Source organism: Streptomyces sp. NPDC023723 (genome assembly GCF_040639815.1).
Lineage (GTDB): Bacteria > Actinomycetota > Actinomycetes > Streptomycetales > Streptomycetaceae > Streptomyces.
On the sequence record NZ_JBFAAP010000025.1, the window covers coordinates 56749 to 113254 of the forward strand.

At 72.2% G+C, this 56506-nt stretch carries 55 protein-coding genes and 1 riboswitch (2 of these 56 running past the window's edge); of the genes, 10 read left to right on the plus strand and 45 right to left on the minus strand.

Annotated elements, in window-relative coordinates; all coding sequences use genetic code 11:
* The 9 genes from AB0G32_RS24260 to AB0G32_RS24300 all read right to left on the minus strand — a co-directional run.
* Positions 1-277, minus strand: partial view of a hemolysin family protein gene (locus AB0G32_RS24260; RefSeq protein WP_361166903.1) — the beginning only. 809 nt of this gene lie to the left of the window's left edge; only the first 277 of its 1086 coding nucleotides appear in the window; it begins with the start codon at positions 275-277; the stop codon falls past the left edge of the window.
* The gene (locus AB0G32_RS24265; RefSeq protein ID WP_361166906.1) at positions 274-1611 is read right to left on the minus strand and encodes a hemolysin family protein; all 1338 of its coding nucleotides are present in this window, start codon (positions 1609-1611) and stop codon (positions 274-276) included. The genes AB0G32_RS24260 and AB0G32_RS24265 overlap by 4 nt, the downstream gene beginning before the upstream one ends.
* A gap of 268 nt (positions 1612-1879) precedes the next feature.
* Complete coding sequence (locus tag AB0G32_RS24270) at positions 1880-2347, minus strand: PH domain-containing protein (RefSeq protein WP_361166909.1); 468 nt, start codon at positions 2345-2347, stop codon at positions 1880-1882.
* Between the two features lie 21 nt (positions 2348-2368).
* Positions 2369-3226 carry an ATP phosphoribosyltransferase gene (hisG, locus tag AB0G32_RS24275; protein ID WP_361166912.1) on the minus strand — a complete coding sequence of 286 codons (858 nt, stop codon included), beginning with the start codon at positions 3224-3226 and terminating at the stop codon, positions 2369-2371.
* 41 nt (positions 3227-3267) lie between these two features.
* Positions 3268-3540: a phosphoribosyl-ATP diphosphatase gene (locus AB0G32_RS24280; protein WP_103543716.1), complete on the minus strand. Its 273-nt coding sequence runs from the start codon at positions 3538-3540 to the stop codon at positions 3268-3270.
* Positions 3541-3553: 13 nt separating this feature from the next.
* Positions 3554-4060 (minus strand): 6,7-dimethyl-8-ribityllumazine synthase, encoded by a 507-nt coding sequence (gene ribH / locus AB0G32_RS24285; RefSeq protein WP_361166916.1) that lies wholly within the window; start codon positions 4058-4060, stop codon positions 3554-3556.
* 21 nt (positions 4061-4081) lie between these two features.
* Positions 4082-5371, minus strand: coding sequence for a bifunctional 3,4-dihydroxy-2-butanone-4-phosphate synthase/GTP cyclohydrolase II (locus AB0G32_RS24290; RefSeq protein ID WP_361166919.1), 1290 nt, complete (start codon positions 5369-5371; stop codon positions 4082-4084).
* Positions 5368-6012: a nicotinamide mononucleotide transporter family protein gene (locus AB0G32_RS24295; protein ID WP_361166922.1), complete on the minus strand. Its 645-nt coding sequence runs from the start codon at positions 6010-6012 to the stop codon at positions 5368-5370. Before AB0G32_RS24295 ends, AB0G32_RS24290 begins: the two co-directional genes overlap by 4 nt.
* On the minus strand, positions 6009-6611 hold the full coding sequence (locus AB0G32_RS24300) for a riboflavin synthase (protein WP_361166925.1): 603 nt from the start codon (positions 6609-6611) through the stop codon (positions 6009-6011). The genes AB0G32_RS24295 and AB0G32_RS24300 overlap by 4 nt, the downstream gene beginning before the upstream one ends.
* 157 nt (positions 6612-6768) lie before the next feature.
* Positions 6769-6899: riboswitch (FMN riboswitch) on the minus strand.
* 259 nt (positions 6900-7158) lie between these two features.
* Here AB0G32_RS24300 and AB0G32_RS24305 point away from each other — a divergent pair.
* Positions 7159-7602, plus strand: a complete 444-nt coding sequence (locus tag AB0G32_RS24305) for a hypothetical protein (RefSeq protein ID WP_361166928.1) — start codon at positions 7159-7161, stop codon at positions 7600-7602.
* 56 nt (positions 7603-7658) lie between these two features.
* Here the strand turns inward: AB0G32_RS24305 and AB0G32_RS24310 are convergent, their stop codons facing one another.
* Entirely contained in the window at positions 7659-8861 is a 1203-nt protein-coding gene (locus AB0G32_RS24310) for an ROK family transcriptional regulator (protein ID WP_361166931.1), read from the minus strand.
* Between the two features lie 130 nt (positions 8862-8991).
* Here AB0G32_RS24310 and AB0G32_RS24315 point away from each other — a divergent pair, with 130 nt between their 5' ends.
* Positions 8992-10206, plus strand: a complete 1215-nt coding sequence (locus tag AB0G32_RS24315) for an MFS transporter (RefSeq protein WP_361166934.1) — start codon at positions 8992-8994, stop codon at positions 10204-10206.
* Positions 10207-10297: 91 nt separating this feature from the next.
* Here AB0G32_RS24315 and AB0G32_RS24320 read toward each other — a convergent pair whose 3' ends face one another.
* Positions 10298-10729 (minus strand): hypothetical protein, encoded by a 432-nt coding sequence (locus AB0G32_RS24320; protein ID WP_361166937.1) that lies wholly within the window; start codon positions 10727-10729, stop codon positions 10298-10300.
* Between the two features lie 221 nt (positions 10730-10950).
* On the opposite strand from AB0G32_RS24320, the gene AB0G32_RS24325 reads away from it, so the two are divergent.
* From AB0G32_RS24325 to AB0G32_RS24340, 4 genes are all read left to right on the plus strand, one after another.
* Positions 10951-11460 carry a SigE family RNA polymerase sigma factor gene (locus tag AB0G32_RS24325; protein WP_361166940.1) on the plus strand — a complete coding sequence of 170 codons (510 nt, stop codon included), beginning with the start codon at positions 10951-10953 and terminating at the stop codon, positions 11458-11460.
* An 8-nt stretch (positions 11461-11468) separates the two neighbouring features.
* Positions 11469-11882 (plus strand): hypothetical protein, encoded by a 414-nt coding sequence (locus tag AB0G32_RS24330; RefSeq protein ID WP_361166943.1) that lies wholly within the window; start codon positions 11469-11471, stop codon positions 11880-11882.
* Positions 11883-12108: 226 nt separating this feature from the next.
* A complete protein-coding gene (locus AB0G32_RS24335; RefSeq protein WP_361166946.1) occupies positions 12109-13377 on the plus strand; it encodes a peptide synthetase in 1269 nt (422 codons plus the stop codon).
* A gap of 108 nt (positions 13378-13485) precedes the next feature.
* Positions 13486-15078 carry a GMC family oxidoreductase N-terminal domain-containing protein gene (locus AB0G32_RS24340; RefSeq protein ID WP_361166949.1) on the plus strand — a complete coding sequence of 531 codons (1593 nt, stop codon included), beginning with the start codon at positions 13486-13488 and terminating at the stop codon, positions 15076-15078.
* Between the two features lie 25 nt (positions 15079-15103).
* Here AB0G32_RS24340 and AB0G32_RS24345 read toward each other — a convergent pair whose 3' ends face one another.
* From AB0G32_RS24345 to AB0G32_RS24370, 6 genes are all read right to left on the minus strand, one after another.
* The gene (locus AB0G32_RS24345; protein WP_361166952.1) at positions 15104-16585 is read right to left on the minus strand and encodes an alpha/beta hydrolase; all 1482 of its coding nucleotides are present in this window, start codon (positions 16583-16585) and stop codon (positions 15104-15106) included.
* Between the two features lie 74 nt (positions 16586-16659).
* Entirely contained in the window at positions 16660-17442 is a 783-nt protein-coding gene (locus AB0G32_RS24350) for an SDR family NAD(P)-dependent oxidoreductase (protein WP_361166955.1), read from the minus strand.
* A 78-nt stretch (positions 17443-17520) separates the two neighbouring features.
* On the minus strand, positions 17521-18168 hold the full coding sequence (locus AB0G32_RS24355; RefSeq protein ID WP_361166958.1) for a GPP34 family phosphoprotein: 648 nt from the start codon (positions 18166-18168) through the stop codon (positions 17521-17523).
* Positions 18169-18181: 13 nt separating this feature from the next.
* Positions 18182-18856 carry a DUF3159 domain-containing protein gene (locus tag AB0G32_RS24360; RefSeq protein ID WP_361166961.1) on the minus strand — a complete coding sequence of 225 codons (675 nt, stop codon included), beginning with the start codon at positions 18854-18856 and terminating at the stop codon, positions 18182-18184.
* Between the two features lie 563 nt (positions 18857-19419).
* Positions 19420-20841, minus strand: a complete 1422-nt coding sequence (locus AB0G32_RS24365; RefSeq protein WP_361166964.1) for a solute carrier family 23 protein — start codon at positions 20839-20841, stop codon at positions 19420-19422.
* Between the two features lie 169 nt (positions 20842-21010).
* Entirely contained in the window at positions 21011-22150 is a 1140-nt protein-coding gene (locus tag AB0G32_RS24370; RefSeq protein WP_361167055.1) for a glycoside hydrolase family 6 protein, read from the minus strand.
* Between the two features lie 173 nt (positions 22151-22323).
* Here AB0G32_RS24370 and AB0G32_RS24375 point away from each other — a divergent pair, with 173 nt between their 5' ends.
* Together AB0G32_RS24375 and AB0G32_RS24380 are read left to right on the plus strand one after the other, a co-directional pair.
* Positions 22324-23019: a DUF5995 family protein gene (locus AB0G32_RS24375; RefSeq protein ID WP_361166967.1), complete on the plus strand. Its 696-nt coding sequence runs from the start codon at positions 22324-22326 to the stop codon at positions 23017-23019.
* Between the two features lie 78 nt (positions 23020-23097).
* Positions 23098-24027, plus strand: coding sequence for a TIGR03619 family F420-dependent LLM class oxidoreductase (locus AB0G32_RS24380; protein ID WP_361166970.1), 930 nt, complete (start codon positions 23098-23100; stop codon positions 24025-24027).
* A gap of 267 nt (positions 24028-24294) precedes the next feature.
* Here AB0G32_RS24380 and AB0G32_RS24385 read toward each other — a convergent pair whose 3' ends face one another.
* The 10 genes from AB0G32_RS24385 to fmt form a co-directional block, all read right to left on the minus strand.
* The gene (locus AB0G32_RS24385; protein WP_361166973.1) at positions 24295-25995 is read right to left on the minus strand and encodes an FAD-dependent oxidoreductase; all 1701 of its coding nucleotides are present in this window, start codon (positions 25993-25995) and stop codon (positions 24295-24297) included.
* A gap of 28 nt (positions 25996-26023) precedes the next feature.
* Positions 26024-26812 (minus strand): carbon-nitrogen hydrolase family protein, encoded by a 789-nt coding sequence (locus AB0G32_RS24390; protein WP_361166976.1) that lies wholly within the window; start codon positions 26810-26812, stop codon positions 26024-26026.
* Between the two features lie 160 nt (positions 26813-26972).
* On the minus strand, positions 26973-28148 hold the full coding sequence (locus tag AB0G32_RS24395; protein ID WP_361166979.1) for an MFS transporter: 1176 nt from the start codon (positions 28146-28148) through the stop codon (positions 26973-26975).
* 258 nt (positions 28149-28406) lie between these two features.
* A complete protein-coding gene (locus AB0G32_RS24400) occupies positions 28407-28859 on the minus strand; it encodes an Lrp/AsnC family transcriptional regulator (protein ID WP_361166982.1) in 453 nt (150 codons plus the stop codon).
* Between the two features lie 20 nt (positions 28860-28879).
* A complete protein-coding gene (locus AB0G32_RS24405; protein WP_361167058.1) occupies positions 28880-30322 on the minus strand; it encodes a GuaB1 family IMP dehydrogenase-related protein in 1443 nt (480 codons plus the stop codon).
* Between the two features lie 162 nt (positions 30323-30484).
* Entirely contained in the window at positions 30485-30799 is a 315-nt protein-coding gene (locus tag AB0G32_RS24410) for a barstar family protein (RefSeq protein WP_361166985.1), read from the minus strand.
* Between the two features lie 23 nt (positions 30800-30822).
* Complete coding sequence (locus AB0G32_RS24415; protein ID WP_361166988.1) at positions 30823-31866, minus strand: sugar-binding domain-containing protein; 1044 nt, start codon at positions 31864-31866, stop codon at positions 30823-30825.
* A 125-nt stretch (positions 31867-31991) separates the two neighbouring features.
* On the minus strand, positions 31992-32678 hold the full coding sequence (rpe, locus tag AB0G32_RS24420; protein WP_361166991.1) for a ribulose-phosphate 3-epimerase: 687 nt from the start codon (positions 32676-32678) through the stop codon (positions 31992-31994).
* A gap of 304 nt (positions 32679-32982) precedes the next feature.
* Positions 32983-34401, minus strand: coding sequence for a transcription antitermination factor NusB (locus AB0G32_RS24425; protein WP_361166994.1), 1419 nt, complete (start codon positions 34399-34401; stop codon positions 32983-32985).
* A gap of 70 nt (positions 34402-34471) precedes the next feature.
* Positions 34472-35404 (minus strand): methionyl-tRNA formyltransferase, encoded by a 933-nt coding sequence (gene fmt, locus AB0G32_RS24430; RefSeq protein WP_361166997.1) that lies wholly within the window; start codon positions 35402-35404, stop codon positions 34472-34474.
* 276 nt (positions 35405-35680) lie between these two features.
* On the opposite strand from fmt, the gene AB0G32_RS24435 reads away from it, so the two are divergent.
* Positions 35681-36223, plus strand: a complete 543-nt coding sequence (locus tag AB0G32_RS24435; protein WP_361167000.1) for a hypothetical protein — start codon at positions 35681-35683, stop codon at positions 36221-36223.
* Positions 36224-36328: 105 nt separating this feature from the next.
* Here the strand turns inward: AB0G32_RS24435 and AB0G32_RS24440 are convergent, their stop codons facing one another.
* From AB0G32_RS24440 to pyrR, 14 genes are all read right to left on the minus strand, one after another.
* Positions 36329-38500 carry a primosomal protein N' gene (locus AB0G32_RS24440; protein ID WP_361167003.1) on the minus strand — a complete coding sequence of 724 codons (2172 nt, stop codon included), beginning with the start codon at positions 38498-38500 and terminating at the stop codon, positions 36329-36331.
* A 121-nt stretch (positions 38501-38621) separates the two neighbouring features.
* Entirely contained in the window at positions 38622-39830 is a 1209-nt protein-coding gene (gene metK, locus AB0G32_RS24445) for a methionine adenosyltransferase (RefSeq protein WP_361167006.1), read from the minus strand.
* 239 nt (positions 39831-40069) lie between these two features.
* Positions 40070-41272, minus strand: a complete 1203-nt coding sequence (coaBC, locus tag AB0G32_RS24450) for a bifunctional phosphopantothenoylcysteine decarboxylase/phosphopantothenate--cysteine ligase CoaBC (protein WP_361167009.1) — start codon at positions 41270-41272, stop codon at positions 40070-40072.
* 115 nt (positions 41273-41387) lie between these two features.
* A complete protein-coding gene (gene rpoZ, locus AB0G32_RS24455) occupies positions 41388-41660 on the minus strand; it encodes a DNA-directed RNA polymerase subunit omega (protein ID WP_003988945.1) in 273 nt (90 codons plus the stop codon).
* Between the two features lie 50 nt (positions 41661-41710).
* The gene (gmk, locus tag AB0G32_RS24460; RefSeq protein ID WP_361167012.1) at positions 41711-42304 is read right to left on the minus strand and encodes a guanylate kinase; all 594 of its coding nucleotides are present in this window, start codon (positions 42302-42304) and stop codon (positions 41711-41713) included.
* A 37-nt stretch (positions 42305-42341) separates the two neighbouring features.
* Positions 42342-42665 (minus strand): integration host factor, encoded by a 324-nt coding sequence (locus AB0G32_RS24465; RefSeq protein ID WP_190206445.1) that lies wholly within the window; start codon positions 42663-42665, stop codon positions 42342-42344.
* Positions 42666-42950: 285 nt separating this feature from the next.
* A complete protein-coding gene (pyrF, locus tag AB0G32_RS24470) occupies positions 42951-43790 on the minus strand; it encodes an orotidine-5'-phosphate decarboxylase (protein WP_361167017.1) in 840 nt (279 codons plus the stop codon).
* Positions 43787-44893, minus strand: a complete 1107-nt coding sequence (locus tag AB0G32_RS24475; protein WP_361167061.1) for a quinone-dependent dihydroorotate dehydrogenase — start codon at positions 44891-44893, stop codon at positions 43787-43789. Before AB0G32_RS24475 ends, pyrF begins: the two co-directional genes overlap by 4 nt.
* Before the next feature lie 62 nt (positions 44894-44955).
* Positions 44956-48264, minus strand: coding sequence for a carbamoyl-phosphate synthase large subunit (gene carB / locus AB0G32_RS24480; RefSeq protein ID WP_361167020.1), 3309 nt, complete (start codon positions 48262-48264; stop codon positions 44956-44958).
* Entirely contained in the window at positions 48257-49426 is a 1170-nt protein-coding gene (carA, locus tag AB0G32_RS24485) for a glutamine-hydrolyzing carbamoyl-phosphate synthase small subunit (RefSeq protein WP_361167023.1), read from the minus strand. The genes carB and carA overlap by 8 nt, the downstream gene beginning before the upstream one ends.
* A complete protein-coding gene (locus AB0G32_RS24490; protein ID WP_361167026.1) occupies positions 49423-49989 on the minus strand; it encodes a hypothetical protein in 567 nt (188 codons plus the stop codon). The genes carA and AB0G32_RS24490 overlap by 4 nt, the downstream gene beginning before the upstream one ends.
* Positions 49986-51272: a dihydroorotase gene (locus tag AB0G32_RS24495; protein WP_361167029.1), complete on the minus strand. Its 1287-nt coding sequence runs from the start codon at positions 51270-51272 to the stop codon at positions 49986-49988. Before AB0G32_RS24495 ends, AB0G32_RS24490 begins: the two co-directional genes overlap by 4 nt.
* Before the next feature lie 5 nt (positions 51273-51277).
* Positions 51278-52258 (minus strand): aspartate carbamoyltransferase catalytic subunit, encoded by a 981-nt coding sequence (locus tag AB0G32_RS24500; RefSeq protein ID WP_361167032.1) that lies wholly within the window; start codon positions 52256-52258, stop codon positions 51278-51280.
* A gap of 91 nt (positions 52259-52349) precedes the next feature.
* Entirely contained in the window at positions 52350-52928 is a 579-nt protein-coding gene (gene pyrR / locus AB0G32_RS24505; RefSeq protein ID WP_361167034.1) for a bifunctional pyr operon transcriptional regulator/uracil phosphoribosyltransferase PyrR, read from the minus strand.
* Between the two features lie 286 nt (positions 52929-53214).
* Between pyrR and bldD the strand changes: the two genes are divergently transcribed.
* Complete coding sequence (bldD, locus tag AB0G32_RS24510; RefSeq protein WP_024887373.1) at positions 53215-53718, plus strand: transcriptional regulator BldD; 504 nt, start codon at positions 53215-53217, stop codon at positions 53716-53718.
* 198 nt (positions 53719-53916) lie between these two features.
* Here bldD and nusB read toward each other — a convergent pair whose 3' ends face one another.
* The 4 genes from nusB to AB0G32_RS24530 form a co-directional block, all read right to left on the minus strand.
* Positions 53917-54345, minus strand: coding sequence for a transcription antitermination factor NusB (gene nusB, locus AB0G32_RS24515; RefSeq protein ID WP_361167038.1), 429 nt, complete (start codon positions 54343-54345; stop codon positions 53917-53919).
* Between the two features lie 2 nt (positions 54346-54347).
* Positions 54348-54914, minus strand: a complete 567-nt coding sequence (efp, locus tag AB0G32_RS24520) for an elongation factor P (RefSeq protein ID WP_361167041.1) — start codon at positions 54912-54914, stop codon at positions 54348-54350.
* A 66-nt stretch (positions 54915-54980) separates the two neighbouring features.
* Positions 54981-56087 carry an aminopeptidase P family protein gene (locus AB0G32_RS24525; protein ID WP_361167044.1) on the minus strand — a complete coding sequence of 369 codons (1107 nt, stop codon included), beginning with the start codon at positions 56085-56087 and terminating at the stop codon, positions 54981-54983.
* Between the two features lie 169 nt (positions 56088-56256).
* The coding region annotated (locus tag AB0G32_RS24530; RefSeq protein ID WP_361167047.1) for a hypothetical protein crosses the window boundary (this coding region is incomplete at its 5' end): on the minus strand, positions 56257-56506 show 250 of its 517 nt. The annotated region continues 267 nt past the right edge of the window.

Sequence of the window (56506 nt, forward strand, 5' to 3'; positions counted from 1 at the left end):
GCGGCAGGTGTATCCAGGTGAAGACCGGCTCCAGGAGGTGGGCGACGGTCGGTTCGGCGACGGCGCCGAGGGTGAGCGAGCAGACGGTGATGCCGAACTGGGCGGCGGCCATCATCTGCGGCAGGTGCTCCAGGCCGTGCAGCACCTGGCGGGCGCGGGCGGTGCCGAGCGGTTCGATCTGGCTGCGGCGCACCGAGACCAGCGCGAACTCGGCGCCCACGAAGAACCCGTTGGCGAGCACCAGCAGCGCGGCGAGCAGGAGTTGCAGGAAGCTCATCTGACCGCCTCCGCGACCGGTACGGCGACGGGTGCGGTGCGCACCAGCCGTACCCGCTCGGCGCGGTAGTGGCCGACCCGGCGCACGGACAGCCGCCAGCCGGGCAGCTCCGCGCGGTCGCCGACGGCCGGGATGCGGCCGAGCAGGTCGGCGACCAGGCCGGCGACGGTCTCGTAGGGGCCCTCGGGCGCCTCCAGGCCGATGCGGCGCAGGACGTCGACGCGGCAGCTGCCGTCGGCTTCCCAGGCGGGCCGGCCGTCCTCGGACGGGGCGGCGGCCAGCTCGGGCAGGTCCTGTCCGTCGTGCTCGTCGCGGACCTCGCCGACGATCTCCTCGACGATGTCCTCCAGGGTGACCACCCCGGCCGTGCCGCCGTACTCGTCGACGACGACGGCCATCGGCTGCTCGCTGCGCAGCCGGGCCAGCAGCGGCCGGACCGGCAGCGTCTCGGGGACCAGCAGCGGCGGGCGGGCGATGCCCGCGACGGGGGTGCGCAGCCGCTCGTGGGCGCGGACCGCGAGGGCGTCCTTGAGGTGGACCATGCCGACGATCTCGTCGATCTTGTGCCGGTAGACGGGGAAGCGGGACAGGCCGGTGGCGCGGGTCAGGTTGACCACGTCCTCGGCGGTGGCCGAGGAGTGCAGGGCGCTGACCCGCACCCGCGGGGTCATGACGTGCTGCGCGGTCAGTCCGCCCAGCGACAGGGTCCGTACGAACAGGTCGGCGGTGTCCTGTTCCAGGGCGCCGGCCCGGGCCGAGTGCCGGGCCAGGGAGACCAGTTCGCCCGGGGTGCGGGCGGAGGCCAGTTCCTCGGCCGGTTCGACGCCGAGGGTGCGTACCAGACGGTTGGCCACCGTGTTCAGCGCGGCGATGACCGGGCGGAACAGGCGGGCGAAGGCGTGCTGCGGGCCGGCCACGAAGCGGGCCACCTGCAACGGCCGGGACACCGCCCAGTTCTTGGGCACCAGCTCGCCGATCACCATCTGCACCGCCGAGGCCAGCAGCATGCCGACCACGACGGCCACGCCGGACACCGCCCCCTCGGGAACGCCGGCGGCGGTGAGCGGGCCGTCCAGGAGCTGGGCGAGGGCCGGTTCGGCGAGCATGCCGACGACGAGGGAGGTGATGGTGATGCCGAGCTGGGTACCGGAGAGCTGGAAGGACAGCTCCTTCAGGGACTCGGCGACCCGGCGGGCCCGCCGGTCACCGTCCGCGGCGGCCCGCTCGGCGTCCGCGCGCTCGACGGTCACCAGGCCGAACTCGGCCGCCACGAAGAATCCGTTGGCGAGGATCAGCAGGAGTGCGGCTGCCAGGAGCAGCAGGGGGATGGTCATGATGCCGCCGCCTGTGTCGTGTCACGACCGGGGGCGGCGCAGGTACTGCAGGACGATCCGTCCATCGCCGGAGGGAGTCACTCCTCGGGTAGCAGGAACCCCTGTGCACCGGGCGGAGCGACAGGGACGGAGGCGCTCCTGTCGCGCCGCCGCCCTCCAGATTAATCACGAACGGGGCGACTGCGGCAGGGTGGACGGCCCCGATCGGGCCCCGATCCGCCCCCGGACGCTCCGGAGCGCACCTCGGGGGCGCCCCGGAGCAGGTGGCTCACGCCCCCGGCCGGCCGGCCGAGCGTGCCTCGGCGAGCGCCCGCAGGGTGCGCGCGTCGGCGACGGCCCGCTGCTTGGCGATGCCGGGCTGGATGCCGAGCACGGGCAGGCTGGTGCCGTCGCTCAGGTCGAGGAAGACCCAGGGGTCGCCGGCCCGGAGGTTGACCCGGACGATCTCCGCCCAGTCCAGCCGGCGCCGCCGGGTGAGGTTGACGACGGTGACGCCGGACTCCTCGGCGACGGCCTTGGGCCGGGCCAGCATCAGCAGCACCCCGTCCAGGATCAGCGCGGTCAGCACGAAGCTGAGCCGCTCCCCCGGGCCGAGGCCGTCGAGCAGCATCGCGACCGTGGTGAGGACCACGAACAGCACGACGGCGGCGGCGAGCAGGACGGCGCGGGTGGGGCCGGGCCGGAAGGTGACGGGCAGGGCGGGCAGCTCCGGCCGCCCTGCTGCGGTGTCCGCCATGAGGGTCTCCGAGGGGGTGGGTCAGAGGCGGCAGGCGTGGATGGCCGTGGTGAGGATGGCGCGGGCGCCGATCTCGTACAGGTCGTCCATGATCCGCTGGGCGTCGCGGGCGGGGACCATCGCGCGGACGGCGACCCAGCCCTCGTTGTGCAGCGGGGAGATGGTCGGGGACTCCAGGCCGGGGGTGAGCGCGACGGCCTTCTCCAACTGCTCGACCCGGCAGTCGTAGTCCATCATCACGTACGTCCGGGCCACCAGGACGCCCTGGAGGCGGCGCAGGAACTGCTGGGCCTTGGCCTCCGTCGTCTCGTCGGCGGTGTCGCCGGTGCGGCGGATCACCACGGCCTCGGACTTCATGATCGGCTCGCCGAAGACCTCGAGACCGGCGTTGCGCAGCGAGGTACCGGTCTCCACGACGTCCGCGATGACCTCGGCCACGCCCAGTTCGATGGCGGTCTCGACGGCGCCGTCGAGGTGGACTACGGAGGCGTCGACGCCGTTGTCGGCGAGGTGCCGGGCGACGATGCCCTCGTAGGAGGTGGCGACCGTCTTGCCCTTGAGGTCCTCGACGCCGCTCGCCGCGCCCGGCTTGCCGGCGTAGCGGAAGGTGGAGCGGGCGAAGCCGAGGGGGAGGATCTCCTCGGCCTCGGCGCCGGAGTCGACCAGCAGGTCGCGGCCGGTGATGCCGATGTCGAGCCGGCCGGAGGAGACGTAGATGGCGATGTCGCGGGGGCGGAGGTAGAAGAACTCGACCTCGTTGCCCGGGTCGACGATGCGCAGTTCCTTGGACTCGCGGCGCTGCCGGTAGCCGGCCTCATGCAGCATGTCCGCCGCAGGGCCGGAGAGGGAACCCTTGTTGGGGACGGCGATGCGCAGCATGAGGTCGGCTTCCTTCGTGTGGTTTCTTACGGGGACGGGGCTCAGAGGTGGGCGTAGACGTCGTCCAGGGAGATGCCGCGGGCGACCATCATCACCTGGACGTGGTACAGCAGCTGGGAGATCTCCTCGGCGGCCGCTTCCCTGCCCTCGTACTCGGCGGCCATCCAGACCTCGGCGGCCTCCTCGACGACCTTCTTGCCGATGGCATGGACGCCCTTGTCGACCAGCTCGGCGGTGCGGGAGGTGGCGGGGTCGCCGTGGGCGGCCTTGTGCTGGAGCTCGGTGAACAGCTCCTCGAACGTCTTCTTGGACATGGTGCCGCCCACTCTACGGGTTGTGCGGGCCGCCCTGACGCCAGGGTTCGGATACTGAACGCAGCGTCGCCGCCGTCGCCACCGCCGCGGTCACCGCCTCGTGCCCCTTGTCCTCGCTGGAGCCCTCGATGCCGGCCCGGTCCAGCGCCTGCTGTTCGGTGTCGCAGGTCAGGACGCCGAAGCCGACGGGGACGCCGGTGTCGACGGAGACCTGGGTGAGGCCCTGGGTGACGCCCTGGCAGACGTACTCGAAATGGGGGGTGCCGCCGCGGATGACGACGCCGAGGGCGACGATCGCGTCGTAGCCGCGCCCGGCGAGGCCCTTGGCAACCACCGGCAGCTCCCAGCTGCCGGGGACCCTGAGCAGGGTCGGCTCGCTGATGCCCAGGTCGTGCAGGGCGCGCAGGGCGCCGTCCACCAGGCCGTCCATCACCTTCTCGTGCCACTGCGCCGCGATGACGGCGACCCGCAGGTCGCCGACGTTCGCCACGGTCAGTTCCGGTGCACCCTTGCCGCTCACGTCGCTCCTCGTGCTCTTTCGTTACTGGTTGCCGCAGGTGGACACGGCGGTGGTGTCCAGCCAGGGCAGGTCGTGGCCCATCCGGTCCCGCTTGGTGCGCAGGTAGCGGAGGTTGTGCTCGCTCGCCTGGACCGGCATCGGTTCGCGGCCGGTGACCTCGATGCCGTGCCGGACCAGGGCGTCCTTCTTGTCGGGGTTGTTGGTCATCAGGCGGACGCCGCGCACGCCGAGGTCCTTCAGGATCTGGGCGCCGGCGGCGTAGTCCCGGGCGTCGGCGGGCAGCCCGAGTTCCAGGTTGGCGTCCAGCGTGTCGCGGCCGCGCTCCTGGAGCTCGTAGGCGCGCAGTTTGGACATCAGGCCGATGCCGCGGCCCTCGTGGCCGCGCAGGTAGACGACCACGCCGCGGCCCTCGGCCTGGATGCGGGCCAGCGAGGCGTCGAGCTGGGGGCCGCAGTCGCAGCGCTGGGAGCCGAAGACGTCGCCGGTCAGGCACTCGGAGTGGATCCGGACCAGCACGTCGTCGCCGGCGCCGAGTTCGCCGTGCACCAGGGCGACGTGCTCGACGCCGTCGACGGTGGAGCGGTAGCCGTACGCCGTGAAGGTGCCGTGCGCGGTGGGCAGCCGGACCTCGGCCTCGCGGCGGACGGTGGGCTCGGCGCTGCGGCGGTAGGCGATCAGGTCCTCGATGGAGATGATCGTCAGGCCGTGTTTGCGGGCGAACGGGATCAGCTCGGGCAGCCGCAGCATCCGGCCGTCCTCGCCGGCGATCTCGACGATGGCGCCGGCCGGGCGCAGGCCCGCGAGGCGGGCGAGGTCGACGGCGGCCTCGGTGTGGCCGTTGCGGACCAGGACGCCGCCGGGGCGGGCGCGCAGCGGGAAGATGTGGCCGGGGCGGACCAGGTCGGTGGGCTCGGCGGTGCCGCCGGCCAGCAGGCGCAGGGTGGTGGCGCGGTCGGCGGCGGAGATGCCGGTGGTGACGCCGTGCGCGGCGGTGGCGTCCACGGTGACCGTGAACGCGGTCTTCATGGACTCGGTGTTGTCCTCGACCATCTGCGGCAGCCGCAGCCGGTCCAGTTCGTCGCCCTCCATGGGGGCGCAGATCAGGCCGCGGCACTCGCTCATCATGAAGGCGACGACTTCCTCGGTCGCCTTCTCGGCGGCGATCACGAGGTCGCCCTCGTTCTCCCGGTCGGCGTCGTCGACGACCACGACCGGGCGGCCGGCGGCGATGTCGGTGACGGCCTGTGCGACGGGGTCCAGGATCAGGTCCTCGGGACCGTCGGCGGTGTGGAGGATAGGTGCCGCGCTCATGCGGGCGCTCCTTCCATGACGGGCCGCGGTCCCTTGCGGGAGCGCAGCCACCAGTCGCGCAGGCCCCACAGGACGAGCGCGCCGTAGATGACGTAGACGAAACCGGAGAAGGCGAAGCCGTTGGCGAAGTTCAGCGGGACGCCGACCAGGTCGACCAGCAGCCAGGCGAACCAGAACTCGACCATGCCGCGGGCCTGGGCGTACATGGCGACGATGGTGCCGATGAACACGTAGGCGTCCGGCCACGGGTCCCAGGACAGGCTCGGGTAGGCGGTGAACAGGCCGCCGACCGCGAGGGTGCCGACGGCGGCGGCGGCGAGCAGCACGGCGCGCTCGCGCCAGGTGGCGAAGCGGACGGCGACGGTGCCGTCCTGGGCCTGCCGGCGGCCCCGGTTCCACTGCTGGAAGCCGTACCCGGCGACCACCATGACGACGATCTGCTTGCCGGCGCTGCCGGACAGGTGGGCGGTGGCGAACGCGGCGAAGAGGATCAGGCCGGAGAGGAACTGCACCGGCCAGCTCCACAGCGAGCGGCGCCAGCCGAGGGCGAGGCCGAGCAGACCGATCACGTTGCCGATCATGTCCGACCACTTGATGTGCTGGTCGAGGAGTGTGAACGCCTCGGAGTTGAGCCAGTTCACCGGGTGCCCCCCTGCGTGCCGAGCAGCCGCTCGACGTACTTGGCGATGATGTCGACCTCGAGGTTGACCGGGTCGCCGGGCTGCTTCACGCCGAGCGTGGTCAGGGCGAGGGTGGTCGGGATGAGGCTGACGGTGAAGTGGTCGGGGCCGGCGTCGACGACGGTGAGGCTGATGCCGTCGACGGTGATGGAGCCCTTCTCGACGACGTACCGGGCGAGGTGGGCGGGCAGCGAGATCCTGACGATCTCCCAGTGCTCGGAGGGCTCGCGCGCGACGATCTCGCCGGTGCCGTCGACGTGGCCCTGCACGATGTGGCCGCCGAGGCGGGCGCCGACGGCGGTGGGGCGCTCCAGGTTGACCCGGGAGCCGACGGCGAGGGCGCCAAGGCTGGAGCGGTTCAGGGTCTCGGCCATCACGTCGGCGGTGAACTCGTCGCCCTCGTGGTCGACGACGGTGAGGCAGACGCCGTTGACGGCGATGGAGTCCCCGTGCCGGGCGTCCTCCGTGACGACGGGGCCGCGCAGCCGGAAGCGACAGGCGTCGTCGAGGGTCTCGACGGCGGTGATCTCGCCCAGCTCTTCGACGATTCCGGTGAACACTTCCCGGGTCCTCCTGCCTCTTGGGCACGGACTCCGGGGCATCTGTCGACAGCCGACAGGACGTACGGACGACGGCACGGGTGTGACGCTCGTCGGTCGGACCTGTCCCCCGAGGACGGGCCCGAAACAGCCGGCGACGCGCACGTGTGCTCGTCCGCCGCGCACTGCCTCCCATCCGGACTTTAACCGTCGGTCCAGGAATTTCACCTGGTCAACCGGTCGCTGGAGGCGACCGGGTCGCGGACTGTAACCGCCGGTTCGGACTTTCACCGACCCCGGAGTGCGCTGCTTCTGGTACAGAGCCAGTCTGCCACGCCTGATCCACGCCCAGTCGGGCGAAGACTGTGGGGTGGCTCACAGCTGGGCTGGCCGGGCCTTTCCGGCTTTCGAAGGTCCGTACCTATTGACGCTTTGGTCTAGTCCTCTCTAGTGTCTGCGCGACCTCCCCTCCCCTGACCGGCCCGGCGGTGGTGACGACGGCCCTTGCCCGCCGCCGGGCCACCCAGGTCCGGGGTGCGGGTGTCTCCCGCGGGGAAGGCTTACCGCCGTGCGGTGGACGATCGGACGTGACGGGTTGCTCCGGGCGGGACTCGGGGTGCTGGCCGGCACCCAGCTGACGCTCGGCCTGTGGGTACTGCTGCTGCCGGAGCTGTTCTGGAAGTGGCCGTGGGTGTCGCACCTGCCGCCCTACAACGAGCATCTGCTGCGGGACTTCGGCGGGGCCGGGCTGGCGCTGGCCGTGGTGCTGTGCGCGGCGGTGGCGACGATGGACCGGCGGCTGGTGCTGACCTCGCTGGTGGCCTACCTGGTCGCCGCGGTGCCGCACCTGCTCTTCCACTCCCGGCATCTGGCGCCCCTGTCGGCAGCGAGCGGCGCGGGTTTCATGACGCTGCTGGGAACGGCGGTGGTGCTGCCGGCGGTGCTGCTGTGGCTGGCGGTACCGAAGGGGGGCGGCGCGGGGGGCGACTCTGGCGCTTCTGCGGTTTCTTAGCGTTTCGGTGGGGCCCCTACGGCCTCTTAGCGTTCCTGTGGTGCCCCGACGGCTTCTTAGCGTTCCGGTGGTGCGAAGAGTTCGGTCTGGGCGCTGTCGCGGGCCGTCAGGAGTGCGCCGCGCAGTACGGCCGCGCCGCCCAGCGGGCTGGCCCGTACCTCCGTGGGCAGGGGGGACATCCGGGCGAGGCGGCGGTGGACCCGGGCGGCCAGCGCAGTCCCGCCCACCCGGCCGATCTCCCCGGCCAGCACCACGCAGCCGGGGTCGAGGACGGAGACGATGGCAGCGGCGCCGAGGGCGACCCGGTCGGCCAAGGCGTCGAGGAAGCGGCCGGCGGCCGGGTCGGCGCCGCACGCGGCCGTGGCGGCCGCCACGAGGGCGGTGGCGTGCGGCGCGGCGTGCGCGGCCTGGGGACCGGCGCCTCCCACCCCGTACTCCCCCGCCAGCGCGACGATCGCCGACGCCGACGCCAGGGAGTGGAAGCCACCGCCGCAGTCGGTGGCCGACGGCAGGCCCGTGGTGCCCGGCACCGGCAGGAAGCCGACCTCGCCGGCGCCCCCGGAGGCACCCCGCCGCACCGCCCCGTCCAGGACCAGCGCCGCGCCGATGCCGAGATCCAGCCAGAGCAGGACGAACGTGTCCCGGTCCCGGGCCGCGCCGTCGCGCTGTTCGGCCAGGGCGGCGAGGTTGGTCTCGTTCTCGACGCTCACCCGGGACTCCGGGAACCGCTCCTTGAGCGCGGCCACCAGCCGGCGGTGCCAGGCGGGCAGGCCGCCGGAGTCCCGCAGTTCACCGCCGGCCGGGTCGATCAGGCCGGGGGCGCCGATGCCGACCGTGTGCAGCCGGTCCGCCCCGGCCTCCTTGGCGGCCCGCTCGACCAGCGCCACCGCCTGCTCCACCGCCGGTCCGGTCCCGGCGTCGTCGCGGATCGGCCCGGACGCCTCGGCCAGCACCCCGCCGACCAGGTCGGAGACGAGTACGGAGACGCCCTCGGTGCGCACGTCGAGGGCGGCCAGGTGGGCGAGCCCGGCGACGATCCCGTACAGCTTGGCGTTGGGACCCCGGCGCTGCTCCCCCGCCTCGCCGACCACCTCGATCAGGCCGGCCGCGGCGAGCCGTTCGACGAGGTCGGCCACGGACGGCCGGGACAGGCCGGTGAGCTGCTTGAGCTGCGCGGCCGTCAACGGGCCCTCCCGCTGGAACAGTTGGAGGGCGAGCCGGTCGTTGATGGCCCGGGCGGTGCTCGGAGTGGCGGGCATGCCGGGATCCTCCCAGATCGACGGGCCGGGGCCCGCGGCCGGTTGCCCGCTATCTATAAGGCAACCTTCCTGATAGTTTACGCCCGCAGTGGGGACACAGCGGTGCGGGGACACGAGGGAGGGCCCGGGGATGAGCAGTGCGGTGGTCTATCAGCCACGTGAGGTGCGGCGCGCCCGCTACGCCGTGGCGGCCGTCTTCGCGGTGCACGGCTCGGTCACCGGCTCGTTCGCGACCCGGGTGCCCTGGATCCAGGAGCACGCGGGGGTCAGCGCGGGCCAGTTGGGCCTGGCCCTGGCCTTCCCGGCGCTCGGCGCCTCCCTCGCCATGCCGCTGGCCGGCCGGATCAGCCACCGCTTCGGCGCCCGCACCGCCCTGCGCCTGCTGCTGGCCGGCTGGACGCTGTCGCTGATCCTGCCCTCGCTGGCCCCGAACCTGCTCACCCTGTGCCTCGCCCTGTTCGTCTTCGGGGCCACCGCGGGCATGTCCGACGTGACGATGAACGCGCTCGGCGTCGAGGTGGAGAACCGGCTCGACAAGTCGATCATGTCGGGGCTGCACGGCATGTGGAGCGCGGGCGCCCTGCTCGGTTCGGCGGCCGGCACGCTCGCCGCCCACCTCGGCGCGGACGCCCGGCTGCACCATCTGCTGGCCGCCGCCGTCCTGACGGTGCTCGGGCTGATCATGTGCTCCTGGGTGCTGGACCTCCAGCCGGCCGAGGACGAGGCGGCCCCGCCGCGGTTCGCGCTGCCGCCGAGGTCCGCGGTGCTGATCGGGGCGGTCGGGTTCTGCGCGGTCTTCGCGGAGGGCGCGAGCCTGGACTGGTCGGCGGTCTACCTGCGTGACCAGCTCGGCACCTCGCCGGGGCTGGCGGCGGCGTGCACCACCGGGTTCACGCTGACGATGGCACTGTCCCGGTTCGCCGGCGACCGGATCGTGGACCGGTTCGGCGCGGTGCGCTCGGTGCGGGTGAGCGGTGTGCTGGCGGCGCTCGGCGGTGTGCTGGTGGTGATCGGCGGCCACCCGGCGGTGGCGATGGCCGGGTTCGCGCTGCTGGGCCTCGGCATCGCGGTGGTCGTGCCGCTCTGCTTCGCGGCGGCGGGCCGCAGCGGCAGCAACCCCTCGCTCGCCATCGCGGGCGTCGCCACCATCACGTACACCTCCGGGCTGGTCGCGCCGAGCGCGATCGGCGGCCTGGCCGAGGCCACCAGCCTGGTGGTGTCGTTCGGGCTGGTGACCGTGCTGGCCTGCGGTCTGGTGGCGTTCGCGGGCGTGCTGCGGGCCGGCGACCGCATCCCGCTGAAGGTCACTCCGCCGAGCGCAGCAGTCCCCGGCCGACGGCCCTGAACTCCTCGCTCAACGGGGCGGCCATCGGGGTCCGCGCATGCTGTGCGCGGACCCCGGCCATCCCGGTCGCGGCGCTTCCGCCGTCAGTCCGTCAGCCCGCAGCGTTCGCCCGCTCCTCAGGCGACAGCTCCGCGTAAGGGCGGTCGTCCCGGGCGCTGGGAACCGCCGGCTGCGCCGCGCCGTCGTCGTGGCCGTTGGCCTCTTCCGCGCCGCCGCCCTGGCCGTTGGCCTCTTCCGCCGCGCCGCCCTGGCCGTTGGCCTCTTCCGCGCCGCCACCTTGGCCGTTGGCTACTTCCGCCCCGCCACCCTGGCCATTGGCTTCTTCCGCCCCGCCGCCGACCGGGGAGGCTTCGGCGGTGCGGTCCGCGGTGGTGGCGGCGGAGTGGGAATCCGAAGTCGCGGCGACCGCTTCATGGGCCGTGGCCGCCGAGGCGATGCCGGCGGTGCCCGCGGCGGCCAGCACGGTTCCGGCGGCGATGCTGTAAAGCCGACGGCGGTTGCGCGAGATCTTGCGGTGCTTCAACGGTCTTCCTCTGTTCGGGAGTCAGGTGTCTCGGATCGCGGGCCGCCCCACCTGCGGCGAAAGCCCTTGTGGGAAGCCCTTGTGGAGAGAAGTACGGGCCCGGGCGGACACGGGTTGCATGGTGCGACCGGAGAATCTTTTTGCCGCGCCATGCAACCCCGCAGGCCCGGTCCCCGTACGTAAGACCGGCGGGGGCTGGGTGCAAGCGGAGGTCGGCAAGGGTGAGGAAAGCAGTCCGGGAGCGAGAGTTCCGGGAATTCGCAGAGGCGCGGCAGACGCATCTGCGCCGCAGTGCCTACCTGCTGTGCGGAGACTGGTACCAGGCGCAGGACCTGACTCAGACCACCTTGATGAAGCTCTACGCGGCCTGGGGGCGGGTCAGCCGAGACGGCAACGTGGACGCCTACGCACGGACCATCCTCACCCGCACCTACATCGATCAGCAACGCAAGGGAGGCTGGCGCGAGGAGCCGGTGAGCGAGCCACCTGATCGGACCGCCACCACGCCCGGCCCACCGGAGCTGCGCATGCTGATGCAGGAAGCGCTGATGGAGCTGTCACCCCGTTACCGAGCCGTGCTGGTCCTGCGCTTCTGGGAGGACTGGACCGTTGAGGAGACCGCACACGCGCTGCGGGTGAGCGAGGGAACGGTCAAGAGCCAGAGCGCCCGTGGACTCGCCCGGCTGCGTGGCATCGTCGAGAAGATGAACAGCGAAGGGACAGTCAGGTGAGGCCGGGAATGGACAAGCACGACGACGCCTTGCACACCGCCTTCCAGGACTTCCTCGACGCACGGCCGGAACCGATTCTGCCCAGCGTCGTCGACGCGGCCGTGACCGGCGGCCGCCGCATCCGACGCCGCCGGACCACGCTCACCGCCGTGAGCACACTCGCGGTCGTGGCCGCCTGCACGGTTGCCGCGGTCGCCGCCTTGTCCGGGGCGGACACCGGACACGAACCACAGCCCCTCGCACCAGCCGCCACCGTCCCCGCCACGCCCGGGCCGCCCACGGCGACACCGGAGAACCCCGACCCCCCGGGCAGCGCCCGGACCGCCGAGAGGGCTGATCCCGGCGAAGGGGCCGCTCCGCAGGACACGTCCGGTGCGGCCGAGCCCGCCGGCCCGGGGGCACAGCACTCCGCCAACCGATGAACCGGTCGCCGTACGCGGGTGCGCAGGAAGCCGTCCGGCTCTCAGCGCACCCGCGTCAGTGCGCCACCGTGACTCGCGGGCGCGGGCCGCGCCCGCCCACGCGGCTCGGAGCCATCCGGTGCGGCGCCGCACCCCACAGCGCGAGTGCCGGGCCGGTGTCGGGCGTTCCTTGGGTGGAACCCGCGGCACACATCGTCATCCGACGTACGACGTAGGAGAAGCGCTCATGCCCGCATTTTCCCCCGGTGGCACTCCCGTCCGGCCGTTAGGCGCATTCGAACGGGCCATCGACCTGTACATGCGGCGGAACCCGGTCCAGTTCTCCTTGGTGGCCAAGGTCGGCCGCGCTGTTGCCGAAGCGGAGTTGAGCACGGGACTGGCACGACTTCAGGCGCTTCATCCCCTGCTCAGGGTCGCCGTCGACCAAGATGGACCCGAGGCCGTGTACCGGGAGACCGACGGGCCGATCGCCGTCGGGTCGGCCGCGCCCGGAACTCCCTGGCAGGCCGTCGTCGTCCACGAGCAGACCCGCCCCATACCAGCGCGCCCGGGCCCGCCGGCACGCGCCGTGCTGGTCCCCGGCGCCGAGACCTGCGCCATCGTGCTCACGTTCGCCCACCAGATCACCGACGGCACCGGTGCGCTACGCGTACTGCTGGATCTGCTGACCGTCCTCGACAGCGACGGCGATGTCCCAAAACTGGCGCCGTACGGTGTTCCGCAGACGCAGGAGGACCTGCTCGCCCGCCTCGAAGCCGGTCCGGACACCGACGGCACCGACGCCGGCCCCTCGGCGGGGGACGACGAACGGATGCACACGGCCGGCGAGCTCAGGCCCTTCGCCGGACGGCCGCCGCATTTGGACGCGCTCGCACTGGACCGGGGCTTGACCGCGCGTCTTGTCGAACGCTGTCGCGCAGAGGGGGTGTCGGTGCACGCGGCGCTCTGTGCCGCCGCGTGCACGGTGTTCCATCGTGCCGGTCGTGACTTCGTTCGCGTGTTGAGCCCCATCGACCTGCGCCGCGCGGCGGGTCTGCCGGATGACGTGGCCAACCGCTTCGCAGGTGCCCGGACGGCCAGTACGGCGGACGACGCGAAAGACTTCTGGGCACTGGCCCGCCTTCACCATCAGGGGCTGGCCCGGCAGCGCACACCAGGCGCTCTCCGGGCCGGTTCTGCCGCACTGGCCCAACACCCGCCCACGACGGCGGAGGAGGCCGAGGCGATGATGGCCGCCGTGACCGCGGCGGACATCCAGATCACCAGTCTCGGTGTGGCGAGGTCGGACGCCACCGGCTTGGAGGTGACCGCCCTGTGGGGACCCGCGCAGATCACACAGTTGCGCGGGGAGCACGTGCTGGGCGTCGTCACCGCCGGCGGACAGCTGCGAATGACGGAACTGACCCATGATCCTGTGCCCGCCCTCGTCCCTGGGATGGCCGCCGTGCTCGCACAGGCGTGTGCCGCACCGGCTCCCCACACTGGTGTGCGGTAATCCCACGGCGCGAACCGTGCGGTGGCCCTCTTCCGCAGGTCACGCACCCGCCGCGCACCGCCGCCTCGATTACGCCCGCACACCGCCCCGACGTTCGAAGGGATACGCATGCCGATCCGTCCTGACCTGTTGATCACCGAGGATCGTCTTCCTGAGCAGGTCGATGTCGTCGTCGTGGGCGCCGGCAGTGCCGGTTCAGTGGTCGCGAGCCGACTGTCCCAACGTCCCGGCCGGCGAGTACTGCTGGTCGAAGCAGGATCGGCGCTGCCCACGGAGAAGAGCGCGACGCCCGGTGACGCTTTCGCCGCCCTGAGTCCGGACAATCTCCATGCCGCCACAACGCCGCCGCAGCACGCGCTCGACGGCCGGACGATCACGCTTGCCACCGGCAGCGGCCTCGGTGGCAGCAGTTCCGTGAATCTGCTCGCCTGGTTTCATGGTCACCCGGCGGACTACCGGGGCTGGGCCGGTTCCGGAGCGGCGGGTTGGGACTGGAACGACGTCCAGCCGGTGTTCCGCCGGATCGAGGATCACGCGGGCGGCCCGGACCGCTTCCACGGCGCCGGGGGGCCCATGGTCATCGACGCGCCGCGCGATCTGGAGCCCTCGCACCTGGCCCTCCTCGCGGCCGGAGCGGAGATCGGGCTGCCGGTGACCCGCGACTTCAACGGTGAGCACCGCACCGGCGTGGGAATCGTGCCGGTCAACGTCCGCGACGGAAGGCGCCACGGCGTCGTGGACGGATACCTCAACCCGGCGGCCGGCCGCGACAACCTGCGTGCCGCACTCGGGATTCGCGTGGCTCGGGTACTGATCGAGCGGGGTCGTGCTGTCGGCGTGGTCCTTGGCAGCGGGCAGGTCGTGCGGGCCGAGGAGCGGGTAGTACTCACGGCCGGCGCGCTGCGCACCCCCCAGCTGTTGATGCTCTCCGGCATCGGGCCGGCCCAGCACCTGCGCGAGCACGGCATCGAGGTGGTCTTGGACAGCCCGCGGGTCGGCCAGGGTCTGCAGGACCATCCCATGGTGCCCGCGGTGTGGGCGATCACGTCCGGTCGCACCTACCTGGACGCGCACGACGAAGCCTCGGTGCGGGCCTATCGGCTGTCGCGGCGCGGGCCACTCGCCCACTTCGCCACGGTCGGCGCGATGCTCCCGCTCTCCGAGGACGGTCCGGCACCGAGCGTCCAGGCGCTCTTCTACCTCCTCGGTCTCGACGGGCGCATGCGCCCGCTGGCCCGTCCGGCCGCGACCGCCACGATCTCCCTCCTCACCCCGCACAGCCGGGGGTCGGTTCGGCTGTCCTCGGCCGACATCGCGGACGAGCCGGTCGTCGATCCCAACTACCTCGGCGATCCACGCGACTTGCCCCGGCTGCGTCAAGGCGTGGAACGGATACAGGAGTTGATGCGCGCCCACGCGCTCGACGAAATCGTCGGCGAGCGGCTGTTCCCGCCCCCGGACGCGGCCGGACCCGAGATCGACGACTGGATCCGCGCGAACGTCCAGACCCAGTGGCACCCGACCGGAACGGTGCGTATCGGACGGGACGCGACGCTGCCCGCGGACGAGCGGCTGGCGATCCGTGGCGTCGCCGGGCTCAGCGTGGCCGACGCCTCGGTCATGCCGTCCGTCCCGCGCGGCAACACACAGGCGCCGACCATCATGGTGGCTGAGCGCGCGGCTTCGTTCATCGACGGCTGACGCGCGGGCGTTCGCGAGGTCGGTGTCAGTTCCGCTCGCAGGCAATGTCTTTCGCGGGACGTTCGCCCGTGAGAAGGAACCTGGTCACAATGTCGTTGGCGCACTTGTTGTCCAGGTACTTGTACGCGAGGTGCCCGCCCTGATCGGCTGTCACCATGCGGGCCCGGTCTCCGAGGACCGCACGCATCTCGCGCGCACCCGACAACGGTGTCGCGTTGTCACGCAGGTTCTGGAGCATGAGTACGTTCGAGGGGCCGTTGTCGGTGATCCGGACAGGAGCCTCGACGGGCTCGGACGGCCAGAACGCGCAGGGCGTGATGTCGGCCCCGGCGGCGCCGAACATGGGGAATCGCTTGCGGTCCTCCGCCACGTTCCGCGCGTACGCCGCGATGTCCTCCGGCCAGTCGGAGTCGTTGCAGATGACGTGCATCTGACTGGCCAGGTAGTTGTCCGACGGGATCCCGGAGGAGCCGGCCGTCGGGTCCGCTTCCGCGCCGCCTGACGGCTTCGGGACCGGCTTGCCGGTGTCGAGCGCCTTCCAGATCTCGGCGAGGTTCGCCAGTTCGCTGTCGTAGTAGAAGCTGCTGAACGTCACCTGGCGGAAAGCCTGGCCCGTGTAGCCTTCCGGACTGGGCTTCGCGTCCAGTTCTGCGGCGAGCTCGAAGTACTTCTCCTCAACGGCTTCCGGGGTGTCGCCCAGGCCGTATTTCTCGTTCTGGGCGGCGGCGAACTTCGCGAAGTCCGGGAACCGATTCTGGAAACCCTCGCCGAACTTCCGCACGAACGCTTCGTTCCAGCCGCCGGGCCCCGTCACGCTGTCGATGAAGAAACGGTCGCTTCGCTTCGGGAACAGTGTGGTGTAGACGGAACCCAGGTAGGTGCCGTAGGAGATCCCGTAGTAAGAGATCTTGGACTCGCCGAGCGCTTCGCGGACCCGGTCCATGTCGCGCGCGGTGTTCGCGGTGGTGATGTAGGGCAGGAGGCCGGCGGTCTTGGACTTGGCGCATTTCTCCGCGACGGCTTGCACGCGCTTGGCCTCAGCGGTGACGTCCGTCTCGTCGCGGGCGTACACGGGTATGTTGCTCGGGTGCTCCGTCGGTTCGAGCCCGCAGGTGACCGGCGTGCTGTGGCCTACGCCCCGGGGATCGATGCCGATGACGTCGTAGGTGTCCAGGACGCTCTGGGGGACGCCCAGCTTCTTCAGGGTGGCCGGCATGGTGAGGGTCTGTCCGCCGGGGCCGCCGCTGTTGGTCAGCAGCACACCATGACGCCTGTCGGGATTCCTGCTCGCCAGGCGTGAGATGGCTAAGTCGATCTTCTTTCCTTCGGGTTCCTTGTAATTGAGCGGAACTTCCAGTGTGGTGCACTCGATTCCCGGTGCGGCGACGTCTTTCGGGCACTTGCCCCAATCGAGATGTTCTTCGCCCGCGTCGGCCGACGAGCACCCTGCTGCGGCCAGCGTTGTCACCAGAGCGACAGCGAGTGCGGATGTGAGGCGTTTCTGCATGGTGGTCCTCTCTTTCGGTGTGGAGTCGGACGGGCTTCTCGTGTGGTCGCCTCGACTGAGCGACGTCCGAGAATTCAGGGGCTTACCGTCGGGGGAAGGTGCATGACCTGGTTCAGCCCGCCGTCGACTGTGAGGGTGGCGCCGTTGACGTAGCCGGCTTCCGGGCTCGCCAGAAACGCTACGACGGCGGCGACTTCCTCGGGCGTACCCGTGCGGCGCATGGGGATATGGGCCGAGTACGCGTCGAGAGCGCCGGCGATGTCGGTCATTGCAGCGGTCATGCCGGTGGGATGGATGACGCCGGGGTGCACAATGTTGGAGCGGATACCGTCCGGGCCGTGTTCGATGGCGATGCTGGCGGCCAGGCTTTCCGCGGCGCTTTTGGCCGCACCGTAGGCGGGCTGGCCGTAGTTGTTCCGCAGCGCGTTGGACGAGCCGATGGTGACGATGTTTCCCTTGCTCCGCTTCAGGTACGGCAGAGCGGCCTTGGCCGCGTAGAAGACCGCGCTCGCGTTGACGGCGATCATGTCCTGCCAGGTTGGCGTCTCCAGCCCGGTGATCAGACCGATGTCGCTGGCGCCCGCACAGTTCACGAGGACGTCCAGGCGGCCGAATGCTTCGACCGTCCCGTCGATCAGCTCGATGACGGCCGTCTCGTCCCGGACGTCGGCTGTTCGCGGGACGATCGTGCTGCCCTCGGGCGCCTGCTCGACGGTTCGGCTCAATTTCTCTTCGTTGCGCCCAGCTATCACGGCCGTGGCACCTTCCCCGGCCAGTCGCAGAGCGATCGCGGCCCCTATGCCGGACCCGCCCCCGGTGACCAGGGCGACCCGGCCGGAAAATCGATTGGATCCCACGAATTCCCTTTCCTGCGAGTGTCTGACTCGGGGACCGGCCCGGTCCGCGCCCTGCCGGCTGACCACCCGGCTCGCCGCTCAGCCGCCTCCGGTGAGCTGGTTCGACAGGTAGGTGTCGTGCAGTGCTTCGCGCAGGCCGGGAAGGGCGTCGTCGACACGTGCGGTGAGCGTCGTGAACGCTTCCTTGTGCGCGCGCCGCTCCGCGCGGGTGAAGACGCTGTTCATCTCCACCTCGGCGGCGAAGACCGCGGTGACCGCGTCGCGCAGGGGAAGTTGCGCGGCCCGGTCGGCGCCGCACAGCACGGCATCGCGCAGTTCGTCCCGCAGCGCCACCACTGGACCGGTGTCCGCCAGGGTGACGCGGTCGACGGGAAGCACCCCGAGGCGCTTGTGGCGGCGCACTGTGATCGTCCCGGTCGCGGCGAGTTGGTCGCGGACAGGTTCTTGCGCGGTGTGCGCCTTGTGATGGACGAGTGGCAGCCAGCGCTGCGGCTTGTCCGCGGACACGTCGTTCCAGACGTCGGCCACGAAGGGGTCCGACGGCGGCTGACCGGGAGAACGGACGACCTTGCCGTTCACGGTGGTGAGCTTGCCGTCGAGGATGAGTTCGGCGAGCGCCGCGGCACGCAGCACGGCGCCGCGCCCGTGGTGGTCGGCCAGCTCGAACTTCTCCTTGTCCAGGGAGTAGCAGAGCAGGAAGAGGCGTTGGGCCAAGGTCTGGGTCACGGTTCTCCTCGGGTCAGACACGAGCAGTGCGCTGTTGCTCCGCTTGGGCCTTCAACCGCTTGGCGGACAGGCGGCCGGCCCACAGGACGGTCAGGAAGGCCAGGGCGAGCAGCGGGTAGCCCATCAGGATGCGCATGGCGGCCAGCCAGCCGGTGCGGTCGTCGTCGTAGAGGTACTGCCAGACGATGCTGCGGGCGGCGAAAACGGCCGTCAGGGCAAGCGTGGCGATGTCGTAGGCGCGGCGCGAGGGCTTGTCGCGCAGCCAGGCGGTTCCGGTGCCGTTGAGCGCGCCCCAGACGATGCCGGCCAGCGGGCGGCGCACGAGGAGGGAGACCGCGAAGACCAGGGTGAGCGCGATGTTGCTCCAGATGCCCGTCAGGAAGAAGCCCTTGGCCGAGCCCGTCTTCCACGCGACGAACGAGGCGACCGCGACCCCGAACAGGCCCGAGAGCGCCGGCTGGAGCGACTCCTTGCGGAGCAGACGCGCCACCGAGATCGCCAGGGCGACGCCAACAGCGGTGCAGATGGCGGGAACCAGCCCGAGGGCGGAGTTGGCCAGGACGAAGGCCACGATCGGCAGGGCCATGTAGACCAGGCCCGTCATGCCGCCCATCTGCTCCAGCGGCGTCTGCTTCGGCGGAGGATCCGGCGGGCCGTCGGAGTTGGCGGGCGTGGGATGTTGACTCACTGCATGTCCGCGTTCAGTCATGTGCGATCAACTCACAGGTAGCTGCTCGAATGGGTGGGAAGCCGGTGCACACATAAGCCATTTGGACTGGGCGGCTTATTACCTCGTCTGCTCAGTGGAGCGGTTTCCCACGCCCTAAAGATTCATTCCAAGGTTTGTGCAATGGGCGATTTCGACGTCGGTGGCCGACGGTTCCCCACGTCCCGGCACTCCTGCCTTGCGGCCATGAACGTGCAGGTCATGGACGATTCCGGCTGCTACGTACAGGGCAGCCCCTGCTGATGAGTGCGGTGTTCGTCGTGAAAGAACGCAGTTATTGGCTCACGTTGCCCGCAGGTCATTCGTGCCCGCGTCGGCAATCATCTGCAGGACACCGCTCTTCGCCTTTTAGGTGAGAATCACCGATGCGAAGACCTCGGTTGAGGTGATACCGCATTTACGGAAAATGCTGCCCCATTCCGCCCTATGTGCGTCGAAGTGTCGGAGGACAGGCGAGCAGGCGTCGTGCCGGGCGGGACGAGAGGAGCTGCCGTATTGAGCACGCGCCCGCTGCCTCCGTCCCGTCAGCCGGCCTTCCCGCTGCCCCGCTCCGAGTGCTCCGAGTGCTCCGAGTGCTCCGAGTCGTCGTAGCTCGTCGTCCCCGCGTCCAGGAGCCCGCCCTGCGACGTGCCCGCGGCCTTCGAGAGCCAGCGGAGCGCGTGGTAGCCGGTCAGCACCACGAGCGTGCCGAGGGCGATACCGCTCAGCTCGAAGTTGTCGGTGATCTCCAGCGTCACGCCGCCGATGCCGACGATGACGCCGGCGGCGGCCGGGATCAGATTCAGCGGCTGACTGAAGTCCACCTTGTTGCGCACCCAGATCTGGGCCCCGAGCAGGCCGATCATGCCGTAGAGGATGACGGTGATACCGCCGAGCACGCCGCCCGGGATCGCGGCGACGAACGCGCCGAACTTCGGGCACAGGCCGAACAGCAGGGCGACGAACGCGGCGCACATGTAGGCGGCGGTCGAGTACACGCGCGTGGCGGCCATGACGCCGATGTTCTCGGCGTACGTGGTGGTGGCGGGGCCGCCGGCGACCGTGGAGACCATGGTCGCCGCACCGTCCGCCGCGATGGCGGTGCCGAGCTTGTCGTCGAGGGGATCGCCGGTCATCTCACCGACCGCCTTGACGTGGCCGGCGTTCTCGGCGACCAACGCGATCAGCACCGGCAGGGCCACGACGATCGCCGACGCGCTGAACGAGGGCGCGTGCGTGTCGGGGAAGCCGACCCAGGCGGCTTCCTTGACCGACGTCAGGTCCAGGCGCCAGTGGTCCACCACCTTGCCGCTGCCGTCGATGGAGTGGATCTTGCCCAGGGCGAGGTCGAGAATCCAGGAGAGCACATACCCGAAGACCAGGCCGAGGAAGATGGCGATACGGGACCAGAAGCCACGGAGGACGACCAGGGCGAGGCCCGTGAAGAGCATCGTGGCAAGGGCCGTCCACTGGTCCTGCGGCCAGTATGTTCCCGCGGTCACCGGGGCCAGGTTGAAGCCGATCAGCATGACGACGGCGCCCGTCACCGTCGGCGGCAGCACCGCGTGGATGACCTTGGCGCCCAGCCGCTGGACCACGAGACCGACCACGGCCAGCGCGAGTCCCACGACGAACAGGGCGCCGGTGAGCTCGGCCGGTCCACCGCCCTGGCTGCCGATGACGGCGGCGACGCCGACGAAGGAGAGCGACGAGCCCAGATAGCTGGGGACCCGCCCACGCGTGAGGACGAGGAACAACAGGGTCGCGACACCCGAGGCCATCAGGCCGAGACTCGGGTCGAGGCCCATGAGCACCGGGGCGACGAAACAGGCGCCGATCATCGAGACGACGTGCTGCGCTCCCAGCCCGATCGTCCGGGTCCAGGTGAGCCGCTCGTCCGGCCGGACGACTTCACCTGGTCCCAGGGTCTTGCCGTCTCCATGCAGCTTCCATCCGAAACCGGACATTCGTCATTCTCCGTTCTGTACTTACCGAACGGAAAAGTACAAGATGAGCGGCCAATCGTTCACATCGACCCAAGGGCGGCGCCGCTCCGATCACTGTCCGTGTGACCTGGCACTCTCTTCGCGGCTGCTCGGGCCACGCCCGAGATCGTACGCGGGTTCGTGGGGACGGTCACCGTGCCAAGTCGTAGGCGTAGGACGGGGAGAAGGTGCCCGGTGCGCCCTTGCAGCCGTCCGACTCCCCGGGCAGCTTGACCCACAGGTAGGCGTCGATCCGGGCCGCGCCGGTCCGCAGCGTCGGCGCGGCCCCGATCCGGCGCCCGGCCGGGTCGCACCACGCGCCGTCGGCCGGGGCGCCGTTGCCGTTGCGGCTGGTGTCGACGACGGCGCCGAGGCCGGCCGGCCCGCCGAGGGCGTCGAGCACCGCGCGGTCGTAGGCGGTCTCGTCGGCGGTGCTGTGGAAGTTGGCGACGTTGCTGAAGATCCCGTCGGAGGAGGCGGCCGAGGCGGCGCCCGCCCGCTTCAGCCACCCGGCCTGTTTGCCGGGCGCGTGCCAGCCGGAGTGACCGGCGTCGTAGTAGACCCGGGCCTTCGGGTTCGCCGCCTTGAGGACCCGGCCGGCCCGGGCGAGGGCGGCGAAGCGGTCGGCGCGCTCCCGGTCGGACAGGCAGTCGGCCTGGGCGACCGAGTCGGGTTCCAGGACGACGACGACCTCGGCCGAGCCCAGCCCGGCGGCGAAGCGATCGATCCAGTCGGCGTAGGCGGCCAGGTCCGGTGCCCCGCCCTCGGAGTGGCCGCCGCAGTCGCGGTCGGGTATCGCGTACGGCACCAGGACCGGGACCCGGTCCTGGGCGGCGCCGCCCGAGGTGACGGCGCGGACCCGGGCGGTGATGGTGTCCGGCGTGAAGTCGGCGAACCAGACGGCGGCGGGGCGGCCGGCGATCCGGTCGGCGATGACCGCGCGGCGCGGGTCGCCGGGGTGGGCGGCCACCCAGTCGATGACCTGCGAGTCGGGGTGGCGGTAGAGCCGGGCGGCCGGGTCGGCGGAGCGCGGTGTCCCGGCGGTCGTCGGCGGCGCGGGCGACGGGCTCGGCTCCGGCGTGGCCGACCCGGACGGGGAGCGGGAGAGAGACGGTGCGGGCGAGGACGGCGCCGCGGTGCCGGGCGCCGGCCGCAGCGACCGGGTGACCGGCGGCCGGGCCACGTCCGTACGACCGCCGCCGGCACCGCCGTCGCCGCCCGCCGCGGACAGCGCGGACAACGTGCCGGTGACCGTGCCGGCCGCGGTCACGACGGCGGCCACGGCGACCATCAGGCCGCGCCGGGCAGCCCGGCGGCGCGCGGCCCGGCGCGCGGCGAGCCGCCGGGTACGAAGGCCGGACACGATACGGATCCCCTCCCCACGCGGCGAGCACGTTCCCCCGTTGTGGGGAAGCTACGGGCCCGCCGGTCCTGCCGTCCCCCTGAAGCTGCGACTCTGCCCCCATGGCGCACCGTCGACACGTCACCACGGCCACCGGCTCGGTGGACACCGTCCTGTCCCGGATGCGCGCCCTTGACGCGACGCTGCCCGCCGGCGACGGGATCGCGATCTTCAACCGGGTCTATCTGACCGTCACCGAGGCCGTCGACCGGGACATCGACGGCGGCCGCTTCCCGGACGCCCGGGCCGCGAGCACGCTGGACGTACGGTTCGCCGAGCGCTACCTCGGCGCGGTCGACGCGGTGGCGGACGCGCGACGGCCGCCCGCCTGCTGGCGGCCCCTGTTCCAGTTCCGCCGGCATCCCCAGGTACGTCCGCCGCAGTTCGCGCTGGCCGGTGTCAACGCGCACATCGGCCACGATCTGGCGCTCGCCGTCGTGGACACCTGTCGTACGCTCGGCTGCGCACCCGGTGACCTGGAGGACGAGTTCGACCGCGTGGGCGAGATCCTCGGGTCGCTGGAGGAGCGGGTCCGCGAAGAACTGATGCCGGGTCCCGATCTGCTCCGGATCGCCGACCCGCTGACCCATCTGCTCGGCTCCTGGAGCCTGGAGCGGGCCCGGGACGCCGCCTGGGTCGCGGCCCGCACCCTGTGGGCACTGCGCCGGCTGCCGGACATGGCCGGCGAGTTCGCCGCCCGGCTGGACGAGGCGGTCGGTCTCGCGGGCCGCATGCTGCTCACGCCGCTGCCCGGCTGACTCCCGTCCCGCGCGGAATTCCCTTACCCCCGGCGCGTGTTGACTCTTCGGTCACATCGACGGCGAAGGAGCACAGGTATGGCGATCCCGCTCGGACTCGGTCTCCCGCAGATGCGTCAGTACGACATCGGCACGGACGTCCCGGAGGTGGCCCGCGCCGCCGAACGGACCGGATACACCAGCCTGTGGGTCTTCGAACGCGCCCTGGTTCCCGAACCCGCCACCCAGGGGCTGTACGGCATCGACGGCCTGCCCTGGCCGGACGAGTACCGCTCGGTGGCCGAACCGCTGGTCACGCTGGCGCTGGCCGCCGCGGCCACCGAGCGGGCCCGGCTCGGCACCAGTGTGCTGATCGCCCCGCTGCACATACCGTTCCAGCTCGCCAAGTCCCTCGCCACGCTGGACGCGGCGAGCGGCGGCCGGGTGGTGGCGGGCTTCGGCACCGGCTGGTCCCACGACGAGTACGCGGCGGCGTCGGTACGGCCGTTCGCCGAGCGCGGCCGGGCGCTGGACGAGCTGATCGCCGTGTGCCGCGCGGTGTGGGGCCCGGACCCGGTGACGTACCAGGGCGACTTCACGAAGCTCGCGCCGGCCGTGGTCGGCCCCAAGCCCGCGCGCCCGATTCCGATTCTGCTGGCGGCGGGCAACGCGCGCGCCCGGCGCCGGCTGGTCGACCACGCCGACGGCTGGCTGCCGGTGGGCGTGGGCGTCGAGGCGGTGTCGGAGCAGTGGCGGCAACTGCGCGACCTGGCCGCCGAGCGCGGCCGCGCCGAACCGCTCCGGGCCACGCTGCGGGCCAACGCCCGGTACCGGCCGAGGACGTACGACGGCTCCGACCGGCGTCCCTTCCAGGGCAGCGTCGACCAGATCGTCGCGGATCTGGCCGCGCACGCCGTGATCGGCCTGGACGAGATCATGCTCGACCTCCAGGCGGGCCTGCGCGACGCCGAGGAACTGAAGGACGTCGCCGCGGAGGTGTACGAGAAGGCCCGGGCGGCGGGGATCTAGTCCGCCCCGCCGTTAGGGCCTGTCGTTTGGATCACGCCGCAGCCGCGGGGCCTGGCACGCGCTCCCCCACTGCCTGAACGGCGTGGGGGGACCCCCAGCCGCGTTGTCGTCGGTTGTCAACTCCCCCACGCTCGGCTTCGCTCGCGCGGGGGGGGGACCCCATCGCGTTGCCGCCCTCCTCCGCCTTGCAGCTGCACGCACCAGGCCCCGCTCACCGGCATGGACAAGTTCCGCCGATGCCCTGCGTCCTGATCCAAACGACAGGCCCTAGTCCTCCGGCAGCTCCACGGGAGCGATGGCGTCGTACACGTCACCGGGCCCGGGGTTGCCGGGGTCGGTCGCCCCGCCGAAGTGGCGCATCACGCCCCAGACCGCGTTCAGCGCGGTCTGCACGGCGCCCTCGGCCCAGCCCGCCGTCCAGGAGATGTCGTCACCGGCCAGGAAGATGCCGCGTTTGCCGGCGGGCAGCCGGTCCTGCATGAAGTGGGTGAACAGGCGCCGCTGGTAGCGGTAGTGGCCGGGCAGGTTGGCCTTGAACGCGCCCATGAAGTACGGCTCGTTCTCCCAGGAGACGGTCACCGGGTCGCCGATGACGTGCCCCCGGATGTCCACCCCGGGATAGATCTCGCCGAGCGACTTCAGCATGACCTCCATCCGCTCGTGCGCGGACAGCGGCAGCCACTTCAGGCTGTCGTCGCACCAGGTGTAGGAGAGGCAGATGACGGCGGGCCGGCCGGGACCGTCGTCCAGCAGGTAGGTGCCGCGCGTCATGCGGTCGGTGAGGGTCATCGACATGACGTCCCGCCCGGTGTCCGGGTCCTTGTCCCGCCAGAACGGCCGGTCCACCGGCACGAACAGCTTGCTGGACTCCATGTAGTGGGTGCGCTCGATGGCGGTCCAGTGGTCGATGGGGAACAGCGCGTCGTCGCAGGCGATCTTCGAGAGCAGCATCCAGGACTGGGCGGTGCAGACGGCCGCCGGGTAGCTGCGGATGTCGCCGTCCGCGTCGGTCACGGTGATCCGGTTGCCCGCGGTGCGGTGCAGCCGGGTCACCGCCGGGCGGGGTGCGCCGTGCTCGTGCAGGCTCGCCAGCGAGGTGCCGTACGGCCAGTGCACGGTCTTCTCGGGCGCCCGCTCCCACAGCCGCAGCGGCAGTTGCTGGGAGCCGCCGACGATGCCGCGGTGGTGGTCGTCGGCCTCGGTGTAGACGACGCGGAGGATCTCCAGCATGGAGTTGGGGAAGTCGGTGTCCCAGCCGCCGGTGCCGAAGCCGACCTGGCCGAAGATCTCCCGGTGCCGGAAGGATTTGAACGCCTCGGAGTCGCAGAGGAAGCCGTAGAACGTCTGGTTGTCGAGCTTCTCCACCAGCCGCGCCCAGATCTCCCGGACGCGCGGCACGTCCCGCTCGCGCAGGGCGCGGTTCATGGCGGCGAAGTCGGCGCCCTCCTCCAGGCAGCGGGCCCAGGCTGCGGCGACGTCGCGGTAGACCTGGGGCAGGTCGGCCGGGGTCTCGGCGTAGTGGGTCTCGCCCTTGAGGTCGACGACGGTGGAGGGGGTGGCCTCGGCCAGCGGGTTGGGGAAGGGCCGGGTCTCCAGACCGACCAGGTCGATGTAGTGCTTGAGCGCGGTGGAGGAGGGCGGGAAGCGCATCGCGCCCATCTCGGCGGTCAGCCCCTCGGTGCCCGCGCCCTCGAAGCCGACGGTGCGCAGCCGTCCGCCGATCCGGTCGGCCTCGTACACGACCGGTCTCAGGCCCATCTTCATCAGCTCGTAGGCGGTGACGAGGCCGGCGAGCCCGCCGCCGATGACGGCGACCTCGGTGCCGTGCTCGGTGGCGGGTATCTGGCCGAGCCCGGCCGGGTGGCCGAGGAAGTCGTCGTAGGCGTACGGGAAGTCCGGGCCGAACATGGTGATCGCCGGCCGCTCTGCGGCGGCGTGCGCTACGGCGTTGGACACCGTGGACGTCATGGGGTGCGGCTCCTTGGGCGAAAGGTGTTCAGACGAGGGAGCCGTACAGGCCGGGCCGGCGGTCGGCCAGGTACGGGTTGGCCGCGCGGGAGGCGGTGAGGAGGGCCGGGTCCGCGTCGGCCAGGACGAGTTCCTCGGCGCGTCCGGCGCGGGCCCGGGCGACGCCGTCCGGCCCGGCCAGGACGGACAGCCCGACGAACTCGAACCCGCCCTCCGTGCCGACCCGGTTGACGTAGGCCACGTACATCTGGTTCTCGAAGGCCCGAACCGGCACGACGGCCTCGGCGACGAACTGGAACGGGTGCGGCTGCGCGGTCGGGACCAGGAGCAGGTCGGTGCCGGCCAGCGCGTGGGCCCGGACGTTCTCCGGGAACTCGACGTCGTAGCAGATCAGCAGGCCGACGGTGAGACCGTGCAGCTCGGCCTGGACGACGGGGCGGTCGCCCGGGGTGAAGTGGTCGCGTTCGTAGCGGCCGTAGAGGTGGGTCTTGCGGTATCCGGCGAGCCGGGTGCCGTCGGCGGCGACGAGCTGGACGGAGTTGTGGACGCGGTCGCCGTCCAGCTCGGGGTAGCCGTAGGCGACGGCGAGGCCGTGCCGGGTCGCCGTCTCGGCGATCGCGTCGGCCGCGTCGCCGTCGGCGGGCTCGGCCAGCCGGGCCAGGCCGGCGCCGATGGCGTACCCGGTCAGGAACAGCTCCGGCGTCACCAGCAGCCCGGCGCCCGCGGCGGCGGCCCGGCCCGCGGCCGCGTCGAGGACGTCGAGGTTGGCGGCGACGGAGCCGGGGCGGCCGGAGCTCTGGAGCAGGGCGGTGCGCATGGGTGTTCCTCACCGGGGTCGCGGGGGGTCGGTCAGACGCTACGGGCGGTGACCCGGGGCGACAAGCGACGGCCGTTGCGCGCCGACCCGCCGTTCGTTGCGTTCTTCGGGCGGCCGGCGGCGATTCGTTGCGTACGGGCGCGGCGGGTGTCCTCCCCGGTCATCCCCTCCGGGCCACCGCCACAGCCGTGCCGACGTACACCAGGGCGAACAGCGCGAACACCGTGCCGTGCGCGGCGTGCGAGGCGACCGCCGCGTACCCGGCGTACACCAGGACCGTGGCCAGCCCGGTGCCCAGGCTCGCGACCGAGGTGAGGGTGGCCCGGCCGGCGTCCTCGATACGGTGCTGGAGCCGGACGTCGGCCAGTACGGTCGCCAGTTGGAAACCGCCGAAGGCGACGGCCACCAGGACCAGAGCGGCCGGGGTGCCGGCCCCGGCGCCGGCCGCCAGGGCGACCGCGGAGCCCACGAGCAGCCAGGCCAGTCCCCGGTCGCCGAGGCGTTCGGCCGGTCCGGCCGCCAGGCTGCCGGCCGTGGCCCCGGTCCAGATCAGCAGGAGCAGCAGCGGAACCTCCGCGTCCGGCACTCCCGTCTCGCGCACCAGCAGCGGGGTGTACTCGTCGAGCGCGCCCCACACCGCGCCGACCGCCGGGACCAGCAGCAGGGCCCGGCGCAGCGACCGTCCGGCGCGCACCGCGGCGAGCCCGGCGCGCAGGGTCGCGGCCCAGCCGGTGCCGCCGCCCGACGGTGTCCGGTGCTCCGGGAAGCGGGTCGCGACCGCCGCGGTGAGCAGACAGACCAGGACGCTGGCGGCGCCGACGGCCGGGTAGCCGCCGTATCCGAAGACCGGCCCGGCGCCGCCCATCGCCGCCATCACGGCCAGCAGTCCCGCCGCCCGGGCCCGGCCCATCAGGCGGGCGTACCGGTCGGCCGCGCCGAGCCGGACCAGTTCCTCGTAGACCAGGGCCTCCAGCGCGCCGGAGCCGAGCGCGCCGCGGATGCCCCACAGCACGAAGCCGGCCGCGAAGGCCGGGTACGAGGGGAGCAGCACCCACAGCGCGAAGCCCACCGAGGTGAGCAGCGGTCCGAGCCACAGCAGCAGTCGGCGGGAGACCGCGTCGGCCCAGGCGCCGGACGGCACCTCCAGCAGCACCCCGGTCAGCGACCACAGGGCGAAGAGCGAGGACGTCTGCCAGATCGACAGACCGGTGTCGGCGAACAGCAGCGCGTACACCGGGTACAGCAGCACGAAGTCGTCGAGGAACGCGTAGCCGTACAGCGTGGCAGCGAGCCGCCGGAGGCCGGCGGCGGGCGCCCGCGAGGGTGAGAGAGTCATGGGGCCTTCCCGAAAGGACTGATCGGACGCCGGTGGTACGGCGGCCGAGGCGGTCCTCGGGAGGCACGACGGGTGGATCAATGTCGCCAGGTCATGGCAGCGATGGTAGTCGCGGCGGGCCGGCGGGGCCGGGGATTTTTCCCGGCCCCGGCTGCGGTGGGACACCGCCGGTTCGCGCCCTCGCCCTCGCTTTCACCCTCTGCGTCGAGGCGGACGGCGGCTGCCCGCGGCCGGCCGCCGGCCCCGGCGCGGGCGGGCTCAGGCGGGCGCGGCCGACGAGAAGCGCCGCAGCAGCGGGGAGAGCACCAGGACGGACTTGGTGCGCTCGACGAACGGCTCCCCGGCGATCCGTTCCAGGACCTGCTCGAAGTGCCGCATGTCGGCGGCGAGGACCTGGGCGACGGCGTCCGCGTCCCCGGTGACGGTGGAGGCGGCGACGACTTCCGGGTAGCGCTCCAGCCCTCGCCGGATGGTCTCCGGCGAGGTGTTGCGGCGGCAGTGGATCTCGACGAAACCCTCGGTCCGCCAGCCGAGCGCCGCCGGGTCGACCCGGACGGTGAACCCGGTGATGGCGCCGGTGGCGCGCAGCCGGTCCACCCGCCGTTTCACCGCGGGCGCGGACAGGCCGACCAGTTGCCCGATGTCCGCGTAGGAGCGGCGGGCGTCCTCGGCGAGGGCGTGCACGATGCGTTCGTCGAGATCGTTCAGCATGGGACCGCGTACCCGACCGCTCAGCTCCAGCTGGCGTGCAGCGGCTTGCCCTCGGCGTAGCCGGCCGCGCTCTGGATGCCGACGACGGCCCGCTCGGCGAACTCCTCCAGGGAGTCGGCCCCGGCGTAGGTGCAGGAGGAGCGGACGCCGGCGATGATCGAGTCGATGAGGTCCTCGACGCCGGGACGGGCCGGGTCGAGGAACATCCGGGAGGTGGAGATGCCCTCTTCGAACAGCCCCTTGCGGGCCCGGTCGTACGCCGACTCCTCCGAGGTGCGGTTGCGCACCGCGCGGGCCGAGGCCATGCCGAAGGACTCCTTGTAGGCCCGGCCGCCCGCGTCGTGCTGGAGGTCGCCCGGGGACTCGTACGTCCCGGCGAACCAGGAGCCGATCATCACGTTGGACGCGCCGGCCGCGAGCGCCATCGCCACGTCCCGGGGGTGCCGGACACCGCCGTCGGCCCACACGTGCTTGCCGTACTTCTTCGCCTCGGCGGCGCACTCCAGTACCGCGGAGAACTGCGGCCGGCCGACGCCGGTCATCATGCGGGTGGTGCACATGGCGCCGGGTCCGACACCGACCTTGATGATGTCCGCGCCGGCCTCGATCAGGTCGCGCACGCCCTCGGCGGAGACGATGTTGCCCGCGACGATCGGCACCCGGGGAGCCAGGTCGCGGACCAGCTTGACGGCGCTGATCATCGACTCCTGGTGGCCGTGCGCGGTGTCGATGACGAGGGTGTCCACGCCCGCGTCGAGCAGCTGCTTGGCCTTGCCCGCCACGTCGCCGTTGATGCCGACGGCGGCGGCGACGCGCAGCTTGCCGGCCGCGTCGACGGCCGGGGTGTAGAGCGTGGCGCGCAGCGCGCCCTTGCGGGTGAGGATGCCGGCCAGCCGGCCGTCCTGGCCGACGGCGGGGGCGAAGCGCCGGTTGGCGGCGTCCAGGGTGTTGAACGCCTCGCGCGGGTCCAGGTCCGCGTCCACCAGCAGCAGGTCCTTGGACATGACCTCTTCGAGCTGGGTGAAGCGGTCCACGCCGCTCAGGTCGCTGTCGGTGACCACACCGACCGGCCGGCCCGCCTCGTCCACGACCACGCCGGCGTTGTGCGCGCGCTTGGGCAGCAGGGAGAGCGCGTCGGCGACGGTCTGGTGCGGGGCCAGCACGATCGGGGTGTCCAGCACGTGGTGGCGGCTCTTGACCCAGCGCACGACGTCGGTGACGACCTCGATCGGGATGTCCTGCGGGATGACCACGAGGCCGCCGCGCCGGGCCACCGTCTCGGCCATGCGGCGCCCGGCGATGGCGGTCATGTTGGCGACGACCAGCGGGATGGTGGTGCCCGTGCCGTCCGGGGAGCGGAGGTCCACGCCCTGCCGCGAGCCCACGGCAGAGCGGCTCGGCACCATGAAGACGTCGTCGTACGTCAGGTCGTACGAGGGCTGGATGTCGTTGAGGAAACGCACGTGCTGCACATCCCAGTCGATCAGAGGTGGCCCCCGGACAGGTCAGCCAGGGGGAAAGAGCACGTACTTCATTCTTTCACGACCGGACCCGAGGGCGCCCCGGGCGGAACGTCCAGGCTGCCCGGGTATGGCTGGGAGGAACCTCCAAGGCCGGTCGATCCGTCAGCCCAGCGTGACGAAGAGCCCCGGGCCGCGGTCGGTGGCCTCGGCGAACACCTCCTCGGCGACCTGCCACTCCTCGGGCCGCGCCGCGGCGTAGCCCCGCCAGTTCTGCACGACCAGGACCAGGCCCCGCTCGCCGGCGCCCTCGGGCCAGACGGAGGGGTCGGCCAGGGAGTCCGCGAGGGCGTCCCAGTTGCGGCCGAACCACTCGGGCAGGCCGAGGACGCGGGCGCAGCGGTCCATCAGGCCGGCCTTGTCGGTGACCCCGTCGAGGTCCAGCGCGACCACGATCCGGCCTGCCGGGTCCGATGCCATCTCCGCTCCATTCTGATGCCGCGTCACATGCCGTCCGGGTCGGACCGGTTGAGCGCGGACCGGGGGGCCGGTCCGGCCGCCATCAGGTAGTCCGCGGCGGAGGTGTCCGTCACCAGGCTGGTGACCAGGCCGGAGCGCAGCACCGCGTCGATGGCCGCCGCCTTGCGCTGTCCGCCGGCGATCGCCACGACCTCGGGGATACGCCGGAGCTGGTCGGCCTTGACCGTGATGCACCGCTCCCCCAGGTCCCGGCCGACCCGGCGCCCCTCGGCGTCGAAGAGGTGCGCGGACATCTCGGCGGCGACGCCGAGCGAGGCGTAGTGGCCGCGCTCCTCGTCGCTGAGCATGTCGTGCACCGTGGAGATGCCGGGCTCCCAGGAGCCGATGGAGACGCAGGCGACGGTGACCTTGTCGAAGTACTCGAAGGCCCGCGCGATGCCGGTCTGGTGGCGCAGTGCCTCGGCGGTCGCCGCGTCGGGGAGCAGCATCGGCGCGTAGATGGGGTGGGCGTCGCCGCCGGAGACCTGGGCGGCGCGGCGCACCGCCTCCACCGAGCCGCGCTCGGCGGTCCCCGCGTCGTACACGCCGGTCAGCTGCACCACCGTGCACGGCGGCAGCCGGTCCAGGGCCGCCGCCATGTGGATGGTGGAGCGGCCCCAGGCCAGGCCCAGTACGTCGCCCTCGTTGACCAGCTCGCCGAGCAGGTCGGCGGCGACCTCCCCCAGGTTCTCGGGGTCGGGGGTCTCCTCCGCGTCCGCCGGGGACTCCACGACGACCGCGTGGCGCAGCCCGTAGCGGGCGCGGAGCGCGTCCGAGCGCTCGGCGTCCAGCTCGGCTGGCACCCGGATCTCGATGCGTACGAGGTCCCGTTCGAGGGCGGTCTCCAGGACCCTGGCCACCTTGAAGCGGCTGACGCCGAACTCCTCCGCGATCTGGATCTTGGACTTTCCCTCAAGGTAGAAACGGCGGGCCATGGCCGCCGCCTGGACCAGCTCAGCGGGTCCCATCCGCATGGCTGCGCGGCCCGCCGACATACCCGACACGGCGCTCTCCTCACTGCTGTTCACACTCTGGATTCGCCGTTCATCCTCGCAGATACGGCGCACTTGATCAGCCCTGACGGGAGCCGTTCACGTTCTCGTTCTTCAGTAGTCGTCAGCACTGGCCACTACTGGCCGGTACTGGTCATTTCTCAGTGGCCGCACGCCCAGGACGCCGCCGCGGTCGCCCCCTCGGCCTGCGCGCGCAGCGCCCGCACCGCTTCGTCCGGGTCCGACGCACCGTACACGGCCGAGCCCGCCACGAAGACGTCGGCGCCCGCCTCCGCGCACCGCTCGATGGTCGCCGCGGAGACCCCGCCGTCCACTTGCAGCCACATCTCGAGTCCGTGCCGGGCGATCAGCTCCCGGGTCCGCCGGATCTTCGGCAGCATGATGTCGAGGAACGCCTGCCCGCCGAAGCCGGGCTCCACCGTCATGATCAGCAGCATGTCCAGCTCGGGCAGCAGGTCCTCGTACGGCTCGACGGGCGTCGCCGGCTTGAGCGCCATCGAGGCGCGGGCGCCCTTGGCCCGGATCTCGCGGGCCAGACGCACCGGGGCGGCGGCGGCCTCGGCGTGGAAGGTGACCGAACCGGCCCCCGCCTCGACGTACTGGGGCGCCCACCGATCGGGCGCCTCGATCATCAGGTGGCAGTCCAGCGGGGTGTCCGTCGCACGGGCGAGGGACTCTACGACCGGCACACCGAGCGTGAGGTTGGGGACGAAATGGTTGTCCATGACGTCGACGTGGAGCCAGTCGGCTCCCTGCACCGCCTTCGCCTCGTCCGCGAGGCGGGAGAAGTCGGCGGACAGGATGCTGGGGTTGATCTGCGCGGCCATGGCCCAAGCCTGCCATGTCCGCCCCCGCCGGGTCTCCCCGGTACGGACCTGGTCCCACCGAGACGGACCCCGGGCGTTCCGACGGGCCCCCTACGGTCACGCCCCTGTTCGTTCAGACAGGGGAGCCGAGGACGTGCCGGCCGCACCGCGACCCGACCCGCGAACGGCCCCAGCGGCAACTGCCCCCGGACGCCCGGCGCGCAGGCGCCTGCCGCGGTGCCCCAGCCCGGCCGCACCGACCGTCAAGCCGGGGTTCCCCGGCACGGAGGCAGGCACCCGCCCCCAGAGACACCCGGTCCGAACGTCAAGCGGTCCGCCGCATGACCGCCAGATACATCGCATCGGTCCCGTGCAGATGCGGCCACAGCTGCACGTCCGGTCCCTCGCCCAGTTCCGGCACGCCGGGCAGCAGCGGCCGGGCGTCGAGCAGTTCGGCACCGGGCACCTGCTTCAGTACGTCGGCGACGACGGCCCGGGTCTCGGCCAGGTGCGGGGAGCAGGTCGCGTAGCCGACGATCCCGCCGACCCGCACCGCCTCCAGCGCGCCGCGCAGCAGCCCGCGCTGGAGCGGCGCGAACCCGTCCAGGTCCGCGGGCCGGCGCCGCCAGCGCGCCTCGGGACGGCGCCGCAGGGCGCCGAGCCCGGTGCACGGCACGTCGACGAGCACCCGGTCGAAGCTCCCGGGCCGCCACGCGGGCTGCGTCCCGTCGGCGGTGATCACCTGGTACGGCCCCGGATTGCCGGCCAGCGCCTTGGCCACCAGCCCGGCGCGGTGCGGCTGCTTCTCGGAGGCCAGCAGGAACGCGCCGCGCTCGGCGGCCAGCGCGGCCAGCAGCGCGGCCTTGCCGCCGGGCCCCGCGCACCCGTCCAGCCACCGCCGGTCGGGCCCCGCCAGCGGCGCGTTGGCCACGGCGAGGGCGACGAGCTGACTGCCCTCGTCCTGCACCCCGGCCCGCCCGTCCCGCACGGCCTCGACGGCCCCGGGCTCCCCGCCCTCGGCCAGCCGCACGGCATACGGCGACCAGCGCCCCGCCACGGCGGCGTCCACGCCGAGCAGTTCCTCCGTCGTGGCCCGGCCGGGCCGGGCGACCAGCGTCACCTCGGGCCGCTCGTTGTCGGCGGCCAGCAGCTCCTCGATGCCGGCCCGGGGGCCACCGAGGGAGTCCCACAGCGCGGAGACCACCCAGCGCGGATGCGAGTGCACGACGGCGAGGTGGTCCTCGGGATCGTCGTCGTAGGGCGGCGCGACCTTCTCGATCCACCCGTTCAGATCGTCCCGGGCGACCTTGCGCAGCACGGCGTTGACGAACTTGGCCCGCCCGTCCCCGAGCACGACCCGCGCCAGCTCCACGGAGGCGGACACCGCCGCGTGGCTGGGAATCCGCGTCCCCAGCAACTGGTGCGCCCCGAGGCTCAGCACATCCAGCACCGGCGGATCGACCTCGCGCAACGGCCGGTCGACGCACTCGGCGATGACGGCGTCGTACGTCCCCTGCCGCCGCAGCGTCCCGTACACCAGCTCGGTGGCGAGCGCCGCGTCCCGCGCGTCGAAGTCGTCCGCCTCCCGGGCCTTGCGCAGCAGCGGCGGCAGGACCAGGTTGGCGTAGGCGTCCCGCTCGTCCACGGCCCGCAGCGCCTCGAAGGCGAGGATGCGGACGGGGTCCTTCTTGGGCCGCCGGTAGGGCTTGCCGGGCTTGCGGGGACGACGAGGCTGCTCGCTCACGAAAAAGGTGCTCCGGAGATGGGAAGAGATACTCCCGCCAGCCTACGTCGGCCCAGGCCCGTCCCGGACGTCAGCCGCCCAGCCGCTCCCCGTCGCCGATCCGCGCCCCGCGGGCCCAGTCCGCCGCCCGCATCGGCTTCTTGCCCTGCGCCTGCACCCAGAGCAGTTCGACGGCGTACGAGCCGGTACCGACGTGCACGTTGTTCTTGCCGACGGCCAGCTGCCCGGGGGCCAGGTCGGTCCGCTCGGCGACCGGCACGGCCTGCACCAGCTTGAGCCGCTCACCGCGGAACGTGGTCCAGGCGCCGGGCGCCGGGGTGCAGCCGCGCACCACCCGGTCGACGCGCAGCGCGGGCGCGGCCCAGTCGACGTGGGCGTCCGCCACGGTGAGCTTCGGGGCGAGGGAGACCCCGTCGGCGGGCTGCGGTACGGCCTTCAGGGTGCCGTCCTCGATGCCGTCCATGGTCGCGGCGAGCAGGCCGGCGCCGGCGAGGGCGAGCCGGGTCAGCAGGTCGCCGCTGGTGTCGGTGGGCCGGACCGTCTCGGTGAGCGTCCCGTACACCGGACCGGAGTCCAGCCCCTCCTCGATCAGGAAGGTCGAGGCACCCGTGATCTCGTCGCCCGCCAGCACGGCGTGCTGCACGGGCGCGGCCCCGCGCCAGGCGGGCAGCAGCGAGAAGTGCAGATTGACCCAGCCGTGGACCGGGACGTCGAGGGCGACCCGGGGCAGCAGGGCACCGTAGGCGACGACGGGACAGCAGTCGGGCGCGATCTCCCGCAGCCGCTCCAGGAACTCCGGGTCGCGCGGCCGGGCCGGCTTCAGCACCTCGATCCCGGCCTCCTCGGCCCGCTCGGCCACCGGGGAGGCGACCAGCCGGCGCCCGCGCCCGGCCGGCGCGTCGGGCCGGGTGACGACGGCGGCCACCTGGTGCCGCCCGGAGGCGATCAGGGCGTCCAGGGCGGGAACGGCGACCTCGGGGGTACCGGCGAAGACCAGCTTCATGGGTGGGACGGGCCTCTCGGGCGGGGACGGTGGGCGGGCAGCGCACCAGTCTACGAGTCCACCACCCGCCACCCGGCAGCCGCCGACCGCGCCGAACCCCGCTCGCGACGGGCGGCGCGCGGGTGGGAACACTCCCGAAGGCCGAGGGGGCGCACACAAGAACCCCCCACGCCCCACCCCGTGACCCAGGGACCGGTCTCGCGTTGTCAAGAAAGAGTTGACCACGGGCCCCCGGACGGGCCCATTCCTTTCAACGCCGGTTCGAGAGGCTTGTTCATGGCCGACCACGCAACTCACGACGCCCAGGCTCGGGCCAGCCTGCACCTGCTGGTGCGGGACATCGAGCGGGTCCGCCGGCAGGTGGACGCGCTGCGCACGCTCACCGCCCAGTTGGGCAACGTCTACCGCCCGCGCCGCTCCGGTCCCTCCACCGGCTTCGTCGTCTACGGGCGCGCTCCCGCGCCGACGGTCCGTCTCGCCCAGGAGCTGCGGGACAGCGTCGAGACCCTGGTCACGGCCGCCGTGGACTTCGACCGCTCGCTCGGCTTCTCGTGGGACGCGGTGGGCTCCGCCCTCGGAGTCACCAAGCAGGCGGTGCACCGCCGGTACGGCGCGCGCCGCGCGGCCCAGGCCGCCCCGCCGGAGTCCGAGCACACCCCGGAGACCCCGGGCTCCCGCACGGTGAACGTGGGGGCGGGCATCTCCCCGGTCCCCACGGTCCCCGCCGCCCGCTCCATGCCGACCCAGCCCACGGCGGGCAGCTCCGCCCTGCGCGAGGACGCCCGGCCGACGGCCTTCCCCGGCCCGCGCAACGGCTGACCGGCGCACCGCCCCCGCGCTCTGCCCTCCCGTCTCCTCCCGGGAGGGCAGCCGTCGTTCTCGGGAAGAACGCGCCTCGCCCCGCGGCACCGGCCGGACGCCGCCTCACCCGATGTCGGGCGGATCGACCCGTACCCGCACCACCCCAGCACTGCCACCAGCACTGCCGCCGCCCCCGCGCGCCATCCGAGCCGCCTGCGCGGTCTTCAGTGCCGAGGTGAGCGCCGCCCCGCGGCCGGGCGGCACCCGGACCAGCGCCCGGTCCCAGTGCTCCCCCGGTGGCGGCGCACCCGGCCGCCGGGCCCGGCCCGCGGCGGTGACCGGCATCGGAACGGGGCCCAGCACCTCCGCCTCGTCCGGCAGTTCCACCGTGCCGAGGAACTCCGCCACGGCCTCCGGCGGCCCGGAGACGGCGGCCATCCGCGACACCGGCGGGAACCCCAGTTCGGCCCGCTCGCCCAGCTCCCGTACCGCGTGCCCGACCGGGTCCCACCGCACCAGCGCCTGCACCGGCCGCAGTGTCGGCTCGGCGACCACGACCACGGTCCCGCCGGCCGGCTGCGGCCGCACCAGCGCGGCGGCCGCGATCCAGCGCCGCAGCGCGTCCTCACCGGCCCGCAGGTCGGGCCGCCCGAGCATGGCCCAGCCGTCCAGCAGCAGCGCCGCCGCGTACCCGCCCTCGGCGACGGGCTCGGCACCCGGGGTGCTGACGACCAGCGCGGGCGACCCGGGGACCGTGTCCAGCACATGTTCCCGCCCGGAGGTCCGCACCGGTACGGCGGGGAAGGCCCGCCCCAGTTCCTCCGCGGTCCGCCGGGCCCCCACCACCTGGGCGCGCAGCCGGAACGCCCCGCACTCCGGGCAGTGCCACCCGCCTTCCTCGCGCCCGCACCAGCCGCAGCGCAACGCCGCCCCGGCCTCCGGCCCCTCCAACGGCCCGGCGCAGTGCCGGCACCGGGCCGGCGCCCGGCACACGGCACACGCCAGCCGGGGCACGTAGCCGCGCCGGGGCACCTGCACCAGTACCGGACCCTGCCGCAGTCCGTCCCGGACGGCCTGCCAGGCGAGGCTCGGCAGCCGGGCGGCCCGGGCGGCCTCGTCCCGGGCCAGGTCGCCGTCCCCGACGGTGCGCACCAGCGGAGCGGCGGCCCGGACCCGCTCGCGGGTGGCGACCAGCGGCCGCGCCCAGCCGCTCTCCACCAGCTGAGCGGCCTCCACGGTGCAGCTCCAGCCGCCCAGCAGGAAGGCGCACCTGTCCTGGGCCGCCCGCAGCAGCAGCACCTCCCGCGCGTGCGGCTGCGGGGCGTGCTGCTCGCTGTGGCTGTCGTCGCCGTCGTCCCACAGGGCGACCAGCCCCAGTTCCCGGACCGGGGCGAACATGGCCGCGCGGGTCCCGATCACCGCCCGTACGGCGCCCCGCCGCACCGCCAGCCACTGCCCGTACCGCTTCTCGGGCCCGGCGTCGGCGGTGAGCACCGCGTGCCGCCCCTCGCCGAGCACGTCTCGCAGCGCCGTGTCCAGCCGGGCGACCGTCCGCCCGTCCGGCAGCACGACGAGCGCGCCCCGCCCGGAGGCCAGCGTCGCCGCCACGGCCCGGGCCAGTTCCTCGCTCCACTCCGGCCCCGGCAGCGCGTTCCACACGGCGCGCGGCGCGCCTCCCGAGGCCAGTGCCGCCACGAACGCCGGCCCCTGCGCGTACCGCTCCCAGGAGCCCGCCGCCGGGGCGGGCGGCGGCGGCAGCGGCTCGGGGGACGCCCGCCGCTCGGCCCGCGCGTTGCGCGGCGGCACGGCCAGCTGGAGGACGTCCGCGAGGCTGCCCGCGTACCGGTCGGCGACGGCACGGGTCAGCGCCAGCAGTTCGGCATCGAGCACCGGCTCGGGCGAGACCACCTGGGCCAGCGCGGCCAGCGGCCCGGCGTAGTCGGACTCGGCCCGCCGCTCGACCAGGAACCCGTCGATGAGCCCCCCGCCCTCCCGCCGCCCGTCCCGGACCCGCCCCCGTCCGGCCCCGAACCGCACCCGCACCCGCACGCCCGGCTGCGCCTCCGCGTCCAGTTCCGCCGGCACGGCGTAGTCGAAATACCGGTCCAGATGCAGCACGCCCTTGTCGACCAGCACCCGCGCGACCGGCAACTCCTCGGCGAGCGCGGCGCCCCGCCAGGTCCGCGGCTTGGCCCGCGGCACAGCGGCCTTGCGCACACTCTCCCGAATGAGCGCGAGCTGCTCAGGCGGCGCCCCGTCCCCGCCCCCGCCTGCCTGCTCGTTCTCGCTGCTCACACCTGCATTCTTACCAAAGCCCACTGACAACGGGCGGAGTCCGGCCGCTGGTACGGGACAGGCCGAGGCCCGGCGTCCCAAGGGGCCGCCGGGCCTCGTAGCAGTCGATGGATCGGTGGACCTACAGGCCCGTGGCCTGCCGCAGAGCCTCCACCCGGTCGGTGCGCTCCCAGGTGAAGTCGTCGAGCTCGCGGCCGAAGTGGCCGTACGCCGCGGTCTGGGCGTAGATCGGGCGGAGCAGGTCGAGGTCGCGGATGATGGCGGCCGGGCGGAGGTCGAAGACCTCGTCGATCGCCTTCTCGATCTTCTCGTGGTCGATCTTGGCGGTGCCGAAGGTCTCCACGAACAGGCCGACCGGCTCGGCCTTGCCGATGGCGTAGGCGACCTGGACCTCGCAGCGGGAGGCGAGGCCCGCGGCGACCACGTTCTTGGCGACCCAGCGCATCGCGTAGGCGGCGGAGCGGTCGACCTTGGACGGGTCCTTGCCGGAGAAGGCGCCGCCGCCGTGCCGGGCCATGCCGCCGTAGGTGTCGATGATGATCTTGCGACCGGTCAGGCCGGCGTCGCCCATCGGGCCGCCGATCTCGAAGCGGCCGGTGGGGTTGACCAGCAGGCGGTAGTTCTCGGTGTCGAGCTTGATGCCGTCGTCGAGCAGCGCCTTCAGCTCCGGCTCCACGACGAACTCGCGGATGTCGGGGGCGAGCAGCGACTCCAGGTCGATGTCGGAGGCGTGCTGCGAGGAGACCACGACCGTGTCGAGGCGGACCGCCTTGTCGCCGTCGTACTCGATGGTGACCTGCGTCTTGCCGTCGGGGCGCAGGTAGGGGATCGTGCCGTTCTTGCGCACGTCGGACAGGCGCTTGGAGAGGCGGTGGGCCAGGAAGACCGGCAGCGGCATGAGGGTCGGCGTCTCGTCGGAGGCGTAGCCGAACATCAGGCCCTGGTCGCCGGCGCCCTGCCGGTCCAGCTCGTCCTCGTCACCTTCGACCCGGTTCTCGTAGGCGGTGTCGACGCCCTGCGCGATGTCCGGCGACTGCGCGCCGATGGAGACCGAGACGCCGCAGGAGGCCCCGTCGAAGCCCTTCTTGGAGGAGTCGTAGCCGATCTCCAGGATCTTGCCGCGCACCAGGGTGGCGATGTCGACGTAGGCCTTGGTGGTGACCTCGCCGGCCACGTGCACCAGGCCGGTGGTGATCAGGGTTTCGACGGCGACCCGGGACGACGGGTCCTCGCGCAGAAGCGCGTCGAGAATGGTGTCACTGATCTGGTCAGCGATCTTGTCGGGGTGGCCCTCGGTCACGGACTCCGAGGTGAACAGGCGACGGGACACAACGCTCCCTGGGGTTGCAGCGGCTGCTGGCTGATCATGGTCGGACGGCACGGGGAGCTGCACCCGGCGACGTCCGTGAACAGTTTATCGGTCGCACTCGGCCGCGGGCCCACCCGTCTCGACTCTCAAGAAGGCTGTGACCTGCGGCACGCGCATTCTGACCGAAGACCCGCGCTCTTGGCCAGGGCCGCCACGCACGAATGTGCGAGGTACACGCGTGTCCGAGGGTGATCGAGACATCAGGCGAGCCGCCCGGCCACCAGGTCCCACACGGTGTCGGCCAGGGCTTCCTTCGGCCCGTGCGGTACGGGTATCTCGGTGCCGTCGGCGCCGAGCACCACGGCCTCGTTCTCCTCGGCACCGAACGTCTTGCGCTCCCCCACCTCGTTCACCACGAGGAGGTCGCAGCCCTTGCGTTTCAGCTTGGCGCGCCCGTTGGCCAGCACGTCGTCCGTCTCGGCGGCGAAGCCGACGATCACCTGTCCGGGGCGGGCGCGGCCGGCCGAGATCTCCGCGAGGATGTCCGGATTCCGCACCAGGGCGAGGGGCTCGGGCTGCTGGCCGTCCTTCTTCTTGATCTTGCCGGTCGCGTAGACCGCGGGGCGGAAGTCGGCGACCGCCGCCGCCATCACCACCGCGTCGGCGTCCGGCAGGGCGGCCAGCACCGCCGCGCGCAGTTCCACGGCCGTCCCGACGGCGACCACGTCCACCCCGGCCGGGGCGGGCAGCGCCGCGTTCGCCGAGAGCAGCGTCACCCGGGCGCCGCGGGCGGCGGCCGTGCGGGCGAGGGCGTAGCCCTGTTTGCCGGAGGAGCGGTTGCCGAGGAAGCGGACCGGGTCGAGCGGCTCGCGGGTGCCGCCGGCGCTGACGACGACATGCCGGCCGGCCAGGTCGGGCGCGGTCGTGCCGCGGGCGAGGACCCGGCGGCACAGCTCGTAGATCTCGGCCGGGTCGGGGAAGCGGCCCTTGCCGGTGTCGACGCCGGTGAGGCGGCCGACGGCCGGTTCGATGACGACGGCGCCGCGGCGGCGCAGCGTCGCCACGTTCTCCCGGGTGGCCGGGTGCTCCCACATCTCGGTGTGCATGGCGGGGGCGAAGACGACCGGGCAGCGGGCGGTGAGCAGCGTGTTGGTCAGCAGGTCGTCGGCGAGGCCGTGGGCGGCCTTGGCGAGCAGGTCCGCGGTGGCCGGGGCGACCACGACCAGGTCGGCCCGCTGCCCGATGCGGACGTGCGGGACCTGGTGGACGTCGTCCCACACCTCGGTGGAGACCGGGTTGCCGGACAGGGCGGACCAGGTGGCGGCGCCGACGAAGTGCAGCGCGGCGGCGGTGGGCACCACCCGGACGTCGTGTCCCGACTCGGTGAACCGGCGCAGCAGCTCGCCGGCCTTGTACGCGGCGATGCCGCCGCTGACCCCCAGCACGACCTTGGGCTTGTCCACCGTCTCTCCCGACCTTGAAGAACGTCTGGCCCCATCACACACCACAAGCCCGGCGGTCGCGCCGCCGGGCCTGTGGATAACTCAGCCAAAGGCTGAAAATACTACTGGTCTGCAGTTACTGCGCCGGGCCCTCGACGGCCTCGGACGTCAGCAGCCCCGCGTTGATCTCGCGCAGCGCGATCGAGAGCGGCTTCTCGTGGACGTGGGTGTCGACGAGGGGACCGACGTACTCGAGGAGGCCCTCGCCGAGCTGCGAGTAGTACGCGTTGATCTGGCGGGCCCGCTTGGCCGCGTAGATCACGAGGCTGTACTTCGAGTCCGTGGCCTCGAGGAGCTCGTCGATCGGCGGGTTGATGATGCCCTCGGGCGCGGAGATGGAAGAGGACACGCTCTACCTTCCGATGGATGGGAAAGAATCAGGGTCGGTGACCGTAACGATCACACGCCATTGGTCAAGGCTAGCAGCTCGCGCGCCACGTCCTCGACGGAGGTGTTGACCAGGGTGCTGTCGAACTCCGGCTCGGCCGCCAGTTCGGTCTTCGCGGCCTCGAGCCGGCGCTCGATCACCTCGGGCGGCTCGGTGCCCCGGCCGGTGAGCCTGCGCACCAGTTCCTCCCAGGAGGGCGGGGCGAGGAACACCAGCTGGGCCTCCGGCATGGAGTCGCGGACCTGCCGGGCACCCTGGAGGTCGATCTCCAGGAGCACCGGCTCCCCCGCGTCCAGCCGTTCCAGCACGGCCGCGCGCGGCGTGCCGTACCGGTTGCCCGCGAACTCGGCCCACTCCAGCAGTTCACCGTTGGCGATCAGCTTGTCCATCTCGTCGTCCGTGACGAAGAAGTAGTGGACGCCGTGCCGCTCACCAGGGCGCGGCTTGCGGGTCGTCGCCGACACCGAGAGCCAGACCTCGGGGTGTTCCTTGCGCATATGAGCGACGACCGTGCTCTTGCCGACCCCCGAGGGGCCGGAGAGCACGGTCAGCCGCGGACGTGATTCCGGGGGTACGGGGGTCGTCCCCCGGGGTGTTGCAGCCATGCGGCGATTATTCCAGCAATACCGGGGTGGTCCGGACTCAGTTGCCGGTGCTGCCGAACTCGCGCTCCAGGGAGGCGATCTGGTTGGAGCCGAGGCCACGCACCCGGCGGCTCTCGGAGATGCCCAGTCGCTCCATGATCTGCTTGGCGCGGACCTTGCCCACGCCCGGCAGGGACTCGAGGAGGGCGGAGACCTTCATCTTGCCGATGACGTCGTTCTCCTGGCCCTGCTTGATGACCTCGTGGAGGGAGGCGCCGGAGTGCTTGAGTCGATTCTTGACCTCGGCCCGCTCCCGGCGAGCCGCGGCGGCCTTTTCGAGCGCGGCTGCGCGCTGTTCAGGGGTAAGGGGCGGAAGAGCCACGCCTACGTCACCTCGGATGTCGAACTGTCGGATACGGACCGGTGAGGAACCTAGTCGCCCCACACCAGGGGAGCTACGAGCAACACGCTTGCCCGTTGACTCTTCCCGGAGACTAGCGGTCAAGGCCGCCGGAGTCAGCGAGAACAGCGGAAAAGTCCTGGTCAGCCTCTGCGAGGACGGACATTTAAGACATACTGCCTCGGATTTGAGGATGTATCCAGGCCCGAGCGGCCCCGGAGCCCGCCCGGCGAGGCCGTTCGGCGAGCACCAGGAATGCGGCGAGAGTCACACTGAGGCCACCGCGGCCCGGATCTCCTCGGCGAACCGGTCCGCGGACGCGCGCAGCGCCCCGGCGTCGGGGCCGTGACGAAGGACACCCCGGCTGACGTTCGGCACCACGTTGCGCAGCACCGCGCCGAAGACCCCGGGAAGGTCCGCCGGGGTGGCGCCCTGCGCGCCGATGCCGGGCGCCAGCAGCGGACCGCCCATGTCCAGGTCGTACGACGAGAGGTCGCCCAGGGTGGCGCCGACCACCGCGCCGAACGAGCCGAGGGGAGTCTGCCCCGCGTTCTCCTCGGCGAGGTGGGCCAGCATCGTCGCACCGACGCTGCGGCCGTCGCCGCGGACCGCGTGCTGGACCTCGGCGCCCTCCGGGTTGGAGGTGAGCGCCAGTACGAACAGGCCCGTGCCGTTCTCGCGCGCCATGTCGACGGCCGGCTTCAGCGACCCGTAGCCGAGGTAGGGCGAGACCGTCAGCGCGTCCGAGAACAGCGGGGCGTCCGGGTGCAGGAACGACTCGGCGTACGCGGCCATGGTGGAGCCGATGTCGCCGCGCTTGGCGTCCATGACGACCAGCGCGCCGGCCGCCCGGGCGGTCTCGACGGACTTCTCCAGGACGGCGACGCCGCGCGAGCCGAACCGCTCGAAGAAGGCGCTCTGCGGCTTGAAGACGGCGATCCGGTCGGCCAGCGCCTCCACCACCGTGCGGCTGAACCGCTCCAGGCCGGCCACGTCGTCGTTCAGGCCCCACTCGGCGAGCAGGGAGGCGTGCGGGTCGATGCCCACGCACAGCGGGCCGCGTTCGTCCATCGCACGGCGCAGCCGGGCGCCGAAAGGCTCGGTCATGCGGTCTCCTCGACGTCGGCGCCGACCGCGTCGGCGAGGGTGGCGTACGGGCTCTGCCGCAGGCGTGCGGCCAGGCCCCGGTGGATGGCGCGGCCCCAGAACGGGCCCTGGTAGATGAACGCGCTGTAGCCCTGCACCAGGGTGGCCCCGGCGAGGATGCGCTGCCAGGCGTCCTCGGCGGTCTCGATGCCGCCCACCCCGACCAGGGTGATCCGGTCGCCCACCCGCGCGTACAGGCGGCGCAGCACTTCCAGGGAGCGCGCCTTGAGGGGGGCGCCGGACAGGCCGCCGGTCTCCTGGACGAGCTCCGGTGCGCTGGTCAGGCCGAGGCCCTCGCGGGCGATGGTGGTGTTGGTCGCGATGATGCCGTCCAGGCCGAGTTCCACGGCGAGGTCGGCGACCGCGTCGACGTCCGCGTCCGCGAGGTCGGGCGCGATCTTGACCAGGAGCGGCACCCGGCGGGTGGTCACCGCGCGGTCGGCGGCCTCGCGGACGGCGGTGAGCAGCGGCCGCAGCGCCTCGGTCGCCTGGAGGTTGCGCAGGCCGGGCGTGTTCGGCGACGACACGTTGACGACCAGGTAGTCGGCGTACGGCGCGAGGCGCTCGGCGGACTTCACGTAGTCGCCGGCCGCCTCCTCCTCGGGGACGACCTTGGTCTTGCCGATGTTGACGCCGACGACCGTGCGGAAGACCGGCGTACGGGATGCCAGGCGGGCGGCGACGGCCCGGGAGCCGTCGTTGTTGAAGCCCATGCGGTTGATCAGCGCCCGGTCGGCGACCAGGCGGAACAGCCGCCGCTTCGGGTTGCCGGGCTGCGGTTCGCCGGTGACGGTGCCGATCTCCACGTGGTCGAAGCCGAGCATCGCCATGCCGTCGATCGCGACGGCGTTCTTGTCGAAGCCGGCCGCGAGGCCGAAGGGGCCGTGCATGCGCAGGCCCAGCGCCTCGGTGCGCAGCTCCTTGTGGCGCGGGGCGAGCACGGCCGCGACGAGGGTGCGCAGCACCGGGACCCGGGCGGCGAGCCGGATCCAGCGGAAGGCCAGATGGTGGGCGCGTTCGGCGTCCATGCGCCGGAAGACGAGCCGGAAGAAGTACGGGTACATGGGTTTCCTCATGAAGCCTCATGAAGAGGGGGACACCGTTTCCGGTGTCCCCCTCGGGGCTGCTAGTCGCGGGCCGCGGTCAGGAATTCCGCGTGTTCCTGGAGTGATCGGACCCCCACGTCGCCGTGGTTGAGGGCGTCGATGCCCTGCACCGCGGCGGCGAGCGCCTGGACCGTGGTCAGGCAGGGCACGGACCGCGCCACCGCCGCCGTACGGATGTCGTAGCCGTCCAGGCGGCCGCCGGTGCCGTACGGGGTGTTGACGATGAGGTCGACCTCGCCGTCGTGGATGAGCTGGACGATGGTCTTCTCGCCGTTCGGGCCGGTGCCCTCGGACTGCTTGCGGACCACCGTGGCGCTGATGCCGTTGCGGCGCAGCACCTCGGCGGTGCCGGAGGTGGCCATCAGCTCGAAGCCGTGGGCGACCAGCTCACGGGCCGGGAAGATCATCGAGCGCTTGTCCCGGTTGGCCACCGAGATGAACGCCCGTCCCTTGGTCGGCAGCGGCCCGTACGCGCCGGCCTGCGACTTGGCGTACGCCGTGCCGAAGACGGAGTCGATGCCCATGACCTCGCCGGTGGAGCGCATCTCCGGGCCGAGCACGGTGTCCACGCCGCGGCCCTGGATGTCCCGGAAGCGGGACCACGGCATCACGGCCTCCTTGACGGAGATCGGCGCGTCCAGCGGCAGCTCGCCGCCGTCGCCGGTGGCCGGCAGCAGGCCCTCGGCGCGCAGTTCGGCGACGGTCGCGCCGAGCGAGATGCGGGCGGCGGCCTTCGCGAGCGGCACCGCGGTCGCCTTCGAGGTGAAGGGCACGGTGCGCGAGGCGCGCGGGTTGGCCTCCAGGACGTAGAGGATGTCCCCGGCCAGCGCGAACTGGATGTTGATCAGGCCGCGTACGCCGACGCCCGCGGCGATGGCCTCGGTGGAGGCGCGCAGCCGCTTGATGTCGAAGCCGCCCAGCGTGATCGGGGGCAGGGCGCACGCCGAGTCGCCGGAGTGGATGCCGGCCTCCTCGATGTGCTCCATGACGCCGCCGAGGTACAGCTCCTCGCCGTCGTACAGGGCGTCCACGTCGATCTCGATCGCGTCGTCCAGGAACCGGTCGACCAGGACCGGGCGGGACGGGCTGATCTCCGTCGACTCGGCGATGTAGGACTCGAGGCGGGTCTCGTCGTAGACGATCTCCATGCCGCGGCCGCCGAGCACGTAGGAGGGGCGGACCAGGACCGGGTAGCCGATCTCGTCGGCGATGGCCTTGGCGCCGGCGAAGGTGGTGGCGGTGCCGTGCTTGGGGGCGGGCAGGCCCGCCTCGGCCAGCACCCGGCCGAAGGCGCCGCGGTCCTCGGCGGCGTGGATCGCCTCGGGCGGGGTGCCGACGACCGGCACGCCGTTGTCCTTGAGTGCCTGCGCCAGGCCCAGCGGGGTCTGGCCGCCGAGCTGGACGATCACGCCGGCGATCGGCCCGGCCTGCGCTTCCGCGTGGACGATCTCCAGGACGTCCTCCAGGGTGAGCGGCTCGAAGTAGAGCCGGTCGGAGGTGTCGTAGTCGGTGGAGACGGTCTCCGGGTTGCAGTTGACCATCACGGTCTCGTACCCGGCGTCGCTCAGCGCGAAGGAGGCGTGCACGCAGGAGTAGTCGAACTCGATGCCCTGGCCGATGCGGTTCGGCCCGGAGCCCAGGATGATGACGGCCGGCTTCTCGCGCGGCGCGACCTCGCTCTCCTCGTCGTAGGAGGAGTAGAAGTACGGCGTCCGCGCGGCGAACTCGGCGGCGCAGGTGTCGACCGTCTTGTAGACCGGGCGGATGCCGAGCGCGTGCCGCACCTCGCGGACGACGTCCTCGCGCAGGCCGCGGATCTCGCCGATCTGCTGGTCGGAGAAGCCGTGCCGCTTGGCCTCGGCGAGCAGGCCGGCGGTCAGCTCGGGCGCCTCGGCGAGCTCGTCGGCGGTCTCCTTGATCAGGAAGAGCTGGTCGACGAACCAGGGGTCGATCTTGGTGTAGTCGAAGATCTCCTGCGGCGTGGCACCCGCGCGGATGGCCCGCATGACGGTGTTGATCCGGCCGTCGGTGGGCCGGACGGACGCCTCAAGGAGCTCCTGCTTGTCGCCGCTGTCGCCGACGAAGGTGAACTGGCTGCCCTTCTTCTCCAGGGAGCGCAGCGCCTTCTGGAACGCCTCGGTGAAGTTGCGGCCGATGGCCATCGCCTCGCCGACCGACTTCATGGTGGTGGTCAGCGTCGAGTCCGCGCTCGGGAACTTCTCGAAGGCGAACCGCGGCGCCTTGACCACCACGTAGTCGAGGGTCGGCTCGAAGGAGGCCGGGGTCTCCCGCGTGATGTCGTTGGGGATCTCGTCCAGCGTGTAGCCGACGGCCAGCTTGGCGGCGATCTTGGCGATCGGGAAGCCGGTCGCCTTGGAGGCGAGCGCCGAGGAACGCGAGACGCGCGGGTTCATCTCGATGACGATCACGCGGCCGTCCTCGGGGTTCACCGCGAACTGGATGTTGCAGCCGCCGGTGTCGACGCCGACCTCGCGGATGATCGCGATGCCGACGTCGCGCAGCACCTGGTACTCGCGGTCGGTCAGCGTCATGGCGGGCGCGACCGTGATCGAGTCGCCGGTGTGCACGCCCATGGGGTCGAAGTTCTCGATGGAGCAGACGACCACGACGTTGTCGTTCTTGTCGCGCATCAGCTCCAGCTCGTACTCCTTCCAGCCGAGGATGGACTCCTCCAGGAGCACCTCGGTGGTCGGCGAGAGGGTGAGGCCCTGGCCGGCGATGCGGCGCAGCTCCGCCTCGTCGTGGGCGAAGCCGGAGCCGGCGCCGCCCATGGTGAAGGAGGGGCGGACCACGACCGGGTAGCCGCCGAGCGCCTCGACGCCGGCCAGGACGTCGTCCATCGAGTGGCAGATGTAGGAGCGGGCGGACTCGCCGTGGCCGATCTTCTTGCGGACCTCTTCGACGACGCCCTTGAACAGGTCGCGGTCCTCGCCCTTGTGGATCGCCGTCACGTTGGCGCCGATCAGCTCGACGCCGTACTTCTCCAGCACGCCCTGCTCGTGCATGGAGATCGCGGTGTTCAGGGCCGTCTGGCCGCCCAGGGTGGGCAGCAGCGCGTCGGGCCGCTCCTTGGCGATGATCTTCTCGACGAACTCGGGGGTGATCGGCTCGACGTAGGTGGCGTCGGCGATCTCCGGGTCGGTCATGATCGTCGCCGGGTTGGAGTTGACCAGGATGACGCGCAGGCCCTCGGCCTTGAGCACGCGGCACGCCTGGGTGCCGGAGTAGTCGAACTCGGCGGCCTGGCCGATGACGATCGGGCCGGAGCCGATGACCAGGACGGACTGGATATCGGTGCGCTTAGGCACGCTGGCCCTCCATCAGAGACGTGAAGCGGTCGAACAGGTAGGCGGCGTCGTGCGGGCCGGCGGCCGCTTCGGGGTGGTACTGCACGCTGAAGGCCGGCTTGTCGAGGAGTTGGAGCCCCTCCACCACGTTGTCGTTGAGGCAGACGTGGGAGACCTCGGCGCGCCCGAAGGGGGTGTCGGAGACCTGGTCCAGCGGGGCGTCGACGGCGAAGCCGTGGTTGTGCGCGGTGACCTCGACCTTGCCGGTCGTACGGTCCTGCACCGGCTGGTTGATGCCGCGGTGGCCGTACTTCAGCTTGAAGGTGCCGAAGCCGAGGGCGCGGCCCAGGATCTGGTTGCCGAAGCAGATGCCGAACAGCGGGGTGCCGCGCTCCAGGACGCCGCGCATGAGGGCGACCGGGTGGTCGGCGGCGGCGGGGTCGCCGGGGCCGTTGGAGAAGAACACGCCGTCCGGCTGGACCGCGTAGATGTCCTCGACGGTCGCGGTGGCCGGCAGGACGTGCACCTCGATGCCGCGCTCGGCCATCCGGTGCGGGGTCATGCCCTTGATGCCGAGGTCGATCGCGGCGACGGTGAACTTCGCGCTTCCGACCGGGACGGCCGCGCCGTCGGGGCCGAGCGCGGGGACGACGTACGCCTCCTGGGTGGCGACCTCCTCGAAGAGGCTGGCGCCCTTCATCTGCGGCTGCTCCCGCACCCGGGCGAGGAGCCCGGCGTCGTCGGCGAGCGCCTCGCCGGAGAAGACGCCGGCCCGCATGGAGCCGCGCTCGCGCAGGTGGCGGGTGAGGGCGCGGGTGTCGATGCCGGAGATGCCGACGATGTCCTGGCGGGCCAGCTCGTCGTCCAGGGAGCGCCGGGAGCGCCAGTTGGACGGCACCCGCGCGGGGTCGCGCACGACGTAGCCGGAGACCCAGATGCGGCGGGACTCGTCGTCCTCGTCGTTCCAGCCGGTGTTGCCGATCTGCGGGGCGGTCGCCACCACGATCTGCCGGGCGTAGGACGGGTCGGTCAGGGTCTCCTGGTAGCCGGTCATGCCGGTGGAGAAGACGGCCTCGCCGAAGGTCTCCCCCACGGCCCCGTAGGCGCGGCCGCGGAAGATCCGGCCGTCCTCCAGGACGAGTACTGCGGGAACCTTGGCGGTTCCCCTGGTGGAGGTCGTCATCGCGCGCCTTCCGTTTCCCTCTTGTTGATCATGTCGGTCAGGGTCTCGACCCACTCGTTGTGCTCGGCCGCGTGGTCGGAGCGGAAGCCGGAGTCGATCAGCTTCTCGCCGTGCTGCCAGGTCAGGACCAGCAGGCCGCCCTCGGTGAGCACCTTGCCCGCGATGCCCTTGTCGAGCCGGGCCTCGCGCAGCGCGGCGGCCGGGACGAAGAAGTCCGTGGCGCCGGGCCGTACGACGTCGACTCCCGCGTCGGTCAGGGTCAGCTCGGCCCGGCTGCGGGTGCCCAGGCCGCGGGCGACGATGCGGTCCAGCCACTGACCGGCGGTGGTGGAGCCGTGGTAGCGGCCGCTCATGCTCAGTCTCGCCGGGCCGGGGTCGTCCGGCGCGGTGGGCAGCTCGGGCAGGTCGCCCTGGAGGGTGCCGCGCCATTTCCAGCCCTCGCGCATCAGCCAGTAGACGAGCGCGACGAACAGGCCGAGGCCGACGACCCAGCCGATGCGGGCGGCCCAGTCGGTCACTTGCGCCGATTCCTTCTCGGCGGCCAGCAGGATTACAGGTGTCACGTGAGCTTCCCGTCGACGAGCGTGGCCTTGCCCCGCAGCCACGTGTGCGTCACACGGCCCGGCAGCTCACGTCCCTCGTAGGGGGTGTTGCGGCTGCGCGAGGCGAAGCCCGCGGGGTCCACCCGGCCACGGTATTCCGTGTCGACGAGGGTGAGGTTGGCGGGCTCACCTGCCGAGACGGGACGGCCCTGGCCGACTGCCTGTCCGATCTGCGCGGGCTTGACGGACATCCGGTCGGCGACGCCGGCCCAGTCCAGCAGACCCGTGTCCACCATGGTCTCCTGCACCACTGACAACGCGGTCTCCAGGCCGACCATGCCCATGGCGGCGGCGGCCCACTCGCAGTCCTTGTCCTCGTGCGGGTGCGGGGCGTGGTCGGTGGCGACGATGTCGATCGTGCCGTCGGCGAGCGCCGCGCGCAGCGCGTGCACGTCGCGTTCGGTGCGCAGCGGCGGGTTGACCTTGTAGACCGGGTTGTAGGACCGGACCAGCTCGTCGGTGAGCAGCAGGTGGTGCGGGGTGACCTCGGCGGTGACCTGGATGCCGCGGGACTTGGCCCAGCGGACGATCTCGACGGACCCGGCGGTCGACAGGTGGCAGATGTGCACCCGGGAGCCGACGTGCTCGGCGAGCAGGACATCCCGGGCGATGATCGATTCTTCGGCCACCGCCGGCCAGCCGCCGAGCCCCAGCTCGGCGGAGACCACGCCCTCGTTCATCTCGGCGCCCTCGGTGAGGCGCGGCTCCTGCGCGTGCTGGGCGACGACCCCGTCGAACGCCTTCACGTACTCCAGCGCCCGGCGCATGATCACCGCGTCGTGCACGCACTTGCCGTCGTCCGAGAAGACGGTGACCCCGGCCGCCGACTCGTGCATGGCGCCCAGCTCGGCGAGTTTGGCGCCCTCCAGGCCGACGGTGACGGCGCCGATGGGCCGTACGTCGCAGTAGCCGGACTCGGTGCCGAGCCGCCAGACCTGCTCGACCACGCCCGCCGTGTCGGCCACCGGGAAGGTGTTGGCCATGGCGAACACGGTGGTGTAGCCGCCACTGGCCGCCGCGCGGGTGCCGGTCAGCACCGTCTCGGAGTCCTCGCGGCCGGGCTCGCGCAGGTGGGTGTGCAGGTCGACCAGGCCGGGCAGCAGCACCTTGCCGCCGGCCTCGACGACCTCGGCGCCGTCGGCGGACAGGTGCTGCCCGACCGCCTCGATGACCGGGCCGTCGATCAGCACGTCCCGCTGCTCGCCGCCGAGCACCTTCGCACCGCGGATCAGGATCTTGCTCATGGGTCTTACTTCTCCTCAGTGCGAAGCGGGGCGGTCTGGGCGGGCTCGTTGCCGCCGAGCAGCAGGTACAGCACGGCCATCCGGATGGAGACGCCGTTGGTGACCTGCTCGACGACGGTGCAGCGGTCGGAGTCGGCGACCTCGGCGGTGATCTCCATGCCGCGGACCATCGGGCCGGGGTGCATCACTATGGCGTGCCCGGGCATCTTCGCCATGCGGTCGCCGTCGAGGCCGTAGCGACGGGAGTACTCGCGCTCGGTGGGGAAGAACGCGGCGTTCATCCGCTCGCGCTGCACCCGCAGCATCATCACGGCGTCGGACTTGGGGAGCGTGGAGTCGAGGTCGTAGGAAACCTCGCAGGGCCAGGTTTCGACGCCGACCGGCAGCAGAGTGGGCGGTGCCACCAGGGTGACGTGGGCGCCGAGGGTGTGCAGCAGGTCGACGTTGGAGCGGGCGACGCGGCTGTGCAGGACGTCGCCGACGACCGTGATGCGCCGCCCGTCCAGGTCCTGGCCGATCCCGGCGTCCCGGCCGACCAGGCGGCGGCGCATGGTGAAGGCGTCGAGCAGCGCCTGGGTGGGGTGCTGGTGGGTGCCGTCCCCGGCGTTGATCACATGGGCGTCGATCCAGCCGGAGGTGGCGAGGCGGTACGGGGCTCCGGAGGCGCCGTGCCGGATCACCACCGCGTCGACGCCCATCGCCTCCAGGGTCTGGGCGGTGTCCTTGAGGGACTCGCCCTTGGAGACGCTCGATCCCTTGGCGGTGAAGTTGATGACGTCCGCCGACAGCCGCTTCTCGGCCGCCTCGAAGGAGATCCGGGTCCGGGTCGAGTCCTCGAAGAAGAGGTTGACGACGGTACGGCCGCGCAGGGTGGGCAGTTTCTTGATCGGCCGGTCGGCGACCCGGGCCATCTCCTCGGCGGTGTCGAGGATCAGGACGGCGTCGTCGCGGGTGAGGTCGGCGGCCGAGATGAGATGACGCTGCATCTGTCAGGCTCCGTAAGGCAGTTCATTCGGGAGGATTCGGGCGCCGCGGCGCGTGCGTGGGCGCGCCGCGGCGGCCCCGGCGCGTGAAGCGCTACTGGCCGGTCTTGGCGCCGAGCAGCACGGTGTCGCGACCGTCCTCCTCGGCGAGCTGGACCTTGACCGTCTCCCGCAGCGACGTGGGGAGGTTCTTGCCGACGTAGTCCGCGCGGATGGGCAGTTCGCGGTGGCCGCGGTCGACCAGCACGGCGAGCTGCACCGCGCGCGGGCGGCCGAGGTCGTTCAGGGCGTCCAGGGCGGCGCGGATGGTGCGGCCGGAGAAGAGCACGTCGTCGACCAGGACGACGAGACGGCCGTCGAGGCCGTCGCCGGGGATCTCCGTGCGGGCCAGCGCGCGCGGCGGGTGCAGGCGCAGGTCGTCGCGGTACATGGTGATGTCCAGCGAGCCGCAGGGCACCTTGCGCTCGGTGATCTGCTCCAGTTTGGCGGCGAGCCGGCGGGCGAGGAAGACGCCCCGGGTCGGGATGCCGAGGAGCACCACGTCGTCGGCGCCCTTGGCGCGTTCGACGATCTCGTGGGCGATGCGGGTCAGCACCCGCGCGATGTCGGGGCCTTCCAGTACCGGCCGCGCGTCGGGGGATGAACCGGGCTGGGTGTCGGGCTGTGCGTCCATAAGAAACGGACCTCCTTCTCCGCCTCACGGGACGGACCTTAAAGGACGTCGGATTTGCGCCATCCACGGTAGCAGGTGCCGGTCGCCACCCCGACCGGCCCCCGGTCACCCCAGAGGAGCACCCCTGTCACTCGTATGGCCTAATGTGGCGCCACCGGCCCGGAAGAGTCGGTGCGGACCATTCGGCTTGACGCGAGAGAGTAACGCTGCGTAACCTCACAGTGAGTTACCAGCCGCGCGGCAGGAAACCGAGCCCGCCGCGTCGACACAGTGTCCGGGGAGCCATATGTCCAGCGAATACGCCAAACAGCTCGGGGCCAAGCTCCGCGCCATCCGCACCCAGCAGGGCCTTTCCCTCCACGGTGTCGAGGAGAAGTCCCAGGGCCGCTGGAAGGCCGTCGTGGTCGGTTCGTACGAGCGCGGCGACCGTGCCGTGACCGTGCAGCGCCTCGCCGAGCTGGCGGACTTCTACGGCGTTCCGGTGCAGGAGCTGCTGCCGGGCACCACCCCCGGTGGCGCCGCCGAGCCGCCGCCGAAGCTGGTCCTGGACCTGGAGCGGCTGGCCACGGTGCCGGCCGAGAAGGCGGGCCCCCTCCAGCGCTACGCGGCGACGATCCAGTCGCAGCGCGGTGACTACAACGGCAAGGTGCTCTCGATCCGCCAGGACGACCTGCGCACACTGGCCGTGATCTACGACCAGTCGCCCTCGGTCCTCACCGAGCAGCTGATCAGCTGGGGTGTCCTGGACGCGGACGCGCGCCGCGCGGTGGCGTCCCACGAGGACGTCTGACCCCACCCTCACCAGCAGAAACGTGCCGCCGGGGTGGCCGGAACCAGTCGGTTCCGGCCACCCCGGCGGCATGTGCGGCCGCTTCTCGGCGCCAGGCGCCTAGCGCGCCCCCGGGGGCGCGCGGAACTGCGCGGCCGGCCACGGACGACCCGCGGATCACCCGTTTGCCGCAGTCCCGCGGCGCCCGCCGGGAGCGCGCTACGCGCGCCTGAGCGTCGGCTTCAGCTCCTTCAGGCGACCGAGCAGCCCGTTCACGAACGACGGCGACTCATCGGTCGAGAACTCCTTCGCCAACTGCACCGCCTCGTCGAGCACGACCGCGTCCGGCGTCTCGTCGACCCAGATCAGCTCGTACGCGCCGAGGCGCAGGATGTTGCGGTCGACGACCGGCATGCGGTCGAGCGTCCAGCCCACCGCGTACTGGGCGATCAGCTCGTCGATCCGCGTCGCGTGCTCCGCGTACCCCTCGACCAGCGTCATCGTGTACTCGCTGACCGGCGGCTGCCGGGTGTCGGCCCGGGAGAGCCGTACCCAGTCCGCGAGGACGGTCAGGACGTCGGCGCCGCGCTGGTCACCCTCGAAGAGGATCTGGAAGGCGCGCTTGCGGGCCGTGTTGCGGGCAGCCACGGTTAGCTGTTCACCCGGCCGAGGTAGTCGCTCGTGCGGGTGTCGACCTTGATCTTCTCACCGGTGGTGATGAAGAGCGGCACGTTGATCTGGTGGCCGGTCTCCAGGGTGGCGGGCTTGGTGCCGCCGGTGGAGCGGTCGCCCTGGACGCCCGGCTCGGTCTCCTGGACGGTCAGCTCGACGGCGGCGGGCAGCTCGACGAAGAGCACCTCGCCCTCGTGCTGGGCGACGGTGGCGGTGAAGCCCTCGATCAGGAAGTTGGCGGCGTCGCCGACGGCCTTGCGGTCGACGTGCAGCTGGTCGTAGGTCTCCATGTCCATGAAGACGAAGTACTCGCCGTCCATGTACGAGAACTGCATGTCGCGCTTGTCGACAGTGGCCGTCTCGACCTTGACACCGGCGTTGAAGGTCTTGTCGACGACCTTGCCGGAGAGCACGTTCTTGAGCTTGGTGCGCACGAAGGCGGGGCCCTTGCCGGGCTTGACGTGCTGGAACTCGACGACGGACCAGAGCTGGCCGCCTTCGAGCTTGAGCACCAAACCGTTCTTGAGGTCGTTCGTGGAAGCCACGGTTGCGGAATCTCCTGGACTGGACTGTGACGTGGACGACCCCGGCGCCTGCGCCCCAGCGTGCAGCTAGAGCGCGAGCAGCTCCTTGGTCGTGATGGTGAGTAGCTCGGGTCCGCCGTCCGCCTCGGGGCGTACGACGAGCGTGTCATCGATCCGGACACCGCCCCGGCCCGGGAGGTGGACCCCCGGTTCGACGGTGACCGGCACACAAGCGTCCAGTTTACCCATGGCCGCCGGGGTCAATTGAGGGTCCTCGTCGATTTCGAGTCCGACGCCGTGCCCGCTGCGCGCGGTGAGGTTCTCGGTGTACCCGGCGCAGTCCAGCACCTGGCGGGCGGCGCGGTCCACGTCGCGGTGCGCGGCGCCGGGCACCAGGGCCTCCCGGCCGGCCCGTTGCGCGGCGAAGACCAGGTCGTACAGCTCGATCTGCCAGTCGGCCGGCGAGGTGCCGATGACGAAGGTGCGGCCGATCTCGCAGCGGTAGCCGCGGTAGGTGGCGCCGAGGCAGACGGAGAGGAAGTCGCCCTCCTCCACCCGGCGGTCGGTGGGCCGGTGCCCGGGGCGGCCGGAGTTCGGGCCGGTGCCGACCGAGGTGGGGAAGGCGGGGCCGTCGGCGCCGTGGTCGACCAGGCGGCGTTCCAGCTCCAGGGCGAGATGGCGCTCGGTGCGGCCGACCAGGATGGATTCGAGCAGTTCGCCCAGGGCCTGGTCGGCGATCTCCGCGCCGATCCGCAGGCAGGAGATCTCCTCCTCGTCCTTGACCACCCGCAGCTGTTCGACGGCCTGGCCCAGGTCGGCCAGCCGGAGCCCGGGAGCGACGGAGCCCATCGCCCGGTGCCGGGTCACGGTGAGGTGGTGCTCCTCGACGGCGAGGGAGTCGGCGCCCTGGGTGACGGCGAGGCCGCCGGCCGCGACGGCGGGATCGGAGCCGAGACCGGGCAGGATCCGCAGGCGGAGACTTTCGTCGGGCCGCCCGTCGGTGGGACGGTCGCCCGGGGGCTCGCCGCACAGCAGCAGGTCCTCGGTGGCGCCCAGCAGCAGCACGGCGCCGGGCGGGGCGGCGCCGGCGAGATAGCGCACGTTGGCGGGCCGGGAGACCAGCGCCGCCGCGCTGCCGCCCGCATTGCAGCGTTCACGTAGGCGCGTCCGGCGGGCCGCGTACACCTCTGACATGAGCCGAGCGTAAGAGCTTCGCTACTGCGACGCCGCTCGGGAGAGGCCGAGTGGGCGGTGCGGGGGCGGGGGGCCGGGCCGTGGGGTGGGCGGTTGCTTGTCGGGTGCGGGTCGGAGGGGGCTGCGTGCGCGGTTCCCCGCGCCCCCGGGGGCGGGACAGTGCCCCTCGTCACCAGTTCGGCGGGCTCGCCATCGATCTGGCCAGGACGTCGTCCAGCACGCGGGCCGTCTCGGGGACGTCGATCTGGGAGTTGTCGATGATCGGCAGGCCGGAGCCGTACCAGCCGGCCATCCGGCCGTGGATGCGGGCCACCTCCTCGTCGGTGAGGCGGCGGTTGCCCGCCCGCTCGGCGTTGCGCTCCAGGACGACGTCCAGGCCGGGCAGCAGGACGACCGGGAGCAGCCCGGGCCCCACATGC

Excerpts from the sequence above, each read along its gene's own strand:
- AB0G32_RS24500 (WP_361167032.1), bottom strand. The coding sequence starts at position 52,258 with ATGCAGCGTCATCTCATCTCGGCCGCCGACCTCACCCGCGACGACGCC.
- AB0G32_RS24265 (WP_361166906.1), bottom strand. The coding sequence starts at position 1,611 with ATGACCATCCCCCTGCTGCTCCTGGCAGCCGCACTCCTGCTGATCCTC.
- AB0G32_RS24495 (WP_361167029.1), bottom strand. The coding sequence starts at position 51,272 with ATGAGCAAGATCCTGATCCGCGGTGCGAAGGTGCTCGGCGGCGAGCAG.
- AB0G32_RS24365 (WP_361166964.1), bottom strand. The coding sequence starts at position 20,841 with ATGTCCGGTTTCGGATGGAAGCTGCATGGAGACGGCAAGACCCTGGGA.
- AB0G32_RS24400 (WP_361166982.1), bottom strand. The coding sequence starts at position 28,859 with ATGCTGAACGATCTCGACGAACGCATCGTGCACGCCCTCGCCGAGGAC.
- AB0G32_RS24375 (WP_361166967.1), top strand. The coding sequence starts at position 22,324 with ATGGCGCACCGTCGACACGTCACCACGGCCACCGGCTCGGTGGACACC.
- hisG (WP_361166912.1), bottom strand. The coding sequence starts at position 3,226 with ATGCTGCGCATCGCCGTCCCCAACAAGGGTTCCCTCTCCGGCCCTGCG.
- AB0G32_RS24335 (WP_361166946.1), top strand. The coding sequence starts at position 12,109 with ATGCCCGCATTTTCCCCCGGTGGCACTCCCGTCCGGCCGTTAGGCGCA.
- AB0G32_RS24390 (WP_361166976.1), bottom strand. The coding sequence starts at position 26,812 with ATGCGCACCGCCCTGCTCCAGAGCTCCGGCCGCCCCGGCTCCGTCGCC.
- AB0G32_RS24310 (WP_361166931.1), bottom strand. The coding sequence starts at position 8,861 with ATGCCCGCCACTCCGAGCACCGCCCGGGCCATCAACGACCGGCTCGCC.
- AB0G32_RS24395 (WP_361166979.1), bottom strand. The coding sequence starts at position 28,148 with ATGACTCTCTCACCCTCGCGGGCGCCCGCCGCCGGCCTCCGGCGGCTC.
- pyrR (WP_361167034.1), bottom strand. The coding sequence starts at position 52,928 with ATGGACGCACAGCCCGACACCCAGCCCGGTTCATCCCCCGACGCGCGG.
- rpe (WP_361166991.1), bottom strand. The coding sequence starts at position 32,678 with ATGGCCGCGCAGATCAACCCCAGCATCCTGTCCGCCGACTTCTCCCGC.
- AB0G32_RS24370 (WP_361167055.1), bottom strand. The coding sequence starts at position 22,150 with ATGGTCGCCGTGGCCGCCGTCGTGACCGCGGCCGGCACGGTCACCGGC.
- pyrF (WP_361167017.1), bottom strand. The coding sequence starts at position 43,790 with ATGACCGAGCCTTTCGGCGCCCGGCTGCGCCGTGCGATGGACGAACGC.
- AB0G32_RS24435 (WP_361167000.1), top strand. The coding sequence starts at position 35,681 with ATGGCCGACCACGCAACTCACGACGCCCAGGCTCGGGCCAGCCTGCAC.
- AB0G32_RS24380 (WP_361166970.1), top strand. The coding sequence starts at position 23,098 with ATGGCGATCCCGCTCGGACTCGGTCTCCCGCAGATGCGTCAGTACGAC.
- AB0G32_RS24330 (WP_361166943.1), top strand. The coding sequence starts at position 11,469 with ATGGACAAGCACGACGACGCCTTGCACACCGCCTTCCAGGACTTCCTC.
- AB0G32_RS24385 (WP_361166973.1), bottom strand. The coding sequence starts at position 25,995 with ATGACGTCCACGGTGTCCAACGCCGTAGCGCACGCCGCCGCAGAGCGG.
- bldD (WP_024887373.1), top strand. The coding sequence starts at position 53,215 with ATGTCCAGCGAATACGCCAAACAGCTCGGGGCCAAGCTCCGCGCCATC.
- AB0G32_RS24340 (WP_361166949.1), top strand. The coding sequence starts at position 13,486 with ATGCCGATCCGTCCTGACCTGTTGATCACCGAGGATCGTCTTCCTGAG.
- carA (WP_361167023.1), bottom strand. The coding sequence starts at position 49,426 with ATGACGACCTCCACCAGGGGAACCGCCAAGGTTCCCGCAGTACTCGTC.
- AB0G32_RS24525 (WP_361167044.1), bottom strand. The coding sequence starts at position 56,087 with ATGTCAGAGGTGTACGCGGCCCGCCGGACGCGCCTACGTGAACGCTGC.
- gmk (WP_361167012.1), bottom strand. The coding sequence starts at position 42,304 with ATGGCTGCAACACCCCGGGGGACGACCCCCGTACCCCCGGAATCACGT.
- fmt (WP_361166997.1), bottom strand. The coding sequence starts at position 35,404 with ATGAAGCTGGTCTTCGCCGGTACCCCCGAGGTCGCCGTTCCCGCCCTG.
- AB0G32_RS24270 (WP_361166909.1), bottom strand. The coding sequence starts at position 2,347 with ATGGCGGACACCGCAGCAGGGCGGCCGGAGCTGCCCGCCCTGCCCGTC.
- AB0G32_RS24280 (WP_103543716.1), bottom strand. The coding sequence starts at position 3,540 with ATGTCCAAGAAGACGTTCGAGGAGCTGTTCACCGAGCTCCAGCACAAG.
- AB0G32_RS24410 (WP_361166985.1), bottom strand. The coding sequence starts at position 30,799 with ATGGCATCGGACCCGGCAGGCCGGATCGTGGTCGCGCTGGACCTCGAC.
- AB0G32_RS24345 (WP_361166952.1), bottom strand. The coding sequence starts at position 16,585 with ATGCAGAAACGCCTCACATCCGCACTCGCTGTCGCTCTGGTGACAACG.
- AB0G32_RS24475 (WP_361167061.1), bottom strand. The coding sequence starts at position 44,893 with ATGTACCCGTACTTCTTCCGGCTCGTCTTCCGGCGCATGGACGCCGAA.
- AB0G32_RS24290 (WP_361166919.1), bottom strand. The coding sequence starts at position 5,371 with ATGAGCGCGGCACCTATCCTCCACACCGCCGACGGTCCCGAGGACCTG.
- AB0G32_RS24315 (WP_361166934.1), top strand. The coding sequence starts at position 8,992 with ATGAGCAGTGCGGTGGTCTATCAGCCACGTGAGGTGCGGCGCGCCCGC.